Consider the following 57,671-nt stretch of genomic DNA (forward strand, 5'->3'; position numbering starts at 1 on the left):
AAGATAATGGAGGACGACTGCGCTGTAAATGTCCGAGTACAGACACGCGTAAATCCATTTGATTAAGATGACAGAAACCATGATCGACTTTACATAACACTTTACTATACTCATCTAATCGTCTGGCAAAATAATCGCCGATATATTTTTCTCGCTCATTTTGTTCATTTCTCACACCTTCGGAAATCACAATCATTGCAAACTGACGACCTTCTGAGCGTAATTTTTCCAACTGGTGACAACAACCATCAATAATATCTAAATTAATCGCTGGAGTTAACTCAGGAATTAGAATAATATCTGCACCTCCGGCAATTCCCGCATGAAGGGCTAAATGTCCGGCATCTCTTCCCATCACTTCTACAATCATCACTCTTTCATGACTTGCCGCCGTGAAAGTAAGATCATATAAAGCTTGGGTGACGATATCCACTGCTGTAGTAAAACCAACTGCCCATTCAGTGAAAGGAACATCATTATCAATGGTTTTTGGAACAGCGATTAATCTCCAATTTCCTTTTTCAGCCAAATCATGGACAATATCTAGACTTCCATCACCACCAATTACAATTAAAACATCTAAATCTAGAATTTCATATCCTCTTAAAATGGCTGCAGTCATTTCCGAATGTTCTGTATATCCTCTACTAAGAGATCCTAAAACACTGCCACTTAAAAACTGCAAAACATCTAAGCCTTTAAGAATACCAGGTAAATTATAACCATGCTTGGTTAAAATTAAATCTTCGGGTTGATATTTTCCTCTCGCAATATCGATAAAACCATCTGTGCCGTAAGGAATTCCGTATACATCCCAGTCTTTTAATTTCGAGGCTTTTACCACTGCTCGAATAACTGCATTAAGTCCAGGACAGTCTCCACCACTGGTCAAAATACCTATTTTTTTTCTGCTTTGATTACTGACCACAATGTACTCTCGCGTGTTGCTATAAATGTTGTACATTATTTAGTAAACAGTATAAATGAAGTAAATCTTTGACTGTTAATGATTTATTCAGGTTTAACATAGAAAAGCTAAACCCTAATTAATACTATCAATCTGGATGCTACTTTAGATAAATTAATAAAAGTTTATTTTAGATTATTTTTATTAAATATTTTTTAATAATCTTGATTGATTTAGATAAAATTATAATTGTGATAATAACTTATCATAATCAGAGTGAGAACCAATCCAAAACCAAATTATTGTATCACTTTCTACCTGACCTAATGCTCGATAGTCTTTACTAATACAGGCAGAATAAACAGATAATTTTGGATTAACTTGTTTAAATCGTAAACTAGGATGTCTAGGATTTATTTTAAATTGACGATAGGCTAATCTTGCTTGTTCTTGAATTGGTAAAGGAAGTTCAGAAAATGTTTGTCTAAAATTAGCTGTTGTACATGATTTCACTTGTAAGTTATTTCATCATGTTTGGGGGTCAAGTTCTTGAGTTTTTCCAGCCTGATACTCTTGCAATGCCTCGGTTGCAAGTTTCGCCAAAACATCTTGAGAATTATTAAACGATCGCTCCCATTTGAGTTCGTCTTCTATTTCTTCCAAAATTATTAAAGCAATCTCATCTTGTTGATTCGTAGGAAGGTTTTTTAGTTGACAAATCGCCTGTTCAAGTAATGTTGACATCATTGATTTTTGTCTAATACATTTTTTTTATAATCTCTATTATAGCTCCAAAACAAAAGTTTTGTCAAGGAAAAATGAGGTAATATTAATATTATTTTGTATTGAGTAAAATCATCTTAATAAGCTAAATTTAGTACAAGTTGATAACGATAAAGGGCTACAGGTTGATTGAGAGATTTAAAATAATCAGGATCTTGGGGAGATAAATAAATCGCTGTAATTTGAGTCGCTTCTATTTGTTCAGGGTTAACGAGATGATAGGCTGTAGTCGTTTCTACTTCATTAATAAATAGACTTGAATCTATTTTAAATTGTTGTTGAGTTAATTCACTCGTCATAAATTGTTCAGTTGAGGGGGAAACTTGACTATGACCAATCACAGTCGAAATCAATCTACGTTTTTGGGGTAAAATAGTTGTTAAACACGTTGGATTTTTACGATCAGTCTCTACAGAAATTACCCCTGTTTCTCCTAAATAAGCACGTGCGATCTGGAGTCCATTAAACGCTCGATCTGCCACTATTGACGATGTTACGGAAGATAAAGGAGGTAATGGCCATCGGACAGAAGCAGAAACGGTTTGAGGCAAAAAACGAACCTGAAAAGTCATGGTTTGTTGAAGATAACGACGATTACTTTCAAAACCAGGCGTTACTACTTTTGGTGCTAAAGGTGCGATTTGTTCGGTCAAAATACTGCTAACATTCCAAGTTCCTTGTAGCCATTCGGGATAGTAAATATCTCCATAGTGTTTCTCAAGTTCTGGTTTATGTTGCCAATTTGGATAGGCTGATAAACGTTCTGTAACGGTTTCGGCTAAGGCTAAAGAAGGATTAAAAATCAAGAAAATCAGAATTAAAAAACTGATGATTAATCGATATTTCATTGTTGAATAGTTGGTTAAAATCTTTAGGTAAGCAACGATAATTTAAAAGAATAACTTAAATTGAGTCTTTTCGATTCACCAAATTTTTAGACAAAAGTTGAGTATTATTACTCACTTAACATTACTATACATTTAAGCAATATTGTGTTATTTTAAATAATAGAAGAGTTCATAAAATACTTTCATTATGGATAAAACAGCAGCGTTTCCTCTATTTATTCAGACAGGATTATCCTTTCTGGGATTTCTTTTACTAATTGTTTTATTGGCTTAAATAAGATCAACCTCTACAGGCTGGCTACATATTAGCTTAATTTAGATGGTGAATAGTAAATTATGGGCGAGATAAAAGAAATTGAGCTAATTCTTTTAAGTTCCGAAAATTGTTTTGCTCAACTAAACTTTGAAGACTACTAACTAAAGCTTCATGCTCACTAGGAATTTGTTCGAGAAGCTGACAAATTCCTTCACTGTCTCTAGCTACTGCACAAGAATAAAGTCTTTCGATCCAATCACGAGACATTACCTCTAGATTATTAGATGGAATAGGATACTCAGATCTCAAATCAGATGACGAGTTTTTTGTACGTCTCATATCTTTATATGGTGTCACCATAGAATTATTAATGCTAGTAGATGTGGGAAACTCTGAAAGAGGAATCGTACTAAGATCATCATCATCAAAATCTTCTTTTTCTTCTATTTCGTAAACATAACGGACATTGAGATGTTGAGCAATTTTTTCTAAGATTGTCTCTATTTCAAACGGCTTTTGTAGAATATCATCACAGCCGATCGCACTAATATCGCTGTAATCTTCTACTGTACCCGAACTCAGACCAATAATAACTGTTTTAAAAGGTTCTTCACTGCTGACTTGCAAACGTTGAATTTCTGCTATTGCTTGATAACCATCCATAACAGGCATCCGAGTATCCATAAAAATTAAATGCGGTTGCCAAGTTGACCAAAAATGAATCGCTTCTTCTCCATTAGCGGCTTCTTCCAGTTTAAATCCTAGTGGTTCTAAAAATTTAATTAGTAAATAGCGATTTTCTCGACGATCGTCAACAACAAGAATACGATATTCTGGTTCATAGGGAGCAAGTCCAATAATCTGCCCTGTTCCTTGGAAAAAACTATCCCATTGGGCAATTTCCCAACCTTTTACCGTTAATTTGACTTTAACAATCGTGCCTTGAGCTACTTTACTGGTGATTGTAATTTTTCCTCCTAATAATTTAACAAGTTTTTGACTGGAAACTAATCCTAAACCCATCGATCGCATTTTAGGTTCATTAGCACTTAAAGGCTCGAAAATACATTTTAATTGTTCTGAAGGGATGCCCACCCCTGTATCTTCGATCTCAAAAAAGAGTGAATGGGTGGCGAGATGACTCGGATGATCGTCGTTTTCTTCTAACATCCAAGTGCGATCGCTAATACCAACTCTTAAAGTAACTGATCCCGTTTGAGTATATTTGATCGCATTATCTAAAATATTCAGTAAAACTTGACGTAACTTTTGTTCATCTGTCGTGATCTTTGTTGGAATATCTGGGGGAATGAAAAAAACCAGATTTAATCCTTTGGCGATCGCTTTTGGTTGTATTGTCTCTTCCAAGGAATCAAGGAAACGTCTAATATTAAAATTAGCTTCGTGTAACTCAAGTTGATTAGATTCAAGTTGAATGATTTCTAAAACATCATTGATTAAAGCTAATAAATGTTCGCCATTTTGCCGAATTTGTTCGAGATTTTCGGGTTCTTCTTGCGCTAGATGAGGATATCGTTGTAGGAGTACCGCATATCCTAAAATTGTATGTAGCGGGTTTTTAAATTCAGAACTAATTTTCGCGCTTAAGTTTTTTTGAGTCCAATTAGCCCATTCTAGAGCCATCTGATCTTGTTTTTGTGCGTCTTGGTGTGAAGCAACAGCCTGATCTAATTCTGCATAGGATTTTTGTAGTTGCTGTGTTTTTTCTCTAAGTTGTGTTTGCAATCTCGTCGTTTTTTTGTGATACCACCACCACCACCCCCCTGAGAAGGCAATTACTGTCAATAGTGCGGCGTTGCTGATCCAAGCCATATCAAAACACTTTAACAAAAAGCAGATAGACGTTATTCCCAGTTTAAGCCGATATCCCAATCCGTGACAGTATTTTTTTAGTTCATGCAAGAGAACCTTGTTTAGTTGTCTCTTTATTAAGTGATTTATGTTTTTGTAAAGTTTTATTATTTTGCATGAAGAATGTAAGATAAATATAAAGATAATTTTAAAATTTTCGAGGTTAGATCAAAATGCCGTATACAACGGAAGAAGGCGGACGTTTAAACAATTTTGCCAGTGAACCCAAAGTTTATAAGGCAGAACCCCCGTCGAGAAGTCAACAAAGAACTTACCTTATTTTAGGTGCAGCAGCCCTCGTTTTAGTTGGCGGATTGATTGCGATCGCAGTCTACGCCTCCAGTGTAAGCTAATCAGTAACCAGTAATCAGTAATCAGTAATCAGTAATCAGTTTTAATTTAATGTTGACTGTTTACTGTTTACTATTTTGAATCACCTTTATTGCGTTGAGAGATTTTTGAGAGATTTCCGCTTTACCTTGTGCCGTAAACAGTTGAGATGCTTGTTGTAATTCGGCGATCGCTTTTTGTTCTTGTCCTAATTTAAAATAAGTTAAGCCCCGATTATGAAATGCTTCGGCAAACTGAGGCTCAATTTTAATCGTTTCATTATAGTCTACAAGAGCTTTTTCATGTTCTCCAGCACGATTATAAGCTAAAGCACGATTGTAATACGCTCTCGCCCTACGCCCATCAAGACTAATTGCTTGAGTATAATCAGCAATAGCCGCTTTGTGATTACCCCCATCATCTTGAGCATTTCCTCGATAAACAAAATAATCCGCCGAATTTGGCTGAAATTCAATCGCTTTAGTACAATCGGTGATAGCAGTACTGTAATTTTTTAAAAGATAATTTGCATAACAACGATTCCCATAAGCATAAGCATATTTGGGATTGAGTTGAATTGCTTTAGTATAATCATTGATCGCTTTTTGATAATTTCCCAAAATCAACTCAGCATAGCCACGATTATAATAACTATCAGGATCATTGGGATTTATGTTAATCGACTCGCTAAAATTAGTAATTGCACCCTTATAATCCCGCGCATTTAACCGATCTACCCCAAGGTTATAAAATGTAACTGCGCTTTGTTTTTGCGCCATCAGTAAAACAACTGTTTGTGCTTGAGTAGATTTTGGATTCGTTAATCCAATCAGCGTCATTATACTACCAAGGATAAAAGAGCGTTTCATGTCTAATTTAAGTCATCGAATCACGATAAAATAGGACAGCCAAGCTCAAGTCACAAAGGATGTATAAGTCTATTGTTGCTATCCTACTGATCATAGTCAGCTTTATGATAGTGAGTTGTTCCCCAGGGATCAGTAATTTACAAAGCTATGTCAATAATAAACAAGGGTATGGCTTTTTCTATCCTAACGGTTGGATACCCGTAGATGTTCAGAATGCTTCAGAGGGTGTGGATACCGTCTTTAGAGATTTTATCGAACGTAGCGAAAATCTAAGCGTTATTATTAGTTCTGTAGACAAAAATCAGCGTTTAGCAGATTTAGGCAGCGCGACGGATGTCGGTTATCATTTTCTTAGACGCTTAAACGATGATCCTAATGTGAAACGAGATGTTGAGTTATTACAAGCTGATACCCTTGAAAACAAAGGAAAAACTTATTACATTTTAGAATATCTTGTACAGATGCCCAACAAACCACCAAGACACGAGTTAGCTAGTGTGACGATTAATAACGGAAAACTGTACACTTTTAGTTTATCCACTCCCCAAAGACGTTGGGAACAAGTCAAAACTCTTTTTTCTTCAGTCGCTAATTCTTTCTTTGTTTACTAAGTATGAATCTCACTTTTGTTTTAGCGTCTGCTTCTCCTGCGCGTCGCAAACTCTTACAGACAGTTGGAATAGATCCTTTAGTTTATCAAAGTAATTTTGATGAATCATTGATCCAAAAAGACAATACGATGGATTTAGTGCAAACTTTAGCCCATTGTAAAGCCGAAACTGTCGCCCATCAAATCTCTGATGCTTTAATTTTAGGTTGTGATTCGGTTTTAGAACTTGATGGCGAAATCTACGGTAAACCGAATTCAAAAGAAGAAGCGATCGTCAGATGGCATAAAATGAGAGGTAATCAAGGAACTTTATATACAGGTCATGTTTTAATTGATCAACGGCAACAACAGAGACTGATTAGATGTGGGATTACGCAGGTTTATTTTGCTGATCTCAGTGATGATGAAATCATAGCATATGTGAATAGTGGGGAACCCCTAAAATGTGCCGGCAGTTTTGCCATAGAGGGAAAAGGTAGCTTATTTGTCGAAAAAATCGAAGGCTGTCATAGTAATGTTATTGGTTTAAGTTTACCTTTGCTAAGAAATATGTTAAAAGATTTAGGCTACCAAGTTATTGATTTTTGGAAAACAAATAAATGACACTCGACAATTTTCAAGTTTTTGATGGAGATTTATCAGCAGAAGCACTAAACTATTATTTAGAAACGAATGCGATCGCTGTTGATACCGAGACAATGGGACTTAATCCACAACGCGATCGTTTATGTTTAATTCAATTATGTGATGCTAATGGTTATGTTACCGCAATTCGCATCGCCAGAGGACAAACCGAAGCCCCAAATTTAAAACAGTTAATGGAAGCGGAAAACATCGAAAAAATCTTTCATTTTGCTAGGTTTGATGTGGCTCAATTTCGTTATCATTTTGGGATTGTTACTAAACCGATTTTTTGTACAAAAATTGCCAGTAAAATTGCCCGTACTTATACCAGTAATCACGGATTAAAAAACTTAGTTCAAGAATTAGAAGGAATAGAACTTGATAAATCTGCTCAGAGTTCAGATTGGGGAAATGCGGCTAATTTAACGCCAAAACAACTTAGTTATGCGGCAAATGATGTGCGATATTTAATTCCAGTACGCGATAAACTAACGGTAATGCTACAACGGGAAGAACGATGGGAAATTACCCAAAAATGCTTTGATTGTATTCCAGTTTTTGTCGATTTAGATTTACATCAATTTAAAGATATTTTTGAACATTAGAAACGGAATGTATCAGACTTATAAAACTTATCTAATTCGAGATTGGCAAAAGAGCGATCGCATGGCGGCGGCATCAGTCATTAAACAAGTTTTAGCAGAATATGGCTTACCTTGGCAACCCGAAGAAGCCGATCAAGATGTGATTGAAATTGAATCCTATTATTTAGAAAAAAAAGGCGAATTTTGGGTGATAGAACAAAATAAAAATTTTCCTAAAATCTTAGGTACGGCGGCATATTATCCAATTTATAGAGGAATAAAAGCCGTCGAAATTCGGAAAATGTATCTATTACCAGAAGTACGCGGCAAAGGTTTAGGAAAATATTTATTACAGCAACTCGAAACAACAATTCAAGAAAAAGGTTTTCAAGAAATATGGATTGAAACGGCTTCTGTTTTAAAAGAAGCAGTACAATTATATGAAAAAAATGGTTATTTACCTAGTTCTGGTGTCGAGACAAAAAGATGCGATCGGATTTATGTTAAGAAGATTTAATAATGTAGGAATTTAATCTCCAAATCTGGTAAATGAGAGGGTTTGGAAACCAAACCCCTACAATTAATTTTCTGATTTGCTATGAATTAATAGATTAGGTAAAATGAATAAGAAAGGTGGTTTATTTGAATTATTAAGCAAAATTAAAGCTAAACCTGGGCTGTATCTAAGTCATCCTTCAGTTTGTGAACTATTTGTATTTTTGGTAGGTTATAAAACGGCTAGACGTGAGTTAGGGATTGAGCCAACAGAACAAGAAATAAAATTTTATCAAGAATTTCACCAATTTATCGAAAAAGAATATAATCTTCATACATCTAATTCTTGGGCTAAGATTATTATGCTTTACTGTTCGGATGAAAAACAAGGATTTGAGCGATTTTATCAACTTCTAGACAAGTTTCATAGCCAAAATAAAGAAATTTCTCAGAAAGAAAAAATTAAATCAATTCATTAACCTAAATAATTTTCCGAATGGCGACAACTAATTGCTCAATTTCAGCAGGCATTGTTAGATAATGGACACAAGCCCTGACACAAGCTGGATCAGCGATCGTTCTTAATAAAAATCCTTGTCTTTCCAATTCTTGTACCAGTCGTTGGGGTAATATTGTATTTGTCTTAAAAGAAACTAAACCCGACTGTGGGGGCGTTTTCTTTAAACACTCAATCCCCTCTATTTCTGATAAAAGTTGCCATAAATAACCACTCAGTTGACAGATTTGATCATATCGTTTTTCTGCCGTTGCCCAGTGACGATGTACCGAAATAGCCGCCCGTAACCCTTCATATTGTGGATAAGCAGAAGTAGCCACCTCAAAACGTCTACCGTCAGCTTTCCAGTCACTCGGTTGCCCGTCAGTCGTTACATCTATCCCACGCCATCCGATAAAAGTTGGCTGCAACTCCCCAAAAACTTCGGGACGAATATACAATCCACCAACACCCGCCGGACCACACCACCATTTATGACCTGTAAAGGCATAAAAATCAGCCTGTAACTGCGATAAATCTAATGGTAGACATCCCACCGACTGCGCGGCATCAACAAGGACGTAGACGTTATTTTTGTGGCACAGTTGCACAATTTCGGCTAAGGGTAAGACTTGTCCTGTATTCCAAAGAACATGACTTAAGACTAATACGCGTGTATTATTTTGGAGAGCTTGAGCAATTACATTAACTGGATCACCATCATTTAAGGTATCTTGAATAGGACAAGTTGAAATCGTCAGATCAAAACGTTTAGCGATTTCTTGAACCGTTGCAATGATTCCTGGGTGTTCACAGTCGGTTAATAAAATGCGATCGCCATTTTGCCAGGGAATACCCCATAAAGCGATATTACAACTCACTGTCACATTTTCCGTAATGGTAATCGTTTCGGGAATAACTCCTAATTCTGTGGCGATATTTTGTCTGAGAAATTCAGTTTTTTGCTGTACCCAGGCATTAACTTTCGTCGAAAACGGGCCATGATGTTGTAGATATTTATGAGCATCAATAATAGCTTCTAGTGATGCACGGGGTAAAGGGCCTTGTCCCCCAAAGTTAAAATAGAGTTTATTGTTGATTCCTGGAAATTCTTGTCGGTGCTGTTCGAGTTGGTGAGTGATAGTCGCAGTATCAAGCATAAATCCTGAGCAATGATTATGGTATGCTTTGGCTATCTTAGCTTTGATTTTCGTTTTTAAAGTGATTTTTTTGTTACCGTAAGGGAAGAATGGGTTAAAAAGGGATCATCTTTACTTATACAGGATTACCCCTCATCTTATCATATACTTTTTTTAAAGCTTCACGAAAAACGAGAAGAATGCTGCTTACTGATGCTCTACTTCTAGATTATAAACGCTGTCAACGTCGTGCTTTTCTCAATGTTTACGGCAACCGAGAACTAAAAGATCCTGAACGAGATTTTTTGCTTAAACTTCGTCAAGAAAGTCATTATCATGTTGAAAAGGTTTTACTCGAATCTTTCCCCGACTCTCAACGTCCTCATACTGATTTATTAGATCTTAAAGCATTAGCCGAAGCAACAGAAGCGTTAATGAGAAAGGGTGTATCTTGTATTCATCAAGGTGTTTTATTACGAAAAGTTTCCTATCAAGGTCATACTATTTCCTTATTAGGTACACCACATCTTTTAATTAAACAACCAGGACAATCTAAGTTTGGTGACTGGCAATATTATTCTATATCAATTCAGTTAGGCCGTCGTCCAAAACCTGAATATAAATTAATTGCTGCTTATCATGCAGATTTATTAACGAGTATTCAAGGTGTTGAACCTAATTTCGCTCAAATTATTTTACGTCGTCAGAATCGGACTTTTGTTGAGTTAGATACTTGGATACCTCGAATGCTAGAAACTCTTACTGAGTGTATTTCAATGCTTATTAAAGAACAAGAACCAGAGGTGTTTATTTCTCGTCAACGTTGTAGTTTATGTCATTGGCACAGTTATTGTTATACGATCGCACAATCTCAACAACATCTTTCTCTTGTTCCTGGTATTACCCCCAATCGTTATGAATCTTTACAAACATTAGGAGTCTTTACGGTTGAAGCTTTAGCCTCTACTTCTCCCCATAATTTAGGTGAATTAATCGGTTTAGAAGTCGCTTCCCAACTACAACAACAAGCACAATCAATTATTGAAAATAAAGCCTTCCGTAAATATAATTCTCATCAATATAGACCAAATATTCCAAGTAGTTCTATTGAATTATATTTTGATATTGAAGCAGAACCCGAACAAAACTTAGATTATTTATTAGGCGTTTTATTAGTCGATAATGTAAAAAATACACAAAAGTTTTATCCTTTTTTAGCCGAAAATCCCGAAGATGAAAAATTGATTTGGCAAGAATTTTTAAAATTAGTAACTCATTATCCCCATGCACCGATTTTTCATTTTGCTGAATACGAAGTCGAAACAATTAAACGATTAGCTTATCTCTATGGCACGCCGATCCATCAAATTTATCCCATATTATCTCGTTGTGTCGATCTACATCAACAAGTAACTCAATTATTGACACTTCCTGTCGAAAGTTATTCTCTCAAATCTTTGGCTAATTGGATAGGTTTTCAATGGCGAGATCCTGGTGTAAGCGGTGATCAATGCGTTTGCTGGTATGATCAATGGGTTAAAACAGGCGATCGTCAACTTCTAGAATCTATTTTGCGCTATAACGAAGATGATTGTAAAGCGACGTATCATCTCAAAAATTGGATGGTTAAATTTCTCGCATGAATTATCAGTTTTAAGACATTTCCCCAGACATTCGCCGAATTTGTTCAATAGGTAAAGGTTTGGGTTCTAATCTTTGAAAATTCTCGATTTGTTGCAGATGGGGTCGAGCTTCCTTTAAATTGCTAATCTGAAGTAACACCATGTCTTGATAAACTTTATCTTGGGGTGCGATGACTTCTAAAATCAATTCCTGTAATTTATTTTCAGAGATAGCCCTGTCTAAATATTTTAAAAAGATCTCACGTTTGTAGGGGCGGGTGCTAACTAAATACCAATTCACAAGCTCAATACTCCAAATCAGTCAGGTGAAAAATATTTCCCACCTGATTGATTGTATCTGATTATGTACATGGCGCGTCTGTACATATCGCGTTTCTACAAAATTACATAACTCTACGGGCTCTATTTGCTTTTAAACGTTCTTGATACCGTTTTAAGTCAGCATGATGCTCATCAGTGAGATTATATAAATCGGGATCTCGATCGTATGTATAATCGCTATGATCATAACCCGCATAACCCGCACTTAAGTCGATTTCTCCAGTTCTAGCGCGACTTGGAGGTGCTGTATCTGCGCCACCGTAGCCCACACCAAACGCCGCAGGGTTACTGACTGGCTGAGTTTTTGCAGCCCCAGAGCGATACACTTTCCTAACCGCTTCTTCTTGATCATATCCAACGGTCATATCTTTGTCGTATTCTGGAAGACTTTCTACTTGTTCTTTTGTCAGAGTGTTAGCATAGACGCGACGATCGGCAAAATCAACACGAGCGCGACCAATAGGTAATAAGACTTTTTTGCCAAAAACCCATACACCTGTATTAATGACAAAATAACGTAATTGTCCGTCATCATCAACTAAGATATCGTCAACTGAACCAATTTTCTCTTGATTGGAGTAGAGAGAAAATCCAAGAATATCGTCATCTGTAGAAGATTGACTAGAATGATCTTCAAAATCTTTAATTTTATGCAGTGACATACTGTTTTTTCCTCTGGCAAATTTGTTTAATTATTACTAATATGCTAGGAAATAATTTATAAATTAATATATATCAAAAGGCGGATTTGCTTAAATATCATCCTTTTAGTGGATATTTTTCCCAAATTGTAGATATTTGAGCTTCTATTTCTCTATCAAAATAATTTCTTTCAGCTTAGTATTCACATACTAATCAACATCGGATAAATTAGAGAAAAGCATCTTTGACGGAATAGAACCGTGAACCCAACACCTGAAATTCAACAACGCATCAATCAACTACTCGGACAACTCCAAAAGGCGAGTTATGCCTATTATGTCTTAGACAATCCAATTATGGAAGATGCTGTCTATGATCAGTTATATCGAGAATTACAAGAATTAGAAAGCCAATATCCTGAACTTATTTCACCAGATAGCCCGACACAACGAGTTGGTGATAAACCTGCATCACAGTTTCCTTCTGTGCGTCACAATATTCCTCTTTATAGTTTAGAAAATGCCTTCAATTTAGCCGAATTTGCCCAATGGGAGGAACGCTGGAAAAGACAATCCCCCTCTCAAAAAACCGCAGAATACGTCTGTGAACTCAAAATAGATGGTTCTGCGATCGCGTTAACCTACGAGAACGGTATTCTAGTTCGGGGGACTACCAGAGGTGATGGAATTACTGGGGAAGATGTTACCCAAAATGTTCGCACGATTCGTTCAATTCCGCTACGACTGAGTTTAGATAATCCTCCTCCCGTAGTCGAAGTTAGAGGAGAAGCATTTTTACCTTTAGATACCTTTAATCAGATTAACCAAGAACGAGAACAATTAGGAGAAGCTTTATTCGCAAACCCTCGTAATGCAGCCGCAGGAACACTCAGACAACTTGATCCAAAAATAGTCGATAAACGTCGCTTACAGTTTTTTGCTTATACCCTGCATATCCCTAACCAGAATCTTAACTCCCAGTGGGAATCTTTAGAAGCTTTACAACAAATGGGCTTTTTAGTCAACCCTAACCGTAAACTTTGTCCGAATTTAGAAGCAGTACAAGAATATTACCAAAATTGGGAAACCGAAAGACGCAACTTACCTTATATGACGGATGGTATAGTCGTTAAAATCAATGATTTTGCACTACAAGAAAAATTAGGTTTTACGCAAAAGTTCCCTCGTTGGGCGGTTGCTTTAAAATATCCTGCTGAAGAAACCCCGACTATTATTTTAGATATTAGCGTAAATGTGGGACGGACGGGCGCGGTAACTCCTTTAGCAATAATGAAACCCGTTTTACTCGCAGGAACAACAGTACAAAAGGCTACTTTACATAATAGCGATCGCATTGCCGAATTAGATATCCGTATTGGTGATACCGTCATTATTCGCAAAGCGGGTGAAATTATCCCCGAAGTTTTGCGCGTGATTACAGAATTAAGACCAAAAGACACGCAACCCTATTATATGCCTTGTCAATGTCCCGAATGTGGCTCAACTTTAATTCGTCCCAAAGAGGAAGCAGTAACGCGGTGTGTCAATAGTTCTTGTCCGGCGATTTTGCGCGGCAGTATTATTCATTTTTGCACAAGAGATGCACTCGATATTCGGGGTTTGGGTGAAAAAGTTGTTATTCTATTGATTGAAAATGGTTTAGTCAAATCTATTGCAGATTTATACAGTCTAACCGTTGAACAAATCGCCAGTTTAGAACGAATGGGCAAAAAATCAGCCGAAAATCTGATTAATGCTATCACTGATAGTAAAAATCAACCTTGGTCAAGAGTATTATACGGTTTAGGAATTCGTTATGTCGGTAGTGTCAATGCCAAAATCTTAACGGATAGTTTCCCATCTGTAGAACAATTATCCCAAGCTTCGGTAACACAATTAGAGTCGGTTTACGGCATCGGTTCAGAAATTGCAGGATCGGTTTATGATTGGTTTAGAGTACCGGCTAATCAAGTTTTAGTACAACAACTCCAAGAAGTCGGGTTACAGTTACAAAATCTTACGCCTCAAAAAGATACAACACCTCAAACTCTAGCTGGTAAAACCTTTGTGGTAACGGGAACTTTACCTACTCTCAAACGCAATGAAGCTAAAGAAATAATTGAAAAAGCAGGGGGCAAAGTCACAGGTTCAGTGAGTGCTAAGACTGATTATATCGTTGTGGGTGAAGATGCGGGATCGAAATTAGATAAAGCGATCGAATTAGGGATTACTCAACTGGGTGAGGAAGATTTGTTAGAGTTGATCAAGAATTAGGTTTTTTGATTCGATGACTTAAAACGTCCTTCTTGGAAATCTCTTTTACTTTGATGCTTCGTTTTTCGTCCTGTTACTCGTTCTCGCCACATCTTAAAACTAGATTCTTTCATTTCGCGTCGCATCAACGCGATCACTTGCTTTTCCGATAATCCGAACTGACTTTCTATTGTATCAAAAGTGGTTCGATCTTCCCACGCCATTTCTACAATGCGATCGATATCTTCTGGGTTGAGGTTTTCTAGTTCCATATTATTGATACTTGCTTTACGCCGATTATATTAACTATTGTAAACAATTATTGAAAAATTCTGTAGGGGATGGCGCGACAAATCCTTATACATACTGGGTTTGGAAACCAAACCCCTACGCGTAATTTATCGGTTTTGATTAGATTGATTTTGTTTATATTGCGTCTGTGTTCTATGATACATTTTATTGTATACATATTTTTACATACTGGGTTTGGAAACCAAACCCCTACTTTTGGGGGACAATTTCTTACATACTGGGTTTGGAAACCAAACCCCTACGCGTAATTTATCGGTTTTGATTAGATTGATTTTGTTTATATTGCGTCTGTGTTCTATGATACATTTTATTGTATACATATTTTTACATACTGGGTTTGGAAACCAAACCCCTACTTTTGGGGGACAATTTCTTACATACTGGGTTTGGAAACCAAACCCCTACGCGTAATTTATCGGTTTTGATTAGATTGATTTTGTTTATATTGCGTCTGTGTTCTATGATACATTTTATTGCATACATAGAAAAAATAAAACATTATTATTTAATATATTTATTTTATTAATACAAAATCAAAAACACCCTAGCCAAAAACTCATCTTTAGATATAGGTCTTGGGAAAATCAACTGGATATGATAGAAAGACGACTATAATAAACGCAAACATCATGAATATCAGTAATTTAGAAGCTTTGACCCAAAAAACAGCGATTTTCTCGATTAATGCCTATCAAAATCATATTTCACCAAAAAAAGGCTTTTCTTGTTCCCACAGATTGTTATATGGTGGACTTTCTTGCTCAGATTATGTAAAAGACTTGTTCTTGCATCAAGATTTATCGCAGGTTATTGGAATGACAAGACAGCGTTTTGGAGATTGTGCGAAAGCGAGTTTAGAATTACGAAAACTAAAAAGTAGTAGCGGATGTATTATTATTCCTTGTTGCGTTCCTATCTAGGCCAATGAAAATAAAAAGTAGTGCCTTGTCCTTCAAAAGATTCTAGCCAGATATTACCCCCTTCAGACTCAAGGATTTTTTTAACGATCGATAATCCTATTCCCGTATTTTCATTATTAGTACTCGCTTTGAGGGTTTGAAAGATATCGAAAACTCGTTCATAGTTTTCCGGTGCAATACCAGGCCCGTCATCAGCTACACTGAATTGATAGTATTGTTGTTGATCGATCGCCGCGATCTCGATTCGTCCATTTGGGCGATCGTGATGTTTAATCGCATTACTAATCAGATTAGAAAAGATTTGGGACAAAAGCAACCGTTTAGTATTAAGAGTGGGTAGATTGTTTTGTATAACGATCGTAAAAGTAGAAGGAGGAGCTAAAGAGTCGAGGATTTCGTCTAGCAGTTCATTAACATCTACGGTTTGGCTTGTGGTATCATTTCGACCAACGCGAGAATAGACTAATAAACCATCGATCAGATCCTCCATACGCTGTACTCGTTGTTGCAAGAGTGTCATATTATGGAAATTATCTTCATTTAACTGCTCACTTAGATCTTCCGCGATCCATGTCGAAAGATTTGTAATAGCTCGTAATGGAGCTTTGAGATCGTGAGAGACTATATAAACAAAACGATCTAATTCTTGATTACGTTCGCTTAACAGTTGAGTCGTTTGTGTTAGAGATGTGTTTAACTGTTGTAGATCTTCGGATTGTTCTTGTAGTAACAGTTCGGATTTCTTGCGATCGCTAATATCAAGTAAGGTGACAATAACCTGATCCGATGATTCTTCCATTTCGGGAAACCTGATCGTAAATAAAACATTAAGAAGCTTTCCTTTTAACGTTTTTACTACCGTTTCCCCAGAAAACAGCGTACAGTTAGCAGCCATTGCTAATAGTTGTTCGATAAAAATTTCGACTGTTTCGGGTAAAAAAATCTGCCCTAACGATCCCAAAAGTTGCTCTTTATTTTCCGCCTCAAACATTTGTACTGTCATAGAATTAACATCAAGTATCTGTATACGATTGATCATTTCAGATACAAAATCTGGATGCTCAGTAAAATATTGACGAAAATCTTCTACACCTTGGGCTTTAAGTTTATTAAATACCGCTTTGACTTGAGAGAAATCTTCTTCCCAAATGGATACACCCACCGCTTCAAAAATATAGCGAAAACGAGAATCACTCTGACGCAGGGCTGTTTCTAAACGTTGCTGTACCCTAAGCTCTTGTGCGAGAATGTGGTTAGCGGTTTCGGCTACCTGCATTTTTCTGACGGCGAACTCGGCGTGTTTGCGATCGCTAATATTTCGTATTAACCAGAGCCAAGACACAGAGCCATTCTCTTGTTGATGCAAAACTGATATGGTTATTGCTGCTGTGAACATCTCACCCCAACGAGGCTTTATATTGAGTTCCCATTCTGAAATTTTTGCCTCTTCTAGTAACTTATTTAGTTTCGAGCGAAAAATGGGACGCTCTTGAGTTGGAATAAAAATCGTCAGGGGTTTACCTACTAGGTATTGCTGAGGAACTTTCAATAACTCAGTTGCCGCGAGGTTTGCCTGTTGGATAATGCCTGCGCCATCGGTGACGAGATAGCCATCGGGGGCAGACTCAAACAAATCTTGATAACGTTTGCGTTCAACTTCGACTTGAATTCGAGCTTGTTCTAATTCTTGGTTTTGTTGCAGGAGTTCTTCTTGAGCAACGTTTAATTCTTCGAGGGCGACGGTTAATTCTTCCACTGATTCTGTCAGCAGTTCGGGCGATAAATCAGCTATATTCGTGATTTGTTGATAAAATTGGGCAATTTGAGCGCGATTCCTTTGAAATTTTTTATAAACTTTATTTGATTCCATTTTTTTTGGCCAAACTACTGTTTTTGCTAATTATGTATCAATCATTTAATTTTTCTTTAAGAATGATTTTGTGTTAACTAAATTATTAAGGATTAAACTAAATTTTTAATATACTTTTAGTTATAGATTTGTCTGGCAAAAAGTTGCAAATTCTCTAATATACCTCAAAATTATGATATTTTTACTTTTTTTATATCTAGAGTATGATTATTGAGTTAATCAGTGGTAATCGAACTAAAATATAAGCTGACCTAAAAAAGATTGAAATTAGGTAAATACAAGTAAACTACTCGATAAATTTACTTTTTCTGTAAACTTGAGTAACTAATTTCAATATAAGTATAAATGTTCCCTAAGCGACGCAAGAATTAATTTTCGATATATTGATAAATCTTAATAGTTATAATTCATGACTCCGCAACACAATTATAAAATCAAGAGAAAAATGAAATCAGGCGAATTTAGACAAAAATCTGCTCATAATTACGCTCAAATCGCCGACTTTTATCATGAAATGTCCAGTTTATTGAAAAGCCGCTCTAAACAGAATATAGAACCCCTTGAAGAACTGACGGTTGCCCTCGAAGAATTAAACGTGGCTCAAGAAGAACTCCTACAACAAAATAAAGAATTAGAACAAGCTCGAACTCAAGTCGAAACCGAGCGCCAACGTTATCAAGATTTATTTGAATTAGCCCCCGATGGCTATATCGTCACCGATGACGCAGGCACTATCCAACAGGCGAACCGTGCTGCTGCTGAGTTATTGAAAGTTCCCCAGCAATACTTGGCGGGTAAACCCCTGATGATTTTTATTCCATCATCTGAGCTTTTGCTTTTTCACTTGAAACTTAGTCAATTAAAACAAGGGGAAAAAATCCCAGAATGGGAACTAAATCTAAAACCGCGTTGGGGCAACATATTTACAGCAGCAATTACCCTATCAGAATTACCACAACCCCAAAATAACTCTGTATCTTGGCTTTGGTTGATTCGGGATATTAGCGATCGCAAACGAACCGAAGCCACTAACCAAATGCTTAAACAAGAACTGTGGAAGCAACAACAAACAGAAGCTATTTTACGTGAAAGTGAGGCTCGTTTTCGGAGTTTGTTTGAAAATTCCCCAGTTGCTTATATGTTACTCGATGATCAAGGACGTTACTTAGATGTCAATGAGCAACTCTGTAATTTATTAGGATACACCAGCGAAGAACTTTTAGGTAAGAGTTTTGGTGAATTTTGGTCGCCCGAAATGAAACCCTTTTTTGACCAACAATTTGTTTATAGCAAAAACAACGAAATTATGCGCCTAGAAGTGCCACTTATTGCTAAAAATGGCGATCAACTCACCGTTTTATTAGAAGGTCGTAACATCTACCATAAAAACTGTAAATTTGTCAAGACCCATTGTATTTTATATAATATCACTGAGCGCAAACTTATTGAAGAAGATCTTCGTCATGCCCACATGGAGTTAGGACGAATCAATCAAGAGTTAAAACATTTAGTTAATATCGATGCACTGACTCAAATTGCTAATCGTCGGTGTTTTGATCGAGTCTTAGAAAAAGAATGGCAACGTCTCCAAAGAGAACAACAACCTTTGTCTTTAATTCTCTTTGATGTAGATTATTTTAAGCTTTATAACGACTATTATGGTCATCAAAAAGGCGATCAATGTTTATTTAAAATTGCTCAGGCTGTCAAAGAAGCGGTTTATCGTTCGGCTGATTTAGTGGCTCGCTATGGTGGTGAAGAATTTGCCATTATTTTACCGAATGTTAACACAGAAGGAGCGATCGAGGTGATTAATCGAATTCAAACGAGCATTTCATCTTTAGGTATTCCTCATCAACAGTCTCCAGTAAGTGATGTTGTTACGGTAAGCTTTGGTGTAGCAAGTCTTGTTCCAGAAAAAGATCGATCGTTTATGCTGATTTCTCAAGCGGATCAGGCTCTTTACAAAGCTAAACAACAAGGGCGTAATCAATACATTATAGCAACGTAGATACGGGGCATGGCGCGTCTCTACAGTCGAGTCATGGAAGATGAATATCCAATCAATTTTAGAGGGATATAGAGGGATTTAGCGGGATTTAGCGGGATTTAGACGGATTTAGCGGGATTTAGGTAGCCAGTGAATGAATTCACTGTCTTAGAGCTTAAGTCGGCGGGGCTTACAGGGTGCGGACGCAGGTTCCGCACACAGCCCCTTGTTAAAACCGACTCCAGACAAGGCTTATAGTCCATTTTAATGGACTTTAGCTATTAGGCAGTGAATTTATTCACTGACGGACTTGTTCACTGACGGACTTGTTTACTGACGGACTTGTTCACTGACGGACTTATTGACTACGGACTTGTTCACTGACGGACTTGTTCACTGACGGACTTAGACGGATTTAGACGGATTTAGGTAGCCAGTGAATGAATTCACTGTCTTAGAGCTTAAGTCGGTTTAAACCGACTCCAGACAAGGCTTATAGTCCATTTTAATGGACTTTAGCTATTAGGCAGTGAATTTATTCACTGACGGACTTGTTCACTGACGGACTTATTCACTGACGGACTTGTTCACTGACGGACTTGTTTACTGACGGACTTGTTCACTGACGGACTTGTTGACTACGGACTTATTCACTGACGGACTTGTTGACTACGGACTTATTCACTGACGGACTTATTTACTGACGGACTTGTTGACTGACGGACTTGTTGACTGACGGACTGTAATACATTCAAGAATCGCTTTTTTGTTCTTCCATCAATAAAATAGCGCCTTGAATAGTTTGTCGGTTGTCAACGAGGGGCGTAAAAGTGACTCGACATTTAATCGCTTTCCCGCGACGGTTAATGGCATTTAATATTACTTCTTCTGGCTCATAGGATAAAGACGCTAGACAATTACGAATTGGCTGTAAGATCGGATCGACGGGTAAACCGATATCCAAATTCAGAAAATACTTTCCTTGCACTTCATCAGCCCGTAAACCCCATAAATCCTCAGCTTTGTCATTCCAGATCAAGATCCTTAAATCTCGATCGATCACCACAACACCACCCCGCATACTCCCTAAGATAGATGACAAAAAGGTATTAACTGAGTTAAGTTCGGTTGTGCGTCGGTGCAGTTCTTCATTGAGGGTTTGTAATTCTTCATTAGAGGATTGTAGTTCCTCGTTCATCGTTTCTAGTTCTTCGTTGGTAGACTGTAATTCTTCGTTGGTGGTTTCTAGTTCTTCATTAGAGGATTGTAATTCTTCGTTGGTGGTTTCTAACTCTTCATTGGTAGACTGCAATTCCTCGTAAGCCATTTCTAACTCTTGGTTAGAGTGTTCGAGTTCCTGTTGCAGCCGTTTCGCACCAGAGACATCAGTAAAAGTAATCGCCGCTCCCATCAAACTACCGTTAAGATCGAATAACGGAGTTAACTGCACGTCAAAATATTGAGATTCTCCAGAGGGGACTAACCATTCTATCTGTCGAAGAATAACGACGCGACATTCATTATAAACTTGATCAAGACAAGAGCGTAACTCAACAGGACGATAAGAAAGCTCTAAATCTTGTAAAGGACGGTTTAAATCCCGAGAAGCGAGTCCAAACAAATTACGTGCTCGCTCGTTGGCTAAGATTAAAAGACTGTTAATATCAACAACGACTTGGGCGACAGGATTAGCATCAAAACTAGCATCTCTTAAACGAACGTGTCGAGACAAATAATTTCCCTCCTCATCCTCACTCTCATTATTCATCATTAATAGACGAGTTCGCAGATTTAATCGGGGCATTTGGCTAAAAATGCGTAATTTTAAATCTACTGGCGTAAAAGAGTTACTGTGACTGAGTAACATTTCTGCTTTGCCTAAAAAAAGAAAGCCATTTTCATTAAGGGCGAAGTGAAAACGAGCAATTATTTTCGCTTGTGCTTCGGCATTAAAATACATCAAAGTGTTACGACAGACGAGCAAATCAATCCGAGAAATCGGCGCATCTTGTACTAAATTGTGGCGGCCAAAGATGACGCAACGACGTAAATCTTTACGAAATGTATAATTACCGTTTGTCTGCTCAAAATATTGATCGAGCAGTTTGGGAGGAACACTCGCAATATCTTTAGCATTATAAGTAGCGTAACGTGCTAAATTGAGGGCTTCATCATCAAGATCGGTGGCATAAATTTTAACTCGTTCTCTAAATGCCTCTATTCCCAAAGTTTCCGCTAAAATCATAGTTAAGGTGTAAGCTTCTTGACCCGATGCACATCCTGCTGTCCAAACTCGGATTGATTCTTGTTTTTCTTTGCGTTCGACGATTCGCGGTATGATTTCGCTACTGATGTAGTCCCAGGCTGGACGATCGCGGAAAAATGAGGTGACATTAATTAGTATTGTATTAAATAGCTCGGAAAATTCTTGCGGATGGACTTGTAAGTGATCTAAATAGTCGTTAAAGTCTTCTATAGCGATGGTTTGCATCCGTTTTCGTACCCGACGCATGAGACTGGAGCGTTTATAACCAGTAAAATCAAAACCTCGCACTCGTTTGATGTAATTGAGTAAAGTTTCTAAACCTTGGTTCTGCTCTAAGTTACTCATGTTGGCTGGTACTTTGTCACTAAGTTAACTAACAGGGTGGCAATTTCGTGTAAAGGAACAATTTGATCAACACATTCTGTATTAATGGCTGCTTTAGGCATTCCATAATGTTCGGCGGTTGTTTTGTCTTGTGCTATCACAAAACCATTCATTTTTTTTATGGCTTGAATTCCCATTGCTCCATCTGAACCAGTACCTGTTAGAATAACAGCGATCGCCTGTTCTTTAAAACTAGCCGCCAAGGATTCTAGTAATAAATCGCCCGAAGGTCGTAAAAAGTTGACTAATTCGGCGTGAGATAAGGAAAGCGTTTGATCTGGGTTTACTAATAAATGTTGATCGGGTGGAGCAATGTAGACGTTTCCTGGTGCTAGTATGTCCCCAGACTCGGCTTGTTTAACCTTTAATTCCGTACTCCGACTTAGAATATTCGCTAGTTGGCTAGGGTATTGGCGAGCGATATGTTGTACGATCGTAATAGCCGCCGGGAAATCCGCTTTTAAATCTGAGAGAATTTCGGCTAAAGCGCGAATTCCTCCAGCCGAAGCACACAGAGCTATTACTTGAAAATTTGGCTTTTTGTTGCTATTTAAAGAATTATTAGTCTTATCCTCTACTAATTCATCTTCTGACCATTCGATCTGACCATTCCCATTCATGATTAACTCATTATTAATCGTTGATAAATTTTCGTTGCCCTCATCTCTAAGGAGTAGTTGGCGAACCAGACTCGCTCTTTGAGAAGCATCTTGTGACTGCTGTTGAAAACGCTGTGCCGAGTAAGGCCGGTTATTTTTTTGCGCCTGTTGTGCCATTTTTACCGTTAATGCTGCTTTTTCTTCTAACGCCCTAAGAGCCGTCCAAAACGCCTCTTCTAGCTGCTCAGATTGAGAATTGATCAGGGTATGGGGTGAGAAAGCGTGACCCGTACGGCAACGATAACGTACTAATTTATCGTCAACAATTTCCCATAAAACTCCGCCACATTCAGGACAGGCAAAAGGAGAAGGCGTTCCAGGTCGAGTGTTACTCTGCATCGCCTCTAACTCCAATTCTGCCATATCTGTTTCCATTTCCATTTCGTCAGACACGGCCTCTACCTCTTCTGTTTGAATTGGTTGATTTGCTAATTTCATTAAAACGGGGGCTATTTCTGCAATATTTAAAATATATTTGACGTGATCATTTTCGATCGCGTTTTTCGGCATCCCGTCAAACATCGCCTCTTCGGGGTTCTGCACCATTGTGATACCCCCTCTTTGTTCAACGGCGATTAGCCCCGCAGTTCCATCATCCAGTGTCCCAGATAGCACTACAGCCACCACTCTGGGGCCATAAACTCTAGCTGCTGTCCGGAATAATACATCAATAGCTGGACGAGTATTATTTTCTTTGGGTCCTTTGGCTATACGGACGTAACCATTTTTAATGATCAAATGATAATCGGGTGGGGCGACATAAATACATCCCTGGGTGATTTTATCGCCATCTTTTGGGTGAAATGCTTTGAGCGTCCCAAAGCGATTTAAAATTTCTGGGAGTCTACTTCGGCTTTTGGCGGGAATGTGAACTACGACAAAGATAGTGGCTGGTATATCCTTCGGTAACGCCTGCACTAACTGTTTTAAGGCTTCTACCCCACCCGCCGAAGCACCAATGACTAAAATATCATGATTTTGCATTCTTTTTTTGATCGCCTCTATTATTATCCCTTGCTCAAATGTTGCCGGTTCTCTTTCTTATTGAAGATATATTTAATTTGATTGGATTGGGAGACCCTAAATATTTTAGAACATTTATATTATTTTTAATTTGGTTTGGTTTCCAAACCCCTACATTTGTACATCTGTATTGATTTTGATTATAAAATTAACGAACCCAATTAATCGGTGTTCCTGAAGATAGATTAAACGGACAAGCGTTTTTCATTCCTTCAGTTTCATTATCTAATACTTCTTCGACCCGACGATAAATATTTTCTGCTTCTTCGATGGAATCTCCAATACAGGTTAATCCCAGTTTACCAAATTCTGATAATGCCCCCATGAGATGAAACACGGTTCCTGTTTTACTACTACTATCAAAATGTAGCTGATTTTCGGTGATAATATCCATTAAATCATCGGAAAGTAAGCCTTTGTACTGTGGTTTTTGCAAATTATCCGAAGCAATATAATATTTTTCTTCATTTTGCTGACTTAAAAACAGTCCCGTTTTGTAATCATATTTTCCATTGGTCAACAATTTTAAGGTCATAAAAGGGTGAGTGGTTCCTCCTTTGCGGAGATTAATTTCGATCGCTTCTAAATCCCATGCTAAGGTATAAGGGTCTTGTACTGCGATAAAATCAACTCCGTAACGTTCCATCGCGCCTTTTTTCGCTAAAGATTCCCCCACTTTTAAGCCAATTTCTTGTAATTTTAAACGATAAGCATCATCAGCCGGAAATTTACAACCAAGATAAATTTGTCCGTCTGGCCCACCTAAAATTTGATCATGGGTCGAGAGAATTTCCACTTGTCCGGTGGGACTAATATAACCTTGTACACTGGGGGATCTTTTTTCTTCCCCTTCGATAAATGCTTCAACAATGGCACCTAGTTCGGGGATACGACTTGAAAAAGTTTCCCAAGTTTCATCGGGTGATTGAAAGCTTAATTTTTTTAATTGCTTTTCGATTAAATATTGTTTATCTTCTAAGGTAGTGGATGTAATCTCTATTTCGGAGCTAATGGGACGTAAATCTAAAACCGCGTTTCCTTCCCCCGAAAACCCTTCATTGAGTTTAACAACCATTCGTTTTAAACTCGGTTGACGTTCCCATAATTTCGCTACTTCTAAGATTAATTGGTCTACTGTATCCACTAAGAAACTACCATCGGGATAAGGGATATTACATTCGGCGAAAATTTCCCGACTCCCACTCTTAGAACCCCAGTAATTTAAGTGAGGACTCGACGCTAATAAAGGTATATCTAATTGTAGGGATAATTCTTGTTCTAAATTAGTCGAATTAAAACAAACCATGTATGATTTACTTGGACGTAGAGCCTTACGAATTCGTTCCACTAAGCGCGGACGTTCTAAGATTTTTTCGGTTAGTGGTCGAAAAGAATTATCATGGGTTGTGAGTAATAGTAAACGATTTCTGGCATGAGAAAAAGGAATCCCCGGCAATAATTGTAAATAATAATCTACAATCATTCTAGATAGGGGTTGTGAAGTGACATAAATTAATCGGGTTTTGGGATTTCGTAAGCGAATCAGTGAAAATAATAATCGTTCTTCGTAATGGAGAAAACCAGCGACTTTTTGACCGACTCGTTGATCGATACTAAAAGAAGGGATGACTAGAATATCTTGATCATCTTGTTCTAAAGGATCAGCGTTATTTAGACCTAAATGTTGTAACTGATCTTGTAATTCTCGAAACCGTTCTGCTTCTTTAGTGATAGAGTTAACGATCGCTTGCATTTTTTCCCAATCCCGTTAATACCCATATTTTTATTTTATCCTTAATTTTCCTTTTGTCTCGTGGTGTTGTCTTTCTTAATATATTTTTAGTCGTCAGTTATACTAACTTGTTTTTTCCTCTCTATCTTGTGACAGTTGACAGGTTTCTACTTAAATCCATCCACACGGGTTTAATATATAAATTAAAGATTAATTTTCTTCTAGTCTACCGTGAAATGAATTTCCACAGCGAGTAGCTAAAGTTCATTAAAATGAACTAGAATTTTTAAGGTTAGTCGGTTTTAACCGACTTAAGCTGTGAGACAGAGAATTTATTCTCTGGCGTTATTATCCACTTCCATAAACCACCGTGAAATCAATTTCACGGCTCACAGCCAAAGTTCATTAAAATGAACTAGAATTTTTAAGGTTAGTCGGTTAAAACCGACTAAAGCTGTGAGACAGAGAATTTATTCTCTGGCGTTATTCTCCACTTCCATAAACCACCGTGAAATCAATTTCACGACTCACAGCTAAAGTTCATTAAAATGAACTATAACTTTAATGATGAATCGGTTTTAACCGATTTTAGTTTTGAGACAGAGAATTTATTCTCTGGCGTTATTATCCACTTCCATAAACCACCGTGAAATCAATTTCACGGCTCACAGCCAAAGTTCATTAAAATGAACTAGAATTTTTAAGGTTAGTCGGTTAAAACCGACTAAAGCTGTGAGACAGAGAATTTATTCTCTGGCGTTATTCTCCACTTCCATAAACCACCGTGAAATCAATTTCACGACTCACAGCTAAAGTTCATTAAAATGAACTATAACTTTAATGATGAATCGGTTTTAACCGATTTTAGTTTTGAGACAGAGAATTTATTCTCTGGCGTTATTATCCACTTCCATAAACCACCGTGAAATCAATTTCACGGCTCACAGCCAAAGTCCATTAAAATAGACTAAGATTCTTGTTTTAAGTTAGTCGGTTTTAACCACGGGGCTTACAAGAGGGCGACGCAGGTTCGCCCTACAGCCCCTCGACTTAAGCTATGAGGCAGTGAATTTATTCACTGGCTATTAAATATCAACTCATTACTAATTAAACCAATGCAATATAAAAAACTGGGTAATAGTGATTTACAGGTTTCCGAACTTTGTTTAGGAACCATGACTTATGGACAACAAAATACAATAGAAGAAGCACATCAACAGTTAGATTATGCTATTTATTGTGGGATTAATTTTATCGATACTGCTGAAATGTATCCCGTACCTCCACAAGCACAAACGCAAGGAAAAACCGAATCATACATCGGTGAATGGTTAGTTAAACAACAGCGCGATCAAATTATTCTTGCGACAAAAATAGCTGGAGGAAGCACCCGTTTAAAATGGTTGCGGAGTGGCAATTTAAGAATTGATCGAACTAATGTTCAACAAGCTATAGATGATAGTCTAAAAAGATTAAAAACAGATTATATTGATCTCTATCAAATTCATTGGCCTGATCGTTATGTACCTCTTTTTGGTTCACCCGATTATGATGTTACACAAGAACGAGAAACTACGCCGTTTTTAGAACAATTAGAAATATTTGCCGATTTAATTAAAGCGGGTAAAATTCGTTATTTAGGTTTGAGTAATGAAACCCCATTCGGAGTCTGTGAATTTTGTCATATCGCAGAAAAAATGAACTTACCGAAAATAGTTTCTATTCAAAATGCGTTTAGTTTAGTGAATCGAACTTTTCATATAAATCTAGCTGAAACTTGTCGCTTCCATAATGTTAGTTTACTCGCATATAGTCCCTTGGGTTTTGGCACACTTACAGGTAAATATTTACAAAAAAACGCTCAAGGACGAATTAATTTATTTAAAGGATTTGGACAAAGATACGATAAACAGAATCTAACCGAAGCAGTACAAGCCTATGTTAATGTAGCACAAAAATATAATTTATCTCCAGCACAAATGGCCTTAGCTTATGTGAGAAGTCGTTGGTTTGTCACCAGTACAATTATCGGTGCAACTACTCTAGAACAACTCAAAGAAAACATTAATAGTGCTGAGATAGAATTGAGTCGAGAAATCTTACAAAATATTGACGCAGTACATTTTCGTTACCCTAATCCTACTCCCTAATCGTAGATGATTGAGGTACGGGAATCCGAATCTACCCAATGTGGTATTTTGTCGGGCATAATGAGACTAGAATCAGCCAAAATAAATGGTAAGAATCCTAAAATCTGATTCTAATTGAGAATTAGACGTAAACTGTTGTTATTAATAGAATTGAAAGACTTATGACGGTACTCGAAAAAGGTAATATCACGATTCATACTGAGAATATTTTCCCCATCATCAAAAAATCTCTCTATACCAATCACGAAATCTTTTTACGGGAACTCATTTCTAATAGTGTTGATGCAATTTCTAAGTTAAAAATGGCATCTCTTGCAGGTGAAGTTACTGGAGATATTCCCGAACCTGAAATTATTTTAAGTGTCGATAAAGAGGCCAAAACGCTTTCTATCAGTGATACTGGACTTGGGATGACAGTAGAAGAAGTCAAAAAATATATTAACCAAGTTGCTTTTTCTAGTGCAGAAGAATTCGTACAAAAATATCAAAAATCTTCTAATGATTTAATTGGTCATTTTGGACTAGGGTTCTATTCTGCTTTTATGGTAGCCAAACAAGTAGAAATTGATACCCTATCTTACCAAGAGGGCGCACAAGCGGTACACTGGTCTTGTGATGGTTCTCCCGCATTTGAATTAAGCGAATCTTCCCGTAATACCATCGGAACAACAATTACACTCACTCTACAAGATGAAGAACTAGAATATCTTGAACCTGCAAGAATTCGTCAGTTAGTTTCCACCTATTCTGATTTTATGTCTGTCCCGATCAAATTTGAAGGAGAGACAATCAATAAACAACGCGCTTTGTGGAAAGAGTCACCCCAAAATTTAACCAAAGAAGATTATCTAGAATTTTATCGCTATCTGTATCCGTTTCAAGAAGAGCCTCTATTATGGGTACACTTGAATACAGATTATCCTTTCTTACTCAATGGTATTCTCTATTTCCCCAAACTCAAACCCGATGTCGATGTGACGCGAGGACAAATTAAACTATTCTGTAATCAAGTTTTCGTGAGTGATCACTGTGAAGAGATTATACCCGAATTCTTGATGCCACTGCGCGGAGTGATCGATAGTCCCGATATTCCCCTTAATGTATCACGAAGTGCCTTAACTAGCGATCGCACAGTACGTCGTATAGCTGATTTTATCTCGAAAAAGATTGCCGATCGTCTAAAATCAGTTTACTCCGAAGACGCTCTTGAGTACATCCGTTGTTGGGAAGATGTCGCAACCTTTGTTAAATACGGTTCTATTCGTGACGAAAAATTCAAAAAACAAGTCGAAGATATTCTAATCTACCGTACCACATATAAACCCGAAGAAACCCCAAAAGTAGAAGTACAAACCGAGGGGGATGCGTGGCAAAATGTATCTAGTACAAGCGAACCTCTAACGGCGATTGAACAAGAAGGTTACACGACACTAAAAGCATATCTTGATCGCAACAAAGAACGTCATGAGAATAGTATTTTTTATTGCACAGACTCAGCAACCCAAGCAACCTACGTTCAACTGTACAAAAATCAGGGTTTAGAAATTCTGTTTTTTGACTCATTCATTGACACTAACTATTTTATTCCCTTCCTAGAGAGAGAAAATTCTAACGTCAAATTTACACGGGTTGACTCAGAACTTGATCCTACTTTACTCGAAAAAGATCAAGCTAGTGAGATCGTTGATCCTAACACGAATAAAACCCGTAGTGAATTGATCAAAGAACTCTTTGAACAAGCCTTAAATAATCCTCGCATAAATGTGCGCGTCGAGTCGATTAAATCCGATGATCCTAAAGGAACACCCCCCGCTATGGTATTATTACCTGAAGCGATGCGACGACTCCAAGAAATGACCGCATTGATGCAACAACAGATGATGTCATTTCCTGAAGATCATGTGTTGATGGTGAATTCATCTCATCCATTAATCCAAAATATCCTCAATCTCAGTCAGGGTAGCATTATTTCGGGTAGTGGTGAATCACCCAGTGCAGAATTAGCTAAAAATTTGTGTCAACACGTCTATGATATTGCATTGATGGCACAAAGAGGCTTTAATGCAGAAGGAATGACATCCTTTATCGAGCGTTCTAATTCCGTATTGACTAAATTGACTGAAAAGATTTAGATTTCGTCGTAAGGGTTTGGTTTTCAAACCCTATCATAATTTCATAAAAGGTTAAATTATGAATAATCAAGAACTACGCCAACAAATTAATCAAAAAATCTCTACCTTATCTAAAGAACAGCTTAACTCGATCTGGCAGTTTATTGAATCTTTAAATTTACCATCTCAGCTACCCTTACCACAAGGAAAAACAGTTTTAGAACGAATGGGGGGTTATCCAACAACTTTACTTTTAGGAAATGAAGATTTATCATATCGAGACGTTCGTCACAAAATTATAGCAGAACAGATACAAAAACGTCATCATCTGTATTTTCATAGTGTCTTTCTCTCATCAATATTGTATTATTTTACTCAATTCGGCTAGATAGAATAACAGTTACAATCTTTAACACCAATTCTGTCCAACTTGCGATAGAGTCATAAAAGCCGTTCCGTCAATTAATCTCATCGATGACTAGCCCTCCAGAGTCAAATCCTATTACCACAGAAATCGGAAATAAGCAAGCCCCTCATGGAGATTATCGCATACTCGATCGCACAAAATTAACCCCGATGCACCAGCATTATGTCGAGGTGAAAGAAAAGTACCCAGGGGCATTATTGTTGTATCGTGTCGGTGATTTTTTTGAATGCTTTTTCCAAGATGCAGTAGTAATATCCAGAGAATTAGAATTAGTTCTCACCAGTAAAGAAGGGGGAAAAGACATCGGAAGAGTTGCGATGACTGGGGTTCCTCATCATGCCCTAGAGCGTTATAGTAGATTATTAGTCGAAAAAGGTTACGCGGTAATAATATGTGATCAAGTTGAAGATTCTGCCATTGCAAAAGAAGAAAAACGCATGGTAGAAAGACAAATCACAAAACTTCTCACCCCTGGTACTTTGACTGATGACGGGATGTTGCAAGCAAGACGAAATAATTTTCTTGCTGCTGTTGTTATTGCGGGGGAACATTGGGGGTTAGCGTATGCAGACATCTCTACAGGAGAATTTTTCACGACTCAAGCAAGTGATTTATCCTCGCTTTCGGTGGAATTATTGCGATTACAGCCCTCAGAAATCCTAATCCCAACAAACGCTCCTGATCTTAAAAGTTTACTACGTCCTGGGGAAAAATCCGAGCATTTACCAACTTGTTTACCTGACTCGTTTTGTTATTCATTACGATCGCAAACTCCGTTTCTTCTTCCTGAAGCAAAACCCCGTTTACTGACTACATTCAAAATTAAATCATTAGAAGGGTTAGGGTGTGAACATCTTCCTTTAGCCATTCGTGCTGCTGGGGGTTTACTTGAATATATCGAAGATACCCAAAAAGCCAATAAAATCCCATTACAACCATTGCGTACTTATAGTTTAGCGGATTATTTGATTTTGGATCATCAAACCAGAAGAAACCTAGAAATTACGCAAACTGTAAGAGATGGCAGCTTCTACGGTTCATTACTTTGGGCATTAGATCGCACCTGTACCGCAATGGGAGGAAGGGCATTACGTCGCTGGTTTATGCAACCTTTACTCGACCCCAAAGGCATTAAAGCAAGACAAGATACAATACAAGAATTATCAGATCATCCTTCATTACGCCAAGATTTACGGCAATTATTACGCAGTATATACGATATCGAACGAATTACGGGGCGTGTTGGTTCAGGAACCGCAAATGCTAGAGATTTATTATCATTATCCGAGTCTTTAGTTAAATTAGCCGATTTATCTATATTAGCGAATCAAGGTACCTCACCTTTTCTCAAAGCTTTACAAAAAATTCCCCCAGACTTAGAACCATTAGGCAAAAAAGTTTTATCCTTTTTAGTCGAATCTCTCCCACTTCAGATCAAAGAGGGTGGTATCATTCGAGATGGGGTCGATCCTCAACTTGATGGAATGCGCGAACAATATCAAGAGGATATCCAGTGGTTAGCGAATTTTGAAGCGACGGAAAAGAAACGCACTGGAATTACTAACCTGAAAGTCGATTCTAATAAATCCTTTGGTTACTATATCAGTTTACCCCGTTCTAAAGCCGAACTTGCCCCCGAAAATTATATCCGCAAACAAACTCTACTTAATGAAGAACGTTATATTACTCCAGAATTAAAAGAACGAGAAACCCGTATCCTAACCGCGAAAGATGATCTAAATCGCTTAGAGTACGAAATATTTACCGATTTACGTTCAGAAGTATCCGAAAAAGCCCAAGAAATCCGTAATATTGCTAAAGCAGTCGCCGCGATCGATGTTTTATCGGGTTTAGCAGAAATTGCAGTGTATCAAGGATATTGTCGCCCAGAATTTGTCGAAGGAAGATTAATTGATGTCAAAAATGGTAGACATCCCGTTGTCGAACAATCATTAGGGGCGGGGTTTTTTGTCCCAAATTCAACAACACTCGGCAATAGTTTAGAGGAAAATTATCCAGATCTTGTTATTCTAACAGGGCCGAATGCCAGTGGTAAAAGTTGTTATCTTAGACAGGTGGGTTTAATTCAACTGATGGCACAAACGGGAAGTTATGTACCCGCGACTACTGCAAAATTATCGATATGCGATCGTATTTTTACACGAGTTGGTGCAGTTGATGATCTTGCTACAGGTCAATCAACTTTTATGGTAGAAATGAATGAAACCGCAAATATCCTCAATCATGCTACAGCTAGATCATTAGTATTACTTGATGAGATTGGACGCGGAACAGCTACCTTTGATGGGCTATCGATAGCTTGGGCAGTTGCGGAGTATTTAGCGACAGAAATTCAGTCTAGAACGATTTTTGCGACCCATTATCACGAATTAAACGAACTCGCTTCGATTCTAACGAATGTAGCGAATTATCAAGTTACCGTACAAGAGACACCCACTCAAATTATATTTTTGCACCAAGTACGCCCCGGTGGTGCTGATAAATCCTATGGTATCGAAGCAGGAAGGTTAGCGGGTTTACCATCATCAGTTATTACACGTGCTAAACAAGTCATGGGTCAAATAGAAAAACATAGTAAGATTGCTTTAGGATTGCGAGAAGGTATTCAAAAAATGACCCCAAATCAGAAACAGTTAGATATTTTTGGGGAGTAGTTAAGAATTAATAGAAGATAAATATTTAGTCAGATTATTAGATTGCCAGATTATTAGATTGCCAGATTATTAGATTGCCAGATTATTAGATTGCCAGATTATTAAATTGCCAGATTATTAAATTGTCAGATTATTAAATTGCCAGATTATTAAATTGCCAGGGATTAAAATCCCTGTCTCAAAGCTTAAGTCAGTTAAAACCGACTCTCTGTGTGTACGATCTTAGTCCATTTTAATGGACTTTAGCTATTAGACAGTGAATTTATTCACTGGCGATATTGACGATATTGGCGATACTGGCGATATTGGCGGTACTGGCGATATTGGCGATACTGGCGATACTGGCGATATTGGGGATCTTGGCAAACTAAATTCAATTTCCATCATTCAACTAACATACTAAAATATAAACACTAACCTTAACGTCCATTCTTTCCCATCACCGCGAATAATTTCAATATTGCGAATAAATTCCCGAAAATAAAACCGTCTTTCACTTTCCGATAAATCTAACCAAAATTGGCGTAACGATACTGCTTTCACGATAACTTTTAGATCATCGGGTGGAAGCTGATCTAATTTTTCTTGAAGTTGCGCGATTTCTGTTCTAATCTTATAACTGCGTAGACTAGCCGTTTCTTCGTCTAAAATCCCTTGTTCTTGTAAAATTGGCAGTTGTTGAAGAATATTATTTTTTTGTTCAATGTCTTGACAAATTTTTAATTTAATGCCATAAACATTTGGTAAATTTAACGGGGCGACGGTTTTCGGTAAATCTTCACAGATACGGTTAATGGTTTCTTCTAAAACTGCTTGATAGGATATTGCTTTACATTTCGGCTGCAACATACAATTCATCGGACGCAGATATAAATATTCTGTATTCTTTCCTCTGGTTGTAACACGGGTAATAGTCATTGCAGACTGACATTGTTGACAGGTAACTAACCCTCCTAGAGAACGAGGTGCGCTAGATGTTTTCGGTGGTAATTTACTATTACTGCGGAGTAAGCGATCGATCTGTGCGGCTTCTTCCCTTGATAAAATAGGAGCATGAGTATCAGGAATAATTTGATGATTTTGATATGCTAAGTCTCCGCGATAGACAGGGTTAGTTAACCAGTTTTTTCCCGTTGATACCGAAATTTTCTTCCCGTATCGCTTTTCTAAGTATCGTACTGCACCCCGCAAAGAACCGAATAACAAAAAACGTTCAAAAAAATCTTTTACCACTGGGGCTGTACTACGATCTAAAATATAACGCTCTTTGCCCCTACGATAGCCATAGGGAGCTTTTCCCGGTGGTGGTAATGCTCGTAGTCTATTCTTGGCGTGTCCACTGCGTAAACGGCTACTATGTTGATTTTGTTGAATATTTTGTAATAGTTGCGCGATCTCATTAGAAAATGATGAGTATGCTTGTTCGATGATGATGATTTTGATTCCTAATGCTTCGAGTTGGCTAGTGCGATCGCAAATTTCGGTTAAACTATCTCCTAATTCTTCTATACGTCGAATCAGTAAATAGTTAGGTGAATGGGTTGTACAGTCGGTTAAAAGTTTTTGAAAAGCAGTGCGCTCTCCTAAATCTTGATACAATTGATCTACTTCAAAACCCCAAATCTTGATATCTGGCGGTGATTCGAGCAAGGGATTAGTATAACAATAAGCAATAATTTTCATCTCATCTTTGACTAATTTCGATGATATTGCCATCAGGATCGTGTACAAATAAGGCAGGTCGTCCCGATGCGCTCATTTGTATAGGATAATTGTGTTTTTGGAGTTCTGTAATTGCTTCTTCTAAATTAACAACTCCTAGCGCCAAATGCGGGTTACGTCCCCATTTTTCTGCATTATGTTTTTGATTGCCGAAATTCGCATCAACCATTAGATGAATTTGATAGTCAGCAATTTGATACCATGCACCAGGATATTTAAGATTGCGATCGACTTTAGTTAAACCTAACACTTTTCCATAAAAGTATTCTGCTTTTTCAAGATTAGAGACTAAAATCGCTGTATGTAAACATTGAATAATCTGCATTGCTCGCTAATAAAATAAAATTATTACATCATGTACTATAATACAAGTATTAGAGAAAGTTAGCCGACATTCTGTAGGTTAGAACCCATATGCTGCTTAACTACAATCCTCTTCATTGTTACCCTAGTGCTGAAGATTTGCCAGACTCGGATGATACCCCAGTGGATAACGAACTACAAGATTTAATTCCTCATTTACTTAAAGACATTCTCGCTCTTATTTGGTCAGAAAGAATGGATTGGTTTTTTGGGGTAGACATGGGAATTTATTATGATCCCTATGAACCTGCTATTATCCCCGACGGTTTTTTAAGTATTGGAGTTCCTCGGATTATCGACTCGGATTTACGCTTATCCTACGTGCTTTGGGAAGAACAAAAACTTCCTATATTAGCCTTAGAAGTCGTTTCCCATAAACGCCGAAAAGAATATACCAAAAAGAAAGATTTTTATCAAGAAATGGGGATTTTATATTATGTTATTTATAATCCCTTACGCAAACGCAAACCGCGTTTAGAAGTATATGAATTACAAAATGGTAAATATGAATTACTGCGAGGAGAACCTGTCTGGTTAACAGAAATTGGCTTAGGAATTGGTAGAGAATCTGGGACTTACATGGGAGTTCCTAGGGAATGGTTATATTGGTATGATGAGTCGGGAAATCGCCATTTATCACCAGAAGAAAGAATTATTCAAGGACGACAAGAAGGTAAACTAGAAGGTAAACAAGAGTTAATTTTAGGAATGCTCAAGCAAAAATTTAGACAAATTCCTTTAGATATTGAACCCAAAATTAAACAATTATCTTCTAGTCAGTTGGATGATTTAGCTCTTACTTTATTAGACTTATCTCAATGGGAAGATTTAAGACAATGGTTAGAAAATCAATTTACTTCTTAGCCTATATTCATTAATACCTTACTCTTGGATCTAACCAACCATAAGTTAAATCAGCAATTAAATTAAAAATAACAATTAATATCGCATAAATAAACGTAATTGCCATCACAACGGGCGTATCACTACGATAAATCGAATCAATCAAAAGTGAACCAATACCAGGCACTCTAAAGACTTGTTCTGTAATCAAAGCACCTGTAAAAATAGCTGGAATATCCAACGCAATTAAAGTAACAACGGGAATCATTGCATTACGAATAATATGTTTAAACACAGCAAAATAACTTAAACCTTTCGCATAAGCTGTTCTTACATATTCCTCATTTACTTCATCTAAAATAGCAGAACGAATAAACCGCATCAACATCGCAGATTGATAAAAAGCCAAAACCATAATCGGCATAATTGACTGTTTAATTTGTTCAACAAAACTCGAAAAACTATCCACTATTAAAGTGCTATTATAAAACGAAGGAAACCAACCAAGCTGAACATTAAAAATAATAATTAAAACCAATCCCGTAAAAAAAGTCGGCAAAGAAAAACCCAATAGAGAAAAAGTAGTAATTGCTTGCTCAATCCAAGAAAAACGTTTAATCACCGAAAGAATAGCGAGAGGAAAAGCGATTAATATTCCGACAACATAAGCCAAACCAACAACCCATAAAGTCGTCGGAAGTCGTTGTAAAATAATCGTTGAAACAGGACTTCTACTGGTAAATGAATAGCCCATATCTCCTTGTATAAAAGCCAAAAGCCATTTAAAATAACGAATATAAATCGGTTGCTCTAACCCTAAACTTTTGCGTATATTTTCCCTTACTTCCTCCGTAATCGATGGATTCGTAGCAAATTCACTCATCGGATCACCAGGAGCGAGCGCTAAAATCAGAAAAATAATAATACTAATTGCAAGCAAAGTCGGAAGAGAAAAAGCTAATCGTTTGATTAGATATTGAGACATAATTCGCTATTTGCTGGAAGGGCGAGGAAACTTAGAAGGAGACGGAAAATATTTTACAGGTTCATTCTTCATCGCTTGTACCATAAAATCGCGCCAAATTGGAGCAACATAACCCCCCCCAGTAATTCCTCTACCAAGAGGGCGATTATCATCATTTCCAACCCACACAGCAGCCGCTAATTGAGGCACATAACCGACAAACCAAACATTTCTTTCTGTATCAGTGGTTCCCGTTTTGCCAGCCGCCTGACGACCAATTTGTGCAGTTCTCGCGGTACCAGAAGTAATAACACTTTGTAAAACCGAGTTTAGAGACGCTGTAGCCCAAGGATCGAGAACTAACTTCGGTTTTGGGGTATTATCGAGTAAAACATTGCCACGACTGTCAGTAACGCGCATAATCATTGTGGGTTCAGAATACCAGCCATTACTCGCAAAGGTAGCATACGCCCCCGCCATTTCTAGAGGAGTCACATCAACTGAACCGAGAGGCAAAGATAGAACCGCTTCTAGAGGGCTTTTAATCCCCAGAGTGCGACAAACTTCAATAACTTTATTCACACCGACTTTGCGCCCCACAATCACAGCAGGGACATTTTGCGAAACCATAATCGCGTGTCTAATGGACATTGCGCCCGAATATCCGCCGCCATAGTTTTTCGGAGAATAATAAACATCCCCATCTCGAAATCTAACTGGCCCGTCATTAATTACTGTCTCTGGCGTAAATTTTCCACTCGCAAAAGCCGTATAGTAAACAAAAGGCTTAAAAGACGAACCAGGTTGACGACGAGATTGAGTCGCACGATTGAGTTGACTTTTTTTATAATCAACGCCCCCAACAACCGCTTTTACAAAATGTGTCCGAGAATCAACCGCAACTAAAGCAATTTGTAAATTTTTATTACGAAGCCCTTGACTGCGTAACCTATAGTATGCTCTATTGACCGTTGTTTCTGCCATTTTTTGAAAATTATAATCAACGGTGGTTTGTATCCGCATTCCCCCTTTAGCAACGGTTTCTTTACCAAAACGTTCTTGTAACTCTTGAACAACCGCATCACTCACATAGGGTAACTCACTAGCTTTCCATGCAGTCGGTTTACCAATAGCGATCAAAACTTTTTTCGCGGCAGATTCTTCAGAAGGTGTAATCCATCCGAGTTCTCGCATCCGAGATAAGACAACAGCTTGACGTTCTTTCGCGGTTTGATAGTTTCTAAAAGGACTATAAACCTCTGGAGATTGAATTAAACCAGCCATCATCGAAGCTTCAGCCAAATTGAGTTGAGACGCAGGTTTATTGAAATAACTCAGGGCGGCGGTTTGCGCTCCATAATTATTATGACCCCAGTAAATATTATTGAGGTACATTTCTAAAATCTTATCTTTTGGGAAAACTTGTTCAACTCGAATCGCTAGAACCGCTTCAGCGAGTTTACGAGTAACAGTTCTCTGGTGAGAAAGAAAGATATTTTTGACGAGTTGCATCGTTAGAGTAGATGCACCTTCAACGACTCCCCCACTTTTAAAATTAGCCAGTACAGCCCGTCCAATACTATGAGGATTAACCCCTTGATGGTAATAAAAATGACTGTCTTCTATGGCTAAAACTGCCCGTTTTAGGTTTGGCGAAATTTGCTCAAGGGGTACAACTTCTCGGTTGGCTTCTTCATGTAGACTTGTGATGGGTTTCCCCTTAACATCATAAATATAGCTCGTTTCGACTGGGGCATAACTTTGAAGGATTCTCACATCGGGTAAATTCCGAAAACTAATCGCCAGTCCTACAAGTCCACCAGCAACAACCGCACTGGTAATCATTGTCAGACCTAGCATTGTTCCACCAGCCGTTCTCGTGATACCTTGAATAAAGGCCATCGTCGGCGAAACAGGTTGCTTTTTATCGGGTTGTTGGGAAATAGTACTGGTGGACACTAGATTATTCTTCCTCACTCCAAAAGGGGATAAGATCGACAAATTAGGAGTTATTTTTACAATAATTTGATATTAGCTTACAAGAGTTTGATTTTAGTGTAATCTATGAGGATACCAGTTTTAAAAACATTCTAGAGTATCACGAGTATTTCTACCCGTTGTTGGGTTTGTTCCTGTCGCCATATCACACAACTTTTGCTGCACATCGGGACGTATTAAAACATCGGTAAAATCGGCACCATCAATCACAGCCCCATTAAACAGAGTATTAATGGCAAATGCACCCTCTAAAACCGCATTGGTAAAATTAGTCCGGACTAAACGCGCTGATTCTAGATCAGAATAACTCATGTCTGCGCCCTCAAAACTGGCTGATTCTAAATTAGCCGAGAAAAAACGAACACCTCGTAATTGTGCGTTACTAAAATTGCTACCCCGTAAATTAGCATGATCAAAACTCGCATCTGTTAAATCTTGTCCCGAAAAATCCCGATTCATCAAGCTTTGATTGTTATAACTCAACGCATTCGCATTCATCGTACAGAACAATAAAGCAAAAACTAGACTCAAAGAGGCGATCGCCATCTGTTTTTTGATGCTCTTAAGCACAGACCATAAGCGTTTATTCATGTTTTTGAGCCACATATTTTTATTAATAAATTACTGTAGTTTATCCTTGATCCTATCGTGTTTTGGGACGGGTGACCATCAAGCCAGCCTCTGAGCTTTAAGAGAGTGGAGGTAGCGAGAGCTAAAACAAGTTTATAATCGGAATAGTCATCGTTTTTCTCTTTCCTACTTCTTTCATCATTACTAATTTAGCTGTATATCCCAATAGCTGGCTAGACACATAAAACGACATCATTAAAGTAGTTCAAGAAGCATCACAGTTAACTTTAATAGAAAAGACTCAACAAGAACAGTTAGAAACATATCTTTCAAAGCTGATTAAAAGCATCGAAGCTCTTGGCAGTGTTGAATAACTAAACCATCTAGAAGATTTAAGTAAAAGGATTCAAGAAACAATAGCTAATCTAAATAAAAATTAATTCAAGTAAGATTTGACCAAATTAATTTTCTAACTTTCTTATCAGATCAGATTAATGAGATTGTCAAAAATGAAAGATTAACCAAATTAGTTAGAGAAGTCAGAAAACAACCTCAAACAGTTGAAGAAGAATTGGAAATCGACAGAATAATCGAAGAGGCTCTTACCAGTGAGCATCAGTAAAAAATTTACAGTTATCTTAGAGCATTTTTCAATAATTATCAAATACATGATCAATCCGTAGAGACGCTTTATTTAGTATATGTGTACTACTAAAATCTCGCATTACTTTTCAAAAATGGTATTAGAAATCTCTGTAAGCTTGGCTTTCGCAGTAGCTCGTACAATTCGATTGCCATCATTGGCGAGAATTTTGAGAGATACAGGAGGGGTATTTGGATTTTGGGCGATCGCGTAGCGTTCTAACCAAGAGAGGGAGCGAATATTTTTGGCTAACAGTGCTACTGGAGCTTGGGAATGCAAAAACACCGCTAATCGTCCTAAAGAAGGGGTTGAGGATTTCGCATAGGGTTCTAGGTATTTAAAAGATCCCTCAACTTCACGATTTAGAATTTGTTTAATTGCGGCCGTGTTCAGGAGACGCTTTTTACCGTTCGCTAATTCCTCAAGCAGATTGATCGGCATATTGATATTTTCAACGGCGGCGAGACGTACCGCCACTTCTTTGTCTTGCAATAATCGCTCTAATAAAATAACTGGCGTATTTAGATTTCGGGCAACAGCAGTTCGCACATCAAGATGTTGATCAGTGGCTAGTTTCTCTAAAATATTAACTGGTGTACGGGGATGACGTGCGGTTTCAACTCGAATTTGTCTCCATTCACTACGAGATAGTTTTTCGAGTTCTGTGATAGACGCTTCTTTCCTGCTAACGATCATGTATTGCTTGGTAAAATCATTCTCAATGTCAGGTAGTCGAGTTAAGTTTGCGATCGCAGCATTCCTAACATTCCCTTGCAGGTCATTAACTAATTTTTCTAGAACAGCGATTTCAGTATTGTGATGTTGACCGACTGCCTGACGAATTCGCTTGTCTCCGTCTTCAGCTAGTATTGCTAGGCTAGATGAGGGTAAATTCGGGTGTCTTGCGATCGTGAGCCGAACCTGCCAATCTTGGGATTGAGCGAGTTGTTCTAATGTGGTAAGCGAAACGTTAGGATGGTAAACAATTAGTACCTTAATCCTCCAATTCCCCCCGACAGATAATTCCTGCAAGATTTCCTCGGAAGTGTCTGACTTTTGAATCAGTGTTTGTATCGCTCGATCCTGAATCCCTTGGTCATCATTGAGCGCACTATTTAGAATCAGTCCTACCAGAGTTCCTATCGGAGTAGCCTGATTTAATGCGACTTCCCATTGAACGGATTTATTTGGTGAGTCTGCCAACTGGGTTAAGAGTTCGGGATCATCTGCCGCGATAGACTTCTTTAAGCAATGGAAGCTACGTCGCATCGTTTGTGGTATGCTATGGCGCGTAACCCCGTAGTCAACATAGCCACCTAAGTCATTATAAATACGATTAAAAAATACTTTCCCTTGTAAAAAAGCTTGCTCATCTAAAAAAGCTTTTCCTGAGCGGTTTTTAATATTTAGGTACGCACCTGCATGGACATAAGAATCTGCATCTGTCTGTAGTTTTTCTAATGTCGGAGTAGAAGTGTTTACATTGAGCGCAACGGCAAAACGAATCGTTTCGTCTTTATCTTCAGCGAGTTGAGTTAGCACGTCAACCGGGGTATTTAGATGCGCAGCAACACCTAGACGAATATACTTCCATTGACTAGAAGACAATCGCCTTAGTTCCGCTTCAGATGTTCTAGGATGTTCTACAGTGCCATGCTCGATTAGAAACTGTTGTTGAATCTGGAAAGGTATATTAAGATTTTGAATGTTAGGGAAATGGTAACCGACATCAAAATGATCACCCATCAATGGTATTAATACATCACTGGATGTATTGGGATGGTTAACAACCATCAGCTGGCGCTTGCCAACCTCGCGGTCTTTCCCTTCGATCAGCCAACGTAGTGCCTCTTGTGGCAAGGTTTCATCCTCGGCTATTTTTAGCGTCAGGTCAGAATACAAGGTTGGTAGTAAAAAAACGGGTAAAGCTCCAATTTTCCAGATATTCATCGCTGTTTCTCGGTTTTGTTCTAGCCATGTGGTAGGCATTGCGCGACGGGCTGCCTCATGCCATCCTGACGGCATTTCTCCAGCCCAGTTAACGTGTAGTTGGACGGATTCAGCGAGATCGGCTAGTTGCCACTGTCGAAGACAATCGTAGTAAATCGCATGACAAGACGGATGGATTTGCTTGGAAGCCCCCCGACGGATACACTCTTGATAAATAGTTTCTAAAACTGTTTTCGGCGTTTTCGGGTTCATGACCACTGCCGATCGTACCGTGATATTCTGGTGGTTGGCTGTCCATTGGAGAAATAAATCTGGAACATCTTCACGCTTTAACAGACTTCTTAGCGCGGAATCGGATAGCTCGGACAGAAAGTTAGGATTTTCTAACAGTAACAGGTCGAACACTGGATTACTAAGCAATTGTCTGGGAAACTGTCCTGCCAGCTTTAGCAAAACATCGAAGGGAGTATTAGGATTACTCGCTACATTTTTACGAACGGTCGTATCTGAATGAGAACCGAGTTCACGCAACAAGTCTGGATCAGCATTAACATTTTTTGCGACCAGCTTGGCTAAATCTGAACTCGTTTGCGCTAATTCTTTTAGACGAGTAACAGACGTTTTCTCACTGACCGCTTCTTGTTTAGGAGTAATAGATCGCCCAGGTTTGGCATTCGGCATAAAAAAAACATGACGTGGAGTGCTACTCTAGAATGCCCACTCATGCTGCAAATCTATCAATCGCCAGTTGGTTTGTCGGTTTCACATTAAATTTAGTGGTCAACGAGTTGGGAGAATTACTGTACATTCACATCACGTTAAAAAGGGTTTGATTACCAAACCCCTAACAATTCTGATATTTTGTTCTAACGATAATCTGGACTTTGGACATCTCGTAGTCTGGCTTCGGGACGTTTAAAACGATCCATTTGTGCTTCAAAAAAGGCGCGATTTTTCATCAAATGTTTAGGATTTTGGTCATCTAATGGATACAATAACGCACATCTGAGAGCCTGGATAACAGCAGAAGTAACATTATACATTGAGCGTTGGAAAGTGATTCCGAGTTGAATTAATACATCTTCTTCACCCCGACAATGTTTTTGATAATAATCTTTAAGATAATCGGGTAAAAAATGATACATATCATCCATCAATAATGTTGGTGGAATTCCTGCGGTTCCAACTGGGAAAACATCAGCGTATAAAATGCCATAATGAAAGTCTTTTTGCTCATCAGGAACTTGTTTTGCTTGAGCATTATAAGACTTGGTTCCTCTAAAGGGTGCAGTACGATAAAAAACCGCTTCTACATAGGGTAATGCAGCTTCATACAACCAAGTAAACGCTTTAGATTTTGGGATAATTTCGTAACATTCCCCATCGATATAAACATGATGATAAATGGGACGACCCGCAATAGCAAAGATTCCATTAACCAAGAAATTCATCGCATCTGGAACACCTTTAAAACCACCCTCATCATAGATATCTGACATCTCAAAGAAAACGGGTGCCATCACTTCCCAGAATAACCCTAAGTTGGAATAATAGGATAACTGCCGCACCTGTTCTAAGAACATATCAGGAAATAGTTTATATAAACCCAACATGGCAGGATTCTTTTTAAAATAAGCCTTAATTGCTCGGTCGGCATTTGCTTTATACTCATCACTATCGAGATAGGCATCAAACTTACCCCATCCCATATCTCGACCATGCCATAACATCGCTTGCATACAGGCTTCAGCAAATTCCATATTAATGCGATCGTGCCACAAATGATGGAACAATTTCGGCATTTTTTTCGTTTTGCCATTTTCCATGAATTCTAATAATTCTGGATGGGCTGTAGCTATCCCGCGCCAAATACGGATATCAGCGTCATCACCCGCATAATGATTATGTAGGTCTAAATATTCTTGGGGTAAGAAATATTTAAAGAAGGGTAGCGGTTCTAGAAAAACTCGTTCAGCGATATACAATAAATCTCGCCAGTAAAAGTCCATCGGTACCGCATATGCTTTATAAATTCCGATGATTTGCATCAAGTTTTCGGGCGTATCGGGTAACATAGAGCCACCTGCTTCTAAACGGTGAATCACTTCGGCAAATTCATGATTAGAAGGAGGGATAAGCGTTTCAGGTTTGACGGGTGTTTGTACCATGATTTTGACCTCATTAAATGATAATTTACTTAATTAGCTCGGCGACTTGTTGAGTTAGCGAAATTTCGGACACCATTGAATTAGTGGTTGGTTCTATCCAACGAATTAAATAATTAGGTTGGATGCCTAAGAACAGAATAATTGCTGTTAGGACTAATGCGGGGATGTTTTCTGAGGCTAAAACTTTGGGATAATAGGCGAGTTGATTATCTAATTTGCCGAAACAAGTACGATTGAGAAGAATTACGAAGTAAACCGCCGTTAGTCCCGATGCAATAATACATAACAAGGTAGCAACAGGGAATATCGAAAAACTACCCTGAAACACGAGATATTCGGCAGCAAATCCCACTAAACCAGGAATCCCCGCGCTTGCCATTCCAGCAGTGATGAGTAATGCACTGGTGAGAGGTAAACCGCGAATTGGGTTCATTAAACCATTGAGTACATCTAAGTCTCTGGTTCCTGCTTTGCGTTCGACGATACCGACCAAGTGGAATAACAGGGCTAGAATGAGACCATGACTAATCATTTGGGCTACGGCACCTAGGACGCTTAAATCGTTTCCTGCTGCGGCTGCGACGATGATATAACCCATGTGTCCGATGGAACTATAAGCAACCATCCGTTTGATGTCTTTTTGTGCGATCGCGCTAAAGGCACCATATAATACAGTAATCGTACCAACAATTGCTAAACCTGGGGCAACAATTGACCACGCTTCGGGAAAGAGTTGTAAACCAAAGCGAATTAGTCCATAAGTTCCTAATTTTGCTAAGATTCCACCGAGTAAGATGGCTGTAGCTGGAGATGCTTCAGTATACGCATCGGGTAACCAAGTATGTAGAGGAACAAGGGGAATTTTAATCCCAAAACCGACGAGTAAAAGGGATAAGAGAATAAGTTGGGTATTAGTGGAGAAGCTTTGAGTCGTGAGTGTGGCATAATCAAAGTTTGCCGAACCACTGAGTAAACCAATTCCTAAGAATGCCGCGAGTACAAATAATCCAGAAAGGGCAGTATAGAGAAGGAATTTAATCGAAGCATAACCCCGTTTTTCACCTCCCCAAATGGCAATCATTAGATAAAAGGGAATCAGTTCTAATTCATAGAAAATGATGAACAGGAGTAAGTTTTCTGCCATTAATGCCCCTGAAATTCCACCATTAATCAATAGAATTAGAGCATAATACAAGCGAGAACGTTCTACAGTTTCTCCGATGCTGTAAATAGCAATGCAGCACAGTAAACTATTTAAAACTAATAAGGGCAGGGATAAACCATCAATTCCTAAACTGTAGTTTAAACCAATAGGTTGCGCCCAAGTAAGATATTCGTGAAACTGAAAACCAGAATTAGTTAAATCGAATTGAGTTAGGAGATAAAGCGATAAAGCTAAACTAATAAAGACAAAGATAGCGGTGATTTGACGTAATTTACTAGCGGATGGATTGCCGGGAATAAAGCCGACAATCAAAGCACCAATCATCGGGATTAAAAGTAAAGCACTGAGCATAATTAATTACAAAAGGAATAAAAGAGATAGTTTTTTTGTGTAGGGGTTTGGTTGCCAAACCCACTCGAAAAAATTTAGTTGAAAATCAGTTTTTAACCTAACATATTGACTTTTCCCGTACTTAAATCATAATAAGCACCAACAATTTTAAGTTGATTTTTATCAATCAATTCCCCCATAATCGCCGAATCTTTCAAAATCTCTACTTGATATAAAACATTGGCTTCAACAGCATTTTGTAATTTGTTAGTTCCTGGCATTCTTTGAGCGCGTTCTACACCGACTCTTAAACTACTAATTAAACTGCCAATTCGCCCAGGAAATCTACCTCCTTCAATCGCTGCTTTAACCGCACCACAACGCGCATGACCCATCACCATCAGAACTTTAGCTCCTAAGATCATTGTCCCAAATTCAAGGCTACCGATTTCTTCAGATGTCGCAATATTTCCCGCAATTCGACACACGAAAAGATCACCTAAACCTTGATCGAAAACAATTTCTGATGGTACTCTTGAATCAGCACAGCTTAGGAGTGCAGCAAAAGGAGCTTGACTTTCAGACACTTCTATGATTCGTTCTCTAGTTTGATTGGGGCTGATTCTTTTTTCATTAATAAAACGCTCATTACCATCCATTAATCTTTTGAGAGCTTCATCGGGTGTAATGTCTTTATTTTGAGCAACGAAAGTTTGAGAAACGGCGCTTTGAGAATTGTTAAGATTCCCTCCTAAAATAGTTGCTGCTATTCCAGTTCCGATGAAACCGCCACCGTATTTAATTGCCGAACGACGCGATAGATTAAATGATTTTTTGTCAGTATTCATGAGTTCTCCCAAATAATAATTGAAGCTGACTTAAATTGTCCCACTAAAACGCTCAGATTATGGAAAAGATAAATTAGATAAAATTGGCCAACCAATCACTGTGACGAGAAACCCAATTCCGAGAACGATCGTGAGAAAATAAAATTGTGTTTGTCCAGTGACGTTGTACTTTAAGCTTTGTCCACTAAAAACCGTGACTAAACCAACAAAGTTGACTGCACCATCGATGATAAAACGGTCAAACCAAGCGACGACTTGAGAGACAAAACCAACTACTAAAACAATGGTATTTTTGTAGAGTTTTGCTGTATAGAGATCATAAGCAAAGAAATCTTGCAGAGCTTTGGGTTTTAGTACGACGGGTTTATTAATCTTGTCATTGAGATAAATCGATGCTGAAGCAAGACAACCGACTAATGTAGAACCAACTACTAAACCAGCAACCGCTAGATTAATCGTTCCCCAATCGGGTAATAAATTCCATTTCCACAATAAAATCGGGATATGAAGGGCAAAACCTGCGGTTATCGTTGTCGGTAAAACAACTGCCCATAAACCTTCGGGTGAACGTACCGTCATTTGTTTTGGTTTCCCACCGAAAATCATACAGAATTCACGAGTGGTACTAAACGCGGTTAAAGCATTAACTAACAGAACAACGAATACTAACAAAGGTGAAATATGAGAGAGATTATTCACCATCTTGTATAAAACCCAGAATCCACCAAAAGGAGGTAAAGCGACCAAAGTAGCAGCCCCAATCAGGTAAGATAGACCTGTAACGGGACGACGTGACCATAAACCGCCATATTGACTTAAATCTTGACTGATATTGTTTAAAACAATGCTACCGATGCTCATGACAAGAATAGCGATTCCTATAGCATAAGTAAACAGCAAAGTAAGGGCTGTTTGTCCTTGTCCCGTTCCCACCGCTACAAACGCTAATCCCATATAGGCACTAGCAGAATAGGAGATTGAACGTTTAACATCAATTTGTGCGATCGCAATTAAACCCGCGCCAATTGCAGTAACAGAACCAATGGTAATCATTACCGTTCTAGCTAAAGGCGATAATTCAAACAGGGGTTGTAGTTTTACGAGTAACCACGCACCCGTTGAAACAACGATCGAATTACGAATAATCGTTGCCGGCATCGGGCCTTCCATCGCCTCATCTAGCCACAAATGTAAGGGAAATTGAGCGCATTTGGCTAACGGACCCGCTAAAAGAGCTAAACACAGTAAATTAGCCACTGTTGGGTCAATTTTTGCGGTTGCTGCCCACTTAGCCAACTCATCAAAGTTCCAAGTTCCAGCAAGAGGTAATAAAGCAACTACGGCCATTAATAAAATTAAATCGCCAATCCGTTTAGTTAGAAAGGCATCTCTCGCCCCAGTAACTACCAATGATTGATTAAACCAAAAGCCGATTAGTAAATATGTACCTAGCGTCAGGATTTCTAGAATAACGTAACTAAAGAAGAGAGAATTACACAGAGCTAAAGCACACATTCCCGCTTCAAACAACGCCATCAGAGAATAAAATCTCGCCCAACCCCAGTCCATTTCTAGATATCCAACCGCGTAGACTTGGGCTGCGAAATTTAACCCAGTAATAACGAGTAATGCACCGATATTAACTACAGAAAGCTGTATTTCGTAGGAAATAGATAAATTAGCCGCATGAAGCCAATTAAAAGAGAGATTTTGAATCGGTTGTTGCCAAACTGCCAACAGAGCTAATAAACTATGGACAAAAGCAATCAGTGTCATCAGAAGATTAATATAACCTGATGGCCGAGGCCCCGTTTGACGAATAATACCAGGTGACCAAGGAATCGCTAAAACCGCCCCAATGAGCGCGTAACAAGGCACTAACCAGATACTCTGGCTAAATGTATCTAGCATAAAATGACCTCACTTTTGATGTGATGGATGAATGATTCGGTGATGTTAAGAATAAAACTTTGAGCCTAGCCCTTGCTTTCTTTGCAGACCTGACTGGTAGCCTACTTAAGAAATGATGGAACCAAAGATATTTTAAGCTTTTTGGTAGCTCTAGATTAATTTTTATCCTACCGCTTTAATAGATAATAGTCAATAGTTAAATTGATTAACATAGAATTAATCATATATAAGTTTGGCTTAACCGTCATTGAATTTTGTTCTCTAGTTCTTCCCGATTGATCGCTATTCTCATTTTTAGAGAAAGAAATTCACGTTAATATAAACGCCAATCGGAGAACCATTATGACTAGCCAATTAATGTCAGCCCCTAAATGTCTTTTACCCAGTGAAGGTGAATCATATAACCTTTTAGACAGTACATTCACAATCAAAATTTCTGGGCAAGAAACAGAGGGTCAATGGATCATGTATGAAATTGTAGCCCCTACTGGACATGAACCCCCACTTCATTCTCATCCTTGGGATGAAACTTTTTACGTTCTCGATGGGGAAATGGAAGTCCAAGTCAATCAAGTCAAAACCTTGGCCAAAGCAGGATGTATGATGTTTGTTCCGAAAAACGTCCCCCATACCTTCAAAGTTTGCTCACCCACTGCAAAAATGTTAGTTATTTTAGCTCCTGCATCAGCAGACGCATTTTATCGAGAATATGGCGAAAAAATCAAGGATTTTCCCACCCTAGAAGATTTAAAGTATTTTGGCGATAAATACGGGATTCGCGCCTATTTTTAGAGTTTTGGCCGACACTCATCATCTAATGGCTGTTGGCTTTTTAGACTTATTTTAAACATTTCTCAACCCCTAAATACTGTAGATAGACACGTGTCGGTTTAAGATTAAGACGACTTCGATTCTCGTTCTGGGTTTAGGCGGTTATGAAAAAGACGATATTTAGAATTCTCATTTTACTTTTTCTCGCTATTGGGGTTGCTACTGCAGCCATCCTGTTTACCCCGACAAAGCCGCCCGTTCCCAGAGTCTCAGATTATACCATCACCAGCCAATTAGCCGCTAATCAACCGAGTTTTTATCCCATTAAACAAACCCTTGACCCGAATTTGTATCGACCTATAGATAATTGGGTCGGTCGTCTTATTCTACCTAAACCCGAAGAATTTCAACAAGATGATTGGACGACTTTAGAAATCTATCAATCTCCCCCAGACCAACAAAATTTAATCGGAAAAAAAGTCAAATTAGCACAGAAGCACTCACCATCACTAGACCGTTACTTAAAACTGGTCACAACTGATATTAAATTCACCGAAGCCGCCCAAAAAAGCCAAAAACAAGGAAATTTACTGCCAGATCGTCTCAATGGTCGTTCTAATGTGGGGCCGCTACAAGCTTTAGCAGGTGCAAGACCGAATGATGATGTTATTGTTAGTTTTAATAAAGCTCAGATTACGACGAAAACCGATGAAACAAGTCTTTTAATTGAGCAAATGCCTTTAATGGTAACAGGTCGTTTTGTGGGTTTAGTAAAAATCAAAGGAGAAGCCCCAGCCAAATCTAAAACGGATATTCCTACAGATTGTCCAAATTCGCTACCTTGTCCGAGTGATTTACTGCGTGTTCAACACTATAACCCTAAAACAAATCAATTTGATGGTATTACAGAAATAATTCGGATACCTCAACAACCGAGAATATCAGGAAATCGCTTTATTTCAACACCTCGTGAATTAGCCAATTCTAGCGAAGGTAAAGAAGGTTGGTATATTTATGGCGCACAGGGAAAAGACGGTCTATTTACAGTACAAGCGATCCGACCGCGATCGCTCTTTCAACTTAAACCAATAGAAAACGTATTCGGTTTAGGATCAGGCTTAAATTATATTGCTCATGATAACTGGAAAAATACCCCTGAACGTCGCGGAACCGCCCAACGAGTTTTAGTCGATCCTCGTAGTGATTCCCCCAAAGTCGCCCTAGCAAACTGGAAAGAAGGGGATCATGGCTTAGGAATACATCTATTTGGCGGAATTGGCGGTAAAAACGGCGAATCTATAAAAGGAGGAACGGTAACAGGGCATTTTTCTTACTTCTTATATAAAATAGTACGCGATCGTTTTACTAATGAATTACAATGGGATATTTCCTATGATCAGGTGTATGCCCACAACCCCCAAGGCATTCTTGCGGGACACCAAAGCTGGGAAAATTATCAGGGGAATTTGCAACGCGGCTGGCTGAATTCTCGTCCAACATCCAATGTAATTGTTAAATCAGATTTACTGCAAGATTATCATTTTGGTAGTATTCTTGTATCACCTTTGACGGAATTACAACGACAACTCGAAATTATGATGGCACGCTATCGTACTGGAGATGGTACAGGAAATGCAAGTGTTACTCCTGCTGCATCTTGTGTGCAAGACTCTAACCAAGCACTTTATATTACAATTGAAGTCCTTAAAAATCAGATAGCTACCAATAGCGCGATCGCCGACTGGTTAAAAAATCATCCCGATGACCCCGAAACTCAACGCTTCCAAAGATTAGGACAACTGAGCGAACGCCTTAAACAAGTTTTAGTTCCTAGAGGTGTTATTCGCCCTGATTGGCAACAAAACGCCGAAATTATAGCAGGTGTTGCAGGCCGTGAAAATTATACTTTTACGGATCAAGATACCCTCGCTAATGCCCTTTTAAGTTGGACATCGATGTTACCTCGCGTTTCTCATGATGTAATTAGCCAGATTTTTCTCGAACAAGGTGCGACACTTTGGTTTATGCGTACTAATCAAATCGGCGGATTCATGCCAGAGATTTTACCCATCGCCCCGACTAATATTTTTGGAGAAATGCCGATTGTTTCTGCTGCATTACGTCGTATTCTCGCTTCAATCATTTTTCGCCCTAAATCTGAGGATTGGATATTGACAATTTTGGCATTATGTGCCTATGCTGCGATCGCTATTTCCATCGGTTTAAAATCAAGATTTTTACAATGGCAACCCATTAAACAAAAACCGTTTCAGTTGATTAAAACCCTATTTTTTCTGTTTTTGTCACCGGCATTATGGGAAGAATTAGTCTTTCGCGTCATTCTCTTACCCTACCCCGATCGACTCAATTCTTTTGCTAGTATCTTTGGCTGGGCTATATTTAGTTTAATCCTTTTTATTCTGTATCATCCCCTCAATGCCCTTGTTTTTTATCATGCAGCAAATCCCACTTTTTTTAATCCCGTCTTTTTGATTTTGACCGCATTATTGGGATTAACTTGTACAGTCGTCTATTTACTCACAGGTTCTTTATGGACAATTGTAATTGTTCATTGGGTTGTAGTGGTGGTTTGGTTACTTTATTTGAACGGTTTTTCTAAATTTATACGCCCAACAACAGCAATAGCACGAAACAGATAGTATATTGTATGTTGAAAGAACGTTCCCAATCATTCAAAAAGGAAAATCATGACAACAGTAGCAGTCGTTTACTTTTCAGGTTCAGATCATACTCATTTAATGGCTGAAGCGGTTGCAGCAGGGGCGAGTAAGGTTTCAGGAACTACAGTAGAATTACATCGTATCACAGGGGAACAAATTATTAAAGGACGGTGGAAAGATGACGCAATGATGGAAAAAATTAATCTTTCAGATGCGATTATTTTTGGTTCACCGACTTATATGGGGGGTGTAGCCGCACAATTTAAGGCTTTTATTGATGCAGCGAGTGGCATTTGGGCGCGTCAAGGATGGAAAAACAAACTTGCAGGTGGTTTTACTCATTCGGGTTCTCCTAGCGGCGATAAAGAAGGAACATTACTTTATTTAGTCACCAATGCAGCACAACATAGTATGATTTGGATTGGTTCTGGAGAGATGCGACAAAGCGATGGGACAAACCGTTTAGGATCTTATATAGGTGTGATGGGACAAGCTGATCCCGATTTTACAGGAACTAAACCCATTGAAGTTGACCCCGGTGATCTTAAAACATCCGAACTCTATGGACAACGTATCGCAGAATTAACGCAAAGTTTTAGAAAATGACTCAAACGCCTCGCTCTAGCTGTCCGATCGCTTGTACACTGGATTTAATAGGCGATCGATGGACGCTGCTGATCATCCGAGATATGATGTTTTTCAATAAACAGCGTTTTGAGGAATTTTTAGACTCGGCTGAGGGAATTTCGACCAATATACTCACAAATCGACTTAAGCTACTAGAAGAAACTGGTTTAGTCGAAAAACAACCCTATAGCAATCATTCTCGACGCATGAATTATTATCTCACCGAAAAAGGTCAAAGTCTGCGTCCTGTCATCAAAACAATGGTTGCATGGGGTTTAAAACATTTACCCGATACAAGAATTCCTGACACACAAACTTGAACTAAACAATAATTAATGATTAAATTAGGTCGAAGTTTAATTATTGACCCCAATCATCAATGTTCTTTAAAAAAGCACTATTTCTCTATATTTATTTAGTACTAAATCTAATTGGAACTGCGCCGAGTTGGGGACAAACAAGAGATGAGAATGAACCAGAAACCCCCTCTTGTACGACCGCAGACTGTCTTAAACCAACAGAAGTAACGCCAGAACAACCGACTAATAATCGCCGAGAGATTATCCTTCCTAACCCAACTCAATTCAGATTGTCTGTATTTGGTAATCAAAAAAAAGGAGATTTTACATTCGGCTTTGGTCGCACTCTTCCTAATAATAGCGCACTCAAAGGAAGCTCACGTATACCTGTTGTAAGTACTTTACAGAATTATCCAAGTATTTCGCCACAAGGTTTTGTTGGATACAGATTAGCGGAAAATCAAAGAATTGTCTTAGAAGGTGGAGGTAATACAAAATTCTTGGGAGGTGATCTCAGTTATAGCATTGCTCCTATAGATTCACAAGGAATTTATTCTATTAATATTCAATCTCAACGGGGTCGTTCTACAGTTTTCGGTGAAGGTGAAAATAATATTCGTTTACCGAATGACGATAAGACGTGGGTTTATCGTTATGGGGGAGGTGTTGAATATGCTCAACTCATTAATAATATTAATCTAGCTGTAGGGATTAACTATGAACGAATTTCGCTTCGTGATGGGATGTTTTCTAACCAAGTTTTTTCAAGAGATCAATTTGGCAATCAAATGACCGTCAGTGACCAGGGACAAGATGATTTAGTAACGCTCACTCTCGCTGGCTTATATTCTATCGTTAATAATGAATCCTATCCAACATCAGGAACGAGAATTCGAGTCGGAGTTGAACAAGCATTACCCATTGGACAAGGTAGTATTGCTTATACTCAACTTGCGGGTAATATCTCCCAATTTATTCCACTCAATCTTTTTGATAATAGCGAATCTTCCGATACATTAGTACTAAATATGCAAGCAGGAACCTATATCGGTGATGTTCCTCCCTATGATGCTTTTAGTATGGGAGGTAGTGATTCAATTCGGGGTTATAGTGAAGGTCAAGTCAGTTCAGGACGCACTTTTATTCAAGGTACGGTAGAATATCGTTCACCATCGTTATTTTCTTTCAGTATTTTTGAGCAAACAGTTGATACGAGAGGAATTATTTTTGTTGATTATGGCACAGATTTAGGCTCACAATATAGTGTGATAAGTCAACCTGGAATTGTTCGTGATAAACCAGGTTGGGGTGTTGGTTATGGTTTTGGGTTACATCTTGACACTACGATCGGTTTATTTCGCGTAGAATCAAGTTGGGGAAATCGAGGTGATTATTCTTTTGTTGTTCTAGTCGGCGATCGCTTCTAAAATAGAATAACGATAAGGTCTGAATTATGTCTGACGAATTAGAAACGCCACCCACGGATATCGAATCTTTAAAAGCAGAATTAAAAAACCTGCGACAAATTCAGGAGGAATTAAAAGAAAGCAAAGAACGCTTTTCTATAATTCTAAAAGCAAATAATGACGGGATTTGGGATTGGAATCTCAAAAGTAATAAAATATTTTATTCTCCCCGTTGGAAAGAAATGTTGGGTTATACAGAAGAAGATTTACCCAACCATCATGAAACTTGGGTGAATTTACTCCATGAAGACGATCGTAATTATGCGGTTGAATTTTTGCAAGCCTATTTAGAGCGTAAAGTTGCATCTTATCGTCTTGAATTTCGTCTACGCTGCAAAAATGGCGGCTATCAATGGATCTTATCACGAGGAAAAGCGATCTGGGATGAAAACGGCAATCCTGTCCGTTTTGCTGGTTCTCATACGGATATTAGTGAAAGAAAGCATCGAGAAAGTATGCTGAAAAACTTAGCCACACGAGAACATATTCTTAGTGAAATTGCCCGACAATTACTCGATCAAGATTTTGAAATCGTGATTCAATCCATTTTACAAAAAATTGGTGAGTTTACTGGAAGTGAGCAAACTTATATTATTCGCTATGCAGACAATCAGCAAGAATGGAGTATGTTTTATGAATGGTGCAATCCGAAAAACCCTCAGCTAAAATCTAGATTAGAACAGTATCAAAATCAGACCGTTAATACATTTCCTTGGTTTGCTGAACAGCTATTAAATAGTCAACCGATTAAAATTAATAATATTGCGGATATTCCTGATTCTGCTATTCAAGAAAAAGAATTGATTAGTAACAGTTTAAACCCAAATTGGCTCATCGTCCCTATGACAACTTCTAAAAAAATTGTGGGTTATTTAGGTTTAGAAGCATCAATCGCTAGATATTGGACAACAGAAGATGTTAACTGGTTAAAATTAGTTGGTGAATTTATTGCCATCGCACAAGCAAGATCGGAAGCTGAAAAAGCCCTCAAAATCGCTAAAGAAAAAGCAGATACAGCCAATCAAGCTAAAAGTGAATTTTTGGCGAATATGAGTCATGAATTGAGAACGCCATTAAATGCTATTTTGGGTTTTACTCAAGTCTTGAATCGAGATAATAGTTTAAACAAAGAACAACAGGAAAATCTAAATATTATTAATCGAAGTGGTGAACATTTATTAATTTTAATTAATGACATCTTGGAAATGTCTAAAATTGAAGCCGGAAGAATAACATATTATCCCCAAAATATTGATTTACATATTTTATTAGAAACCGTTCAAGATATGTTTAGTCTGAAAGCCAAAGCGAAACATCTAAAATTAATATTTTATTCAGCATTTGTCCCCCAATATATTTATACAGATGAAGGAAAATTACGACAAGTTATTATTAATTTGCTGAGTAATGCCATTAAATTTACGAATAAAGGTAGTGTTACACTACGAGTAAAAATAGCAGAATATCTAGAAAATAAGTCAAAAATACGATTAGTTTTTGAAGTAGAAGACACAGGAATTGGTATAGATCCAAGTGAAAAAGATAAATTATTTGAAGCATTTGGACAAACAAAAACAGGGTTAAATTCACAACAAGGAACAGGTTTAGGTTTATCAATTAGTAAAAATTTTGTACAATTGATGGGCGGAAAAATACAAGTTAAAAGCAGTTTAGGAAAAGGAAGTTTATTTATATTCGATATTATTGCTGAAATAGCTCATCAAAAAGAACTCAAAAAATGTGAGATAAAACGTCAAGTGATTGGTTTAGCTTCTGAGCAACAATTTTATCGAATTTTAGTCATAGATAATCATTTAGAAAGTCGTATTTTACTCGTTAAACTTTTAACATATGTGGGGTTTTTAGTCAAGGAAACAAATCAAAAAAAAGAAGCGATCGCACTTTGTAAAAACTGGAAACCTCATTTAATTCTCATTGATTTAGAAAATGAAGCAATTCAGGAAATAAAAAAATTAGACCATGAGCAAAAAATAATTATTATTGCTTTAACTGCAAGTGCATTTAAAGAAGAGTTTAATCAGATAAAATTAACCTATAATGACTTTATCCAAAAACCAATTCAAGAAGATTTACTTTTTTTTAAAATTGCTCAATATTTAAAAGTAACTTATATATATGACGAGAAATCATCTCAAAAAACTAATCATTTGAACACTTCTATAAATTATCCAGATATAGCCACAAACCAACTAAAATTAATGCCTAAAGAATGGCGACAACAACTCAAAAAAGCAACTCAAGAATGTAGTGATGATACCATTTTAGAATTAGTCAAAAAAATCCCTCTAGAATATTCAGACTTAGCTAAAATTATACAAGAATTAACTCATGATTTTTTATTTGATTCAATTCTTAACTTATTTGATGAAGATTAAATAATTATGTTAAAGAAAAATATTTTAATTGTTGATGATCAAGCTGATAATCTGAGACTTTTAGATTTAATACTTACTAAAAGTGGCTATAAAGTTAGAAAAGCACTCAATGGTAAAACCGCAATTAATACCGTCAAAATAACTTCACCAGATTTAATTTTACTTGATATTAAAATGCCTGAAATGAACGGTTATGAGGTTTGCCAATTTTTAAAAGCAGATGAAAATACTAAAGATATTCCGATTATTTTTATTAGTGCATTAAATGATGTATTAGATAAAGTAAAAGCGTTTAAAGTCGGTGGTTTAGACTATATTACTAAACCATTTCAAGAAGAAGAAGTAATAGCTAGAGTAGAAAATCAACTTACCATTAGATGGCAAAAAAAACAACTTGAAAAAGAAATAGAACAAAGACAAAAAACTGAAGAACGTTTACGGTTTTATCTACACGCCGTTTCTCATGATTTACGAAATCCTGTAATCGGTTTAACAATGATTCTCAACAACCTTTTAGAATCACCTACAATAACGGAAAAATCACTAAATATTTCCCTTTCACGTTCCATTTTAGAACAAATGAAAAATAGTTGCGATCGTCAACTTAAACTCATTAACTTATTAGTCGAAACTCAACAATATTCACTCTGGGAAATGTCCTTAAAATGTGAACCTATAAACCTTTATTCACTCACACAAGAAATTATTACAGAATGGCTGCCTATCTTAGAAGAAAATCAAGCCATACTCATTAATAATATCTCTC

At 37.8% G+C, this 57,671-nt stretch carries 47 protein-coding genes (2 of these 47 cut by a window edge); 23 read left to right on the forward strand and 24 right to left on the reverse strand.

All coding sequences use genetic code 11. From position 1 onward, the window contains the following. The 5 genes from C7H19_RS07535 to C7H19_RS07555 form a co-directional block, all read right to left on the reverse strand. On the reverse strand, positions 1 to 928 hold the 5' portion of the coding sequence (locus C7H19_RS07535; protein ID WP_245927366.1) for an ATP-dependent 6-phosphofructokinase. Its footprint begins 290 nt before the window's first position; 928 of the gene's 1,218 nt are visible here — the first part of the coding sequence; the start codon lies at positions 926 to 928; its stop codon lies beyond the left edge, outside the window. Between the two features lie 222 nt (positions 929 to 1,150). Beyond that, on the reverse strand, positions 1,151 to 1,420 hold the full coding sequence (locus tag C7H19_RS07540) for a ParE family toxin-like protein (RefSeq protein WP_106456269.1): 270 nt from the start codon (positions 1,418 to 1,420) through the stop codon (positions 1,151 to 1,153). A gap of 15 nt (positions 1,421 to 1,435) precedes the next feature. After that, positions 1,436 to 1,654, reverse strand: a complete 219-nt coding sequence (locus C7H19_RS07545) for a hypothetical protein (RefSeq protein ID WP_425428872.1) — start codon at positions 1,652 to 1,654, stop codon at positions 1,436 to 1,438. A gap of 113 nt (positions 1,655 to 1,767) precedes the next feature. Then, positions 1,768 to 2,538 carry a DUF6816 family protein gene (locus tag C7H19_RS07550; protein WP_106456271.1) on the reverse strand — a complete coding sequence of 257 codons (771 nt, stop codon included), beginning with the start codon at positions 2,536 to 2,538 and terminating at the stop codon, positions 1,768 to 1,770. A 334-nt stretch (positions 2,539 to 2,872) separates the two neighbouring features. After that, the gene (locus tag C7H19_RS07555) at positions 2,873 to 4,627 is read right to left on the reverse strand and encodes a hybrid sensor histidine kinase/response regulator (protein ID WP_106456272.1); all 1,755 of its coding nucleotides are present in this window, start codon (positions 4,625 to 4,627) and stop codon (positions 2,873 to 2,875) included. Positions 4,628 to 4,839: 212 nt separating this feature from the next. Between C7H19_RS07555 and psb34 the strand changes: the two genes are divergently transcribed. Beyond that, positions 4,840 to 5,019: a photosystem II assembly protein Psb34 gene (gene psb34, locus C7H19_RS07560; RefSeq protein ID WP_106456273.1), complete on the forward strand. Its 180-nt coding sequence runs from the start codon at positions 4,840 to 4,842 to the stop codon at positions 5,017 to 5,019. 60 nt (positions 5,020 to 5,079) lie between these two features. On the opposite strand, the gene C7H19_RS07565 is transcribed toward psb34, so the two are convergent. Further along, entirely contained in the window at positions 5,080 to 5,865 is a 786-nt protein-coding gene (locus C7H19_RS07565; RefSeq protein WP_106456274.1) for a tetratricopeptide repeat protein, read from the reverse strand. Between the two features lie 59 nt (positions 5,866 to 5,924). Between C7H19_RS07565 and psbP the strand changes: the two genes are divergently transcribed. The 5 genes from psbP to C7H19_RS07590 all read left to right on the forward strand — a co-directional run bounded on the left by psbP (position 5,925) and on the right by C7H19_RS07590 (position 8,657). Further along, the gene (gene psbP / locus C7H19_RS07570; protein ID WP_106456275.1) at positions 5,925 to 6,476 is read left to right on the forward strand and encodes a photosystem II reaction center PsbP; all 552 of its coding nucleotides are present in this window, start codon (positions 5,925 to 5,927) and stop codon (positions 6,474 to 6,476) included. A gap of 2 nt (positions 6,477 to 6,478) precedes the next feature. Next, entirely contained in the window at positions 6,479 to 7,078 is a 600-nt protein-coding gene (locus C7H19_RS07575) for a Maf family protein (protein WP_106456276.1), read from the forward strand. Next, a complete protein-coding gene (locus C7H19_RS07580; protein ID WP_106456277.1) occupies positions 7,075 to 7,704 on the forward strand; it encodes a ribonuclease D in 630 nt (209 codons plus the stop codon). The genes C7H19_RS07575 and C7H19_RS07580 overlap by 4 nt, the downstream gene beginning before the upstream one ends. 7 nt (positions 7,705 to 7,711) lie before the next feature. Continuing rightward, positions 7,712 to 8,200, forward strand: a complete 489-nt coding sequence (locus C7H19_RS07585) for a GNAT family N-acetyltransferase (protein WP_106456278.1) — start codon at positions 7,712 to 7,714, stop codon at positions 8,198 to 8,200. Positions 8,201 to 8,303: 103 nt separating this feature from the next. Then, positions 8,304 to 8,657, forward strand: a complete 354-nt coding sequence (locus C7H19_RS07590; protein WP_106456279.1) for a hypothetical protein — start codon at positions 8,304 to 8,306, stop codon at positions 8,655 to 8,657. A 1-nt stretch (position 8,658) separates the two neighbouring features. Here the strand turns inward: C7H19_RS07590 and C7H19_RS07595 are convergent, their stop codons facing one another. Continuing rightward, positions 8,659 to 9,834: an aminotransferase class V-fold PLP-dependent enzyme gene (locus C7H19_RS07595; RefSeq protein WP_106456280.1), complete on the reverse strand. Its 1,176-nt coding sequence runs from the start codon at positions 9,832 to 9,834 to the stop codon at positions 8,659 to 8,661. A 179-nt stretch (positions 9,835 to 10,013) separates the two neighbouring features. On the opposite strand from C7H19_RS07595, the gene C7H19_RS07600 reads away from it, so the two are divergent. Beyond that, a complete protein-coding gene (locus tag C7H19_RS07600) occupies positions 10,014 to 11,456 on the forward strand; it encodes a TM0106 family RecB-like putative nuclease (RefSeq protein WP_106456281.1) in 1,443 nt (480 codons plus the stop codon). A 10-nt stretch (positions 11,457 to 11,466) separates the two neighbouring features. Here the strand turns inward: C7H19_RS07600 and C7H19_RS07605 are convergent, their stop codons facing one another. Together C7H19_RS07605 and C7H19_RS07610 are read right to left on the reverse strand one after the other, a co-directional pair. Then, positions 11,467 to 11,736: a hypothetical protein gene (locus C7H19_RS07605; RefSeq protein WP_106456282.1), complete on the reverse strand. Its 270-nt coding sequence runs from the start codon at positions 11,734 to 11,736 to the stop codon at positions 11,467 to 11,469. A 103-nt stretch (positions 11,737 to 11,839) separates the two neighbouring features. Further along, a complete protein-coding gene (locus C7H19_RS07610) occupies positions 11,840 to 12,439 on the reverse strand; it encodes a PRC-barrel domain-containing protein (RefSeq protein WP_106456283.1) in 600 nt (199 codons plus the stop codon). A 240-nt stretch (positions 12,440 to 12,679) separates the two neighbouring features. On the opposite strand from C7H19_RS07610, the gene ligA reads away from it, so the two are divergent. Further along, the gene (gene ligA / locus C7H19_RS07615; protein ID WP_106456284.1) at positions 12,680 to 14,692 is read left to right on the forward strand and encodes an NAD-dependent DNA ligase LigA; all 2,013 of its coding nucleotides are present in this window, start codon (positions 12,680 to 12,682) and stop codon (positions 14,690 to 14,692) included. Here ligA and C7H19_RS07620 read toward each other — a convergent pair. Then, a complete protein-coding gene (locus C7H19_RS07620) occupies positions 14,689 to 14,943 on the reverse strand; it encodes a TIGR03643 family protein (protein ID WP_106456285.1) in 255 nt (84 codons plus the stop codon). The two genes, ligA and C7H19_RS07620, sit on opposite strands and share 4 nt — an antisense overlap. A 669-nt stretch (positions 14,944 to 15,612) precedes the next feature. On the opposite strand from C7H19_RS07620, the gene yidD reads away from it, so the two are divergent. After that, positions 15,613 to 15,903, forward strand: a complete 291-nt coding sequence (gene yidD / locus C7H19_RS07625; RefSeq protein ID WP_106456286.1) for a membrane protein insertion efficiency factor YidD — start codon at positions 15,613 to 15,615, stop codon at positions 15,901 to 15,903. Here yidD and C7H19_RS07630 read toward each other — a convergent pair. Continuing rightward, complete coding sequence (locus C7H19_RS07630; RefSeq protein ID WP_106456287.1) at positions 15,896 to 17,773, reverse strand: PAS domain-containing sensor histidine kinase; 1,878 nt, start codon at positions 17,771 to 17,773, stop codon at positions 15,896 to 15,898. The two genes, yidD and C7H19_RS07630, sit on opposite strands and share 8 nt — an antisense overlap. Positions 17,774 to 18,218: 445 nt before the next feature. On the opposite strand from C7H19_RS07630, the gene C7H19_RS07635 reads away from it, so the two are divergent. Beyond that, entirely contained in the window at positions 18,219 to 19,784 is a 1,566-nt protein-coding gene (locus C7H19_RS07635; protein ID WP_181280546.1) for a sensor domain-containing diguanylate cyclase, read from the forward strand. A 730-nt stretch (positions 19,785 to 20,514) separates the two neighbouring features. On the opposite strand, the gene C7H19_RS07640 is transcribed toward C7H19_RS07635, so the two are convergent. The 3 genes from C7H19_RS07640 to C7H19_RS07650 all read right to left on the reverse strand — a co-directional run bounded on the left by C7H19_RS07640 (position 20,515) and on the right by C7H19_RS07650 (position 25,848). Next, positions 20,515 to 22,374: a CheR family methyltransferase gene (locus tag C7H19_RS07640; RefSeq protein ID WP_106456289.1), complete on the reverse strand. Its 1,860-nt coding sequence runs from the start codon at positions 22,372 to 22,374 to the stop codon at positions 20,515 to 20,517. Continuing rightward, positions 22,371 to 24,056, reverse strand: coding sequence for a chemotaxis protein CheB (locus C7H19_RS07645; RefSeq protein ID WP_106456290.1), 1,686 nt, complete (start codon positions 24,054 to 24,056; stop codon positions 22,371 to 22,373). The genes C7H19_RS07640 and C7H19_RS07645 overlap by 4 nt, the downstream gene beginning before the upstream one ends. A 187-nt stretch (positions 24,057 to 24,243) precedes the next feature. After that, positions 24,244 to 25,848, reverse strand: coding sequence for a peptide ligase PGM1-related protein (locus C7H19_RS07650; protein ID WP_106456291.1), 1,605 nt, complete (start codon positions 25,846 to 25,848; stop codon positions 24,244 to 24,246). 1,094 nt (positions 25,849 to 26,942) lie between these two features. On the opposite strand from C7H19_RS07650, the gene C7H19_RS07655 reads away from it, so the two are divergent. The 5 genes from C7H19_RS07655 to C7H19_RS25540 all read left to right on the forward strand — a co-directional run bounded on the left by C7H19_RS07655 (position 26,943) and on the right by C7H19_RS25540 (position 33,593). Beyond that, a complete protein-coding gene (locus C7H19_RS07655; protein WP_106456292.1) occupies positions 26,943 to 27,977 on the forward strand; it encodes an NADP(H)-dependent aldo-keto reductase in 1,035 nt (344 codons plus the stop codon). 161 nt (positions 27,978 to 28,138) lie between these two features. Next, on the forward strand, positions 28,139 to 30,109 hold the full coding sequence (htpG, locus tag C7H19_RS07660) for a molecular chaperone HtpG (RefSeq protein ID WP_106456293.1): 1,971 nt from the start codon (positions 28,139 to 28,141) through the stop codon (positions 30,107 to 30,109). Between the two features lie 58 nt (positions 30,110 to 30,167). Next, the gene (locus tag C7H19_RS07665; RefSeq protein WP_181280547.1) at positions 30,168 to 30,476 is read left to right on the forward strand and encodes a hypothetical protein; all 309 of its coding nucleotides are present in this window, start codon (positions 30,168 to 30,170) and stop codon (positions 30,474 to 30,476) included. An 86-nt stretch (positions 30,477 to 30,562) separates the two neighbouring features. Beyond that, a complete protein-coding gene (mutS, locus tag C7H19_RS07670; RefSeq protein ID WP_106456294.1) occupies positions 30,563 to 33,190 on the forward strand; it encodes a DNA mismatch repair protein MutS in 2,628 nt (875 codons plus the stop codon). A gap of 256 nt (positions 33,191 to 33,446) precedes the next feature. Continuing rightward, on the forward strand, positions 33,447 to 33,593 hold the full coding sequence (locus C7H19_RS25540; RefSeq protein WP_181280548.1) for a hypothetical protein: 147 nt from the start codon (positions 33,447 to 33,449) through the stop codon (positions 33,591 to 33,593). Here C7H19_RS25540 and C7H19_RS07675 read toward each other — a convergent pair. Both C7H19_RS07675 and C7H19_RS07680 read right to left on the reverse strand, forming a co-directional pair. Next, positions 33,590 to 34,873 carry a recombinase family protein gene (locus tag C7H19_RS07675; RefSeq protein WP_106456295.1) on the reverse strand — a complete coding sequence of 428 codons (1,284 nt, stop codon included), beginning with the start codon at positions 34,871 to 34,873 and terminating at the stop codon, positions 33,590 to 33,592. The two genes, C7H19_RS25540 and C7H19_RS07675, sit on opposite strands and share 4 nt — an antisense overlap. Before the next feature lies 1 nt (position 34,874). Beyond that, positions 34,875 to 35,237: a VOC family protein gene (locus tag C7H19_RS07680; RefSeq protein WP_106456296.1), complete on the reverse strand. Its 363-nt coding sequence runs from the start codon at positions 35,235 to 35,237 to the stop codon at positions 34,875 to 34,877. Positions 35,238 to 35,326: 89 nt separating this feature from the next. On the opposite strand from C7H19_RS07680, the gene C7H19_RS07685 reads away from it, so the two are divergent. Next, positions 35,327 to 36,139 carry a DUF4351 domain-containing protein gene (locus tag C7H19_RS07685; protein WP_106456297.1) on the forward strand — a complete coding sequence of 271 codons (813 nt, stop codon included), beginning with the start codon at positions 35,327 to 35,329 and terminating at the stop codon, positions 36,137 to 36,139. Positions 36,140 to 36,149: 10 nt separating this feature from the next. On the opposite strand, the gene C7H19_RS07690 is transcribed toward C7H19_RS07685, so the two are convergent. The 8 genes from C7H19_RS07690 to C7H19_RS07725 form a co-directional block, all read right to left on the reverse strand. Beyond that, positions 36,150 to 37,103: an ABC transporter permease gene (locus C7H19_RS07690; protein WP_106456298.1), complete on the reverse strand. Its 954-nt coding sequence runs from the start codon at positions 37,101 to 37,103 to the stop codon at positions 36,150 to 36,152. A gap of 6 nt (positions 37,104 to 37,109) precedes the next feature. Beyond that, complete coding sequence (locus tag C7H19_RS07695; protein ID WP_106456299.1) at positions 37,110 to 39,041, reverse strand: transglycosylase domain-containing protein; 1,932 nt, start codon at positions 39,039 to 39,041, stop codon at positions 37,110 to 37,112. A 120-nt stretch (positions 39,042 to 39,161) separates the two neighbouring features. After that, positions 39,162 to 39,578 (reverse strand): pentapeptide repeat-containing protein, encoded by a 417-nt coding sequence (locus C7H19_RS07700; protein WP_425428878.1) that lies wholly within the window; start codon positions 39,576 to 39,578, stop codon positions 39,162 to 39,164. Between the two features lie 796 nt (positions 39,579 to 40,374). Further along, a complete protein-coding gene (locus C7H19_RS07705) occupies positions 40,375 to 42,924 on the reverse strand; it encodes a HEAT repeat domain-containing protein (RefSeq protein ID WP_106456300.1) in 2,550 nt (849 codons plus the stop codon). A gap of 185 nt (positions 42,925 to 43,109) precedes the next feature. Then, positions 43,110 to 44,411, reverse strand: a complete 1,302-nt coding sequence (locus tag C7H19_RS07710) for a CO2 hydration protein (RefSeq protein WP_106456301.1) — start codon at positions 44,409 to 44,411, stop codon at positions 43,110 to 43,112. A 25-nt stretch (positions 44,412 to 44,436) separates the two neighbouring features. Further along, positions 44,437 to 45,927: an NADH-quinone oxidoreductase subunit M gene (locus C7H19_RS07715; RefSeq protein ID WP_106456302.1), complete on the reverse strand. Its 1,491-nt coding sequence runs from the start codon at positions 45,925 to 45,927 to the stop codon at positions 44,437 to 44,439. Positions 45,928 to 46,019: 92 nt separating this feature from the next. Further along, complete coding sequence (locus C7H19_RS07720) at positions 46,020 to 46,754, reverse strand: carbonic anhydrase (protein ID WP_106456303.1); 735 nt, start codon at positions 46,752 to 46,754, stop codon at positions 46,020 to 46,022. A gap of 57 nt (positions 46,755 to 46,811) precedes the next feature. Next, positions 46,812 to 48,665: an NAD(P)H-quinone oxidoreductase subunit F gene (locus C7H19_RS07725; protein ID WP_106456304.1), complete on the reverse strand. Its 1,854-nt coding sequence runs from the start codon at positions 48,663 to 48,665 to the stop codon at positions 46,812 to 46,814. 342 nt (positions 48,666 to 49,007) lie between these two features. Between C7H19_RS07725 and C7H19_RS07730 the strand changes: the two genes are divergently transcribed. The 7 genes from C7H19_RS07730 to C7H19_RS07760 form a co-directional block, all read left to right on the forward strand. Continuing rightward, positions 49,008 to 49,457, forward strand: a complete 450-nt coding sequence (locus C7H19_RS07730) for a quercetin 2,3-dioxygenase (RefSeq protein ID WP_106456305.1) — start codon at positions 49,008 to 49,010, stop codon at positions 49,455 to 49,457. A gap of 143 nt (positions 49,458 to 49,600) precedes the next feature. Then, positions 49,601 to 52,096 (forward strand): CPBP family glutamic-type intramembrane protease, encoded by a 2,496-nt coding sequence (locus C7H19_RS07735; protein WP_106456306.1) that lies wholly within the window; start codon positions 49,601 to 49,603, stop codon positions 52,094 to 52,096. A 48-nt stretch (positions 52,097 to 52,144) separates the two neighbouring features. Further along, positions 52,145 to 52,723, forward strand: coding sequence for a flavodoxin family protein (locus C7H19_RS07740; protein ID WP_106456307.1), 579 nt, complete (start codon positions 52,145 to 52,147; stop codon positions 52,721 to 52,723). Next, the gene (locus C7H19_RS07745; RefSeq protein WP_106456308.1) at positions 52,720 to 53,064 is read left to right on the forward strand and encodes a winged helix-turn-helix transcriptional regulator; all 345 of its coding nucleotides are present in this window, start codon (positions 52,720 to 52,722) and stop codon (positions 53,062 to 53,064) included. The genes C7H19_RS07740 and C7H19_RS07745 overlap by 4 nt, the downstream gene beginning before the upstream one ends. A gap of 59 nt (positions 53,065 to 53,123) precedes the next feature. Next, on the forward strand, positions 53,124 to 54,470 hold the full coding sequence (locus C7H19_RS07750) for a BamA/TamA family outer membrane protein (protein ID WP_106456309.1): 1,347 nt from the start codon (positions 53,124 to 53,126) through the stop codon (positions 54,468 to 54,470). Positions 54,471 to 54,496: 26 nt separating this feature from the next. Beyond that, a complete protein-coding gene (locus tag C7H19_RS07755; protein ID WP_106456310.1) occupies positions 54,497 to 56,905 on the forward strand; it encodes an ATP-binding protein in 2,409 nt (802 codons plus the stop codon). A gap of 6 nt (positions 56,906 to 56,911) precedes the next feature. Beyond that, positions 56,912 to 57,671: the 5' portion of a hybrid sensor histidine kinase/response regulator gene (locus C7H19_RS07760; RefSeq protein WP_106456311.1), read on the forward strand. It continues 377 nt past the right edge of the window; only the first 760 of its 1,137 coding nucleotides appear in the window; it begins with the start codon at positions 56,912 to 56,914; its stop codon lies off the right edge, out of view.

Origin of the sequence: Aphanothece hegewaldii CCALA 016, from assembly GCF_003007785.1 — a bacterium.
Classification (GTDB): domain Bacteria; phylum Cyanobacteriota; class Cyanobacteriia; order Cyanobacteriales; family Microcystaceae; genus Chroococcus; species Chroococcus hegewaldii.

Excerpts from the sequence above, each read along its gene's own strand:
- C7H19_RS07545 (WP_425428872.1), bottom strand. The coding sequence starts at position 1,654 with ATGATGTCAACATTACTTGAACAGGCGATTTGTCAACTAAAAAACCTT.
- C7H19_RS07550 (WP_106456271.1), bottom strand. The coding sequence starts at position 2,538 with ATGAAATATCGATTAATCATCAGTTTTTTAATTCTGATTTTCTTGATT.
- C7H19_RS07555 (WP_106456272.1), bottom strand. The coding sequence starts at position 4,627 with ATGGCTTGGATCAGCAACGCCGCACTATTGACAGTAATTGCCTTCTCA.
- psb34 (WP_106456273.1), top strand. The coding sequence starts at position 4,840 with ATGCCGTATACAACGGAAGAAGGCGGACGTTTAAACAATTTTGCCAGT.
- C7H19_RS07565 (WP_106456274.1), bottom strand. The coding sequence starts at position 5,865 with ATGAAACGCTCTTTTATCCTTGGTAGTATAATGACGCTGATTGGATTA.
- psbP (WP_106456275.1), top strand. The coding sequence starts at position 5,925 with ATGTATAAGTCTATTGTTGCTATCCTACTGATCATAGTCAGCTTTATG.
- C7H19_RS07575 (WP_106456276.1), top strand. The coding sequence starts at position 6,479 with ATGAATCTCACTTTTGTTTTAGCGTCTGCTTCTCCTGCGCGTCGCAAA.
- C7H19_RS07580 (WP_106456277.1), top strand. The coding sequence starts at position 7,075 with ATGACACTCGACAATTTTCAAGTTTTTGATGGAGATTTATCAGCAGAA.
- C7H19_RS07585 (WP_106456278.1), top strand. The coding sequence starts at position 7,712 with ATGTATCAGACTTATAAAACTTATCTAATTCGAGATTGGCAAAAGAGC.
- C7H19_RS07590 (WP_106456279.1), top strand. The coding sequence starts at position 8,304 with ATGAATAAGAAAGGTGGTTTATTTGAATTATTAAGCAAAATTAAAGCT.
- C7H19_RS07595 (WP_106456280.1), bottom strand. The coding sequence starts at position 9,834 with ATGCTTGATACTGCGACTATCACTCACCAACTCGAACAGCACCGACAA.
- C7H19_RS07600 (WP_106456281.1), top strand. The coding sequence starts at position 10,014 with ATGCTGCTTACTGATGCTCTACTTCTAGATTATAAACGCTGTCAACGT.
- C7H19_RS07610 (WP_106456283.1), bottom strand. The coding sequence starts at position 12,439 with ATGTCACTGCATAAAATTAAAGATTTTGAAGATCATTCTAGTCAATCT.
- C7H19_RS07620 (WP_106456285.1), bottom strand. The coding sequence starts at position 14,943 with ATGGAACTAGAAAACCTCAACCCAGAAGATATCGATCGCATTGTAGAA.
- yidD (WP_106456286.1), top strand. The coding sequence starts at position 15,613 with ATGAATATCAGTAATTTAGAAGCTTTGACCCAAAAAACAGCGATTTTC.
- C7H19_RS07630 (WP_106456287.1), bottom strand. The coding sequence starts at position 17,773 with ATGGAATCAAATAAAGTTTATAAAAAATTTCAAAGGAATCGCGCTCAA.
- C7H19_RS07635 (WP_181280546.1), top strand. The coding sequence starts at position 18,219 with ATGAAATCAGGCGAATTTAGACAAAAATCTGCTCATAATTACGCTCAA.
- C7H19_RS07640 (WP_106456289.1), bottom strand. The coding sequence starts at position 22,374 with ATGAGTAACTTAGAGCAGAACCAAGGTTTAGAAACTTTACTCAATTAC.
- C7H19_RS07645 (WP_106456290.1), bottom strand. The coding sequence starts at position 24,056 with ATGCAAAATCATGATATTTTAGTCATTGGTGCTTCGGCGGGTGGGGTA.
- C7H19_RS07650 (WP_106456291.1), bottom strand. The coding sequence starts at position 25,848 with ATGCAAGCGATCGTTAACTCTATCACTAAAGAAGCAGAACGGTTTCGA.
- C7H19_RS07655 (WP_106456292.1), top strand. The coding sequence starts at position 26,943 with ATGCAATATAAAAAACTGGGTAATAGTGATTTACAGGTTTCCGAACTT.
- htpG (WP_106456293.1), top strand. The coding sequence starts at position 28,139 with ATGACGGTACTCGAAAAAGGTAATATCACGATTCATACTGAGAATATT.
- C7H19_RS07665 (WP_181280547.1), top strand. The coding sequence starts at position 30,168 with ATGAATAATCAAGAACTACGCCAACAAATTAATCAAAAAATCTCTACC.
- mutS (WP_106456294.1), top strand. The coding sequence starts at position 30,563 with ATGACTAGCCCTCCAGAGTCAAATCCTATTACCACAGAAATCGGAAAT.
- C7H19_RS07675 (WP_106456295.1), bottom strand. The coding sequence starts at position 34,873 with ATGAAAATTATTGCTTATTGTTATACTAATCCCTTGCTCGAATCACCG.
- C7H19_RS07680 (WP_106456296.1), bottom strand. The coding sequence starts at position 35,237 with ATGCAGATTATTCAATGTTTACATACAGCGATTTTAGTCTCTAATCTT.
- C7H19_RS07685 (WP_106456297.1), top strand. The coding sequence starts at position 35,327 with ATGCTGCTTAACTACAATCCTCTTCATTGTTACCCTAGTGCTGAAGAT.
- C7H19_RS07690 (WP_106456298.1), bottom strand. The coding sequence starts at position 37,103 with ATGTCTCAATATCTAATCAAACGATTAGCTTTTTCTCTTCCGACTTTG.
- C7H19_RS07700 (WP_425428878.1), bottom strand. The coding sequence starts at position 39,578 with ATGAATGCGAATGCGTTGAGTTATAACAATCAAAGCTTGATGAATCGG.
- C7H19_RS07705 (WP_106456300.1), bottom strand. The coding sequence starts at position 42,924 with ATGCCGAATGCCAAACCTGGGCGATCTATTACTCCTAAACAAGAAGCG.
- C7H19_RS07710 (WP_106456301.1), bottom strand. The coding sequence starts at position 44,411 with ATGGTACAAACACCCGTCAAACCTGAAACGCTTATCCCTCCTTCTAAT.
- C7H19_RS07715 (WP_106456302.1), bottom strand. The coding sequence starts at position 45,927 with ATGCTCAGTGCTTTACTTTTAATCCCGATGATTGGTGCTTTGATTGTC.
- C7H19_RS07720 (WP_106456303.1), bottom strand. The coding sequence starts at position 46,754 with ATGAATACTGACAAAAAATCATTTAATCTATCGCGTCGTTCGGCAATT.
- C7H19_RS07725 (WP_106456304.1), bottom strand. The coding sequence starts at position 48,665 with ATGCTAGATACATTTAGCCAGAGTATCTGGTTAGTGCCTTGTTACGCG.
- C7H19_RS07730 (WP_106456305.1), top strand. The coding sequence starts at position 49,008 with ATGACTAGCCAATTAATGTCAGCCCCTAAATGTCTTTTACCCAGTGAA.
- C7H19_RS07735 (WP_106456306.1), top strand. The coding sequence starts at position 49,601 with ATGAAAAAGACGATATTTAGAATTCTCATTTTACTTTTTCTCGCTATT.
- C7H19_RS07740 (WP_106456307.1), top strand. The coding sequence starts at position 52,145 with ATGACAACAGTAGCAGTCGTTTACTTTTCAGGTTCAGATCATACTCAT.
- C7H19_RS07745 (WP_106456308.1), top strand. The coding sequence starts at position 52,720 with ATGACTCAAACGCCTCGCTCTAGCTGTCCGATCGCTTGTACACTGGAT.
- C7H19_RS07750 (WP_106456309.1), top strand. The coding sequence starts at position 53,124 with ATGTTCTTTAAAAAAGCACTATTTCTCTATATTTATTTAGTACTAAAT.
- C7H19_RS07755 (WP_106456310.1), top strand. The coding sequence starts at position 54,497 with ATGTCTGACGAATTAGAAACGCCACCCACGGATATCGAATCTTTAAAA.